Raw genomic sequence first — 56291 nt, forward strand, 5'->3', positions numbered from 1 at the left:
GAGCCGTGCGGTTGATTGCTTCACCGATCAGCGGCGCGATCGAGATCGTGCGGATGTTTGGTGAGGCTGTGATCGCTGCGGTTGGCTCGATGGAGTTGGTGATGACCAGTTCCTTGAGCTTGGAAGCGGAGACGCGTGCCACTGCGCCGCCGGACAGAACACCATGCGTGATGTAAGCCGTGACTGATTTCGCGCCATGGTTCAACAGGGCTTCAGCCGCGTTGCACAGCGTGCCGCCGGAATCAACAATGTCGTCCACGAGGATACAGTCGTAGCCCTGAACATCACCAATGATGTTCATGACTTCGGATTCGCCAGGCTTGTCGCGGCGCTTGTCGACGATGGAAAGAGGCGCTTCGATGCGCTTTGCCAGCGCGCGTGCACGAACAACGCCGCCCACATCTGGTGAGACGACCATGACATTGTCCGTGGAGTAACGCTCCTTGATGTCGCGCGTCATGACTGGCGCAGCGTAGAGGTTGTCCGTTGGAATGTCGAAGAAACCCTGAATCTGACCGGCGTGTAGGTCCATGGTCAGAACACGGTCCGCGCCCGCGTTGGTCACGAGGTTTGCGACCAGTTTTGCGGAGATTGGTGTGCGAGGACCAGCTTTACGATCCTGTCGGGCATAACCGAAATATGGAATCACCGCAGTGATACGGCGCGCGGAAGAGCGGCGCAGCGCATCGATCAGGATCAGGAGTTCCATAAGGTGGTCGTTGGCTGGATAGCTGGTGGATTGCAGGACGAAGACATCCTCGCCGCGCACGTTCTCCTGAATCTCAACATAGATCTCCTGATCGGCAAAGCGGCGAACCTGCGCCTTTGCCATAGGAACATCCAGATATTTTGAGATTTCTTCAGCCAGCGCGCGATTTGAGTTACCCGCGACGATTTTCATGACCCGCAAGTCCTTCTTGGGCTGTGACATGGGCAGTCGCTGTGGTGCGACAGGCCCCGCTGTAATTCAACAGATGGCATGTGCCGGATTTCAACGTCAGCATCTGCTGCTGTCGTTGCGCGCCTTTTAGCAATCAGATGTCATGCCGACAATAGTCAGAAGGACAGAACTGCTGTGTTTTTTTGGGCATTCTGGCTAATAGTCGCGATTAATCGGTTCAGAGCCGGCTAACCACTGTTCACCCATGCACTGATTGACGCTACGACTCGCGCTGCAACGCGATCCAGTGAGTCGCCCGAGACTGACGCCCAAGGATCGCCTGAGCCACCATCAGACTGCTCTTGCCCTTGAATGCGGTGCAGACGATTGCCGTTGTTGTCCATGATGTCGAAAACATAGAACACGGTGGTGGTGTACTGGTCACCCACTGCGGAGAGATAGCCCTGCACGCGATAGGTGGAAGGGGCACCAATGCGGCGCACCAGATTGATCTTCTGATTGCGGGCGCTTGATGCGATGGAACGGGCGAGGTCGTCGCCAGCGTTACCCGGAATGCCGGTGAACTGTTCGAAGGCGAAAGTTGCCTTGTCAGGTGCCACTGTTGGAGCGACAGAATCCTGATTGATCATGGAGTTCATTGTATTCAAGGTGCCAGGCGGTACGGGATCGCCTCCACACGCAGCGAGCAGCAGCACTGAGCTTACGGCCAAACACCGTGACAAAACCTGAAACCTGGACATTTTCTTCCTTAACCGATGTCAGAGCATCCAGCGCGCTTCGCCCCGCGCGCAGAGACTTAATGGGTCCTAGCTGAACAATCTTTAACGCCCCTTAACGGGCAGGTCGAGAGAGAGCTTGGATAATGTTTCTGGCCCGTTCTTGTGGGTAATGTAGGTTTGCCCCAGCGTCATGGCGGTTTCGCTGTCCGAATCCATGATGATCATGTGCATGAACAGCACCATGTTTTCCTCAATGACATGTTCATTTCCCCGATATGCCATGTAAGGGGCGTCCATCCAGCTTGGAGTAAAACGGGCTCCGAGGGAGTAGCCACAGGCGTTGAGTCGGTGAGACATCAGGCCCCGTTCGTCCAGAACATCCGCATGGGCGGTGAACAGGTCGCCAAAGGTATTACCCGGTATCATCACTGTTTCAACGGAATGAAGCGCAGCAAGTGCTGCCTGATGCAGCTCCTTGTGACGCGGCGTAGGTTCGCCAATGATGGCCGTACGCATTAGAGCCGCATGATAGTGGCGGTAAACGCCTGCCCATTCCAGCGTGAGCTGATCGTTTTCCGAAAGCTCGCGGCGACCGGCCTTGTAGCGACACAACAGAGCGTCTCGCCCGGAGCCGATGATGAACTCGTTGCCCGGATAGTCACCACCGCCCTCAAAGATCGCGCCCTGCATGCGAGAGAGAATCAAGCCTTCATCCACGCCGGGGCCCGCTACCTCCAAGCCAGCTTCGAAAGCGGCGTCGGCAAGCCGGGCGGCTTCACGGACATATTCTAGCTCGGCGGGCGACTTGATGAGGCGCAGGCTTGGGATGATGTCGGAGGCATCGCGTGTGTCGGCAAATGCGCGCAGGGATTCGTCCAGATCGCGGCCGTTTGCAGCGGTCAGCCCGTGGGTGTCGTATTCGATACCAATGCGGGTGCCCAGCAGGTCGAGATCGAACAGGATCTCTTTCACCTGTCCAACAGGGGACTTGCCGCCGACATCGGTCCAGAGGCGAATGTCGCGAATGTTGGAGGTATGGCGGGCCTGACGCAGATCCGCTGAGCGGGTCAGAAGGATCGGTTCCTCCCCCGGACGGACTATGAGACACTGGAAAAAGCAGAAGCCGAATGTGTCAAAGCCCGTAAGCCAATACATGCTTTCCTGAGCGAAAACCAAAAGACAGTCCAGCTTTCGTTCGGCCATTTTGGCCTCTAGCGCCTGCTTTCTGTTTTCAAACTCTTCTGGTGTGAAGTGCAGAGCCATGGATTTATCCCTTCCAGTGCATTCAGGCGAGTACGATGGCAGAAATCTGGCGGCCGTAGTCCGGCTCGTCCTTGTGGGTGGAGCGGCGGTAGGAGAAGAATTTCTCCGGTTCCGCATAGGTGCAGCGTTCAACAAAAGACGCGGACTGCACACCTTCGGCCTTTAGAAGATCAAGGATAAAGGCCGGAAGGTTGAATTGCGCGTGGGTTTCGCGTGCAGACGGGCTGAAGTAGCGCTCGAATGTGCCGTCAAGGCTGAGGAACTGGTCCTTGAACTCCGGACCAACTTCATAGGCTGGTTGGGTGATGGTGGGCCCCAGAACCGCAACGATGGCACTTCGGTGAGCGCCCAGACCTTCCATTGCAGCGATGGTGTTCTTCAGGACCCCGCCGAATGCGCCGCGCCAGCCAGCGTGAGCTGCGCCAATGACACCTGCTTCGGGATCGGCAAACAGGATCGGACCGCAATCAGCGCTCAAAACGCCAATCGCAAGGCCCGGTGTTGCCGTGACCAGCGCGTCGGCCTCTCGCGCTGCATCCTCTGCGAGGGGAGCGTCCAGGACGAGCACATCGGGTGAGTGGATTTGATAGGGGGTGGCAAGATGAGTGCCATCTACACCCAGCCGCTCAGCGACGCGCCGGCGGTTCTCCAGCACGTTGTCTCGATCATCCTTGGACCCCAAGCCTACATTCAAGCTTTCATAAAGGCCGGATGATACCCCGTTTTCACGCGTAAAAAAGCCATGCCGCACATTTGGCATGGATGCCAGTTCAGGCGCTCGGATCATCAAGCCTCCTCCATTTCGGGGAAGGTTGACTGACTTCCCCGCGGTTTGTCAATTCGCACGGCGGAATAGGCTTTAGTTTTTAGCGGAGAACGGCACTGGCGGTATGTTGTTTGCAGTGATTGCCAGTAGTTTGAACAGGGTGCCCATTTGATTGTCGGCGGCAAGACGCTCTACAGCCTGTCGAATGTCGGTCTGCTCCGCCTCTGATTTGCCCGCGCCGAGCTGTCCTGCGCGCTCCAAGAGGCCGAGGCTTAGCAGGAAGTCGGCCTGTGTGATCGGGCCGTGGGGAATTGCGCCTGCTTTCTTGCTGGCTGTGGCCAGTGCCTCGAAGTTCACATGGGCGGTGAGGTCTGCCTGCCCAGGTGTTTCAAGGCAGGAGACGTAGGCGTGCTCCTTGAGGGCTTGCAGCGTGTCACCCACTTGAGTTTGCGTGTAGCCATAGTCGATGTAGAGCGCTGAGCCGCCATGCGCGGTGATGCGCTGGGCAATGCTTGTCGCCAGTGCGGTGGAGGCGGGGCTGAGTTCGAGTATGCTGCCGAGGCCCGCGTTCTTTATGCTTTCTGCAAGCAGGCGTGTGTCCAGCGTGGTTGTGCTGAAGCCGAAGGTAAGGTCTCCGGCGTCTGTAAGGCCCACGCAGCGCTCGCGCCACCCTTGTGGCGTGAGCTGATACTGGTGAACTGGCAGGGCGTCGAACAGCTCATTGGCGATCACATATAGTGGCCCCTCTGGAATGCTCTCGAAGCTTTCATGCCACTGGATGCTCTGTCTGCTGAGGCGGTTCTTCTGCACTTGCTTCAGGCGCGGGCTGGTTTCCACCATATGCACCTTCGCCGCCTGCATGAATGCGGGCCGCAGGTTGGCAACGCGCAACACGTCTTTCATCAGGGTGCCGCGTCCCGGGCCAAGCTCGACAAGATGAAAGGCATCAGGTGCGCCATCCTGCTGCCATTGATTGACAAGCCATGCGCCAATGATCTCGCCAAACAACTGAGAGACTTCAGGCGCTGTGGTGAAGTCTCCTTTAGCGCCGAAGGGCTCCCGCGTCATGTAGTAGCCGAACTCCGGGTCCGCCAAGCACAGGTTCATGTACTCTGCGATGGTGATTGGACCCTGATGGGCAATACGGAACTTGATCTTGTCGAGCAGGGTCTTGTGGGTCGTCATGTGCTTACTTCGCTGGTGCCTTGCGCAGGGCATAAACAGTGAGTACAGCCCCTGCGATGATCATGGGCAGGCTCAACAGGATGCCCATGGTCAGGAAACCTGAAAGATAGCCGATATGGGCGTCCGGAACGCGGTATAGCTCCGCGATGGAGCGGAAAACACCGTAGCCCACGGCAAAACAGCCCGCCAGAGCGCCGGGGTGGTGCATGAACTTGAAGCGCTTCATGAGAACGCGAAGGATGATGAACAGAAGGATGCCTTCGAGAGCTGCTTCATAAAGCTGGCTTGGGTGGCGGGGCAAAGGTCCGCCATTTGGGAAGATGACACCCCATGGCACATCAGTGGGGCGGCCCCAAAGCTCTGTATTGATGAAGTTTGCCAAGCGCCCGAAGAACAAGCCGATGGGTGCCGCAATGCCGCACAGGTCCATGAGGGTGAGAAGGCTGAGGCCCTTGGCGTAGCTATAGGCGACCATTGCCACCACAACGCCAAGAAAACCGCCGTGAAAAGCCATGCCGCCAGTCCACACGGCGAGGATTTCGCCCGGATTGGCCGCGTAGTAGGCTGGATTGTAGAACAGCACATACCCCAAGCGGCCACCGAGCACGATGCCAAGGGCTGCCCAGACAACGAAGTCGTCAATGTCTCCTGCCGTGGGGCGCTGCTGACTTGCGCCCCAGAAGCGGTCGTTCATGACAGCGGTTCGCATGTAACGCCAGGCAAGCAAAATGCCCGCAATGTAGGCAAGAGCATACCAGCGGATGGCGAGAGGCCCGAGCTCAATCAGGACCGGATCAATATGAGGAAACGGGATTGCAAAAGCGGGCATGTCTGTTCCGGTGGTGGGGTGAATTTATGGCCCTTACATGCGTCATTCGGCGACTTCGTGCAAGATGGGCGGCGTGGCTTCAGAGGTGATTGGCGCTAAAATTATTGAGAGCAAATAAAACTCGTGCGCAACCGCCGTTAACACTGGTTTAGCCACGGATCTCTCTTGAAGTTGAGGGGCTGCCACAATAGGTCTACAGTACCTTAATGACAGCGGAGCGTGAGATGACCCAATCGCCGAACAAGTTCCTTGATGATTTTGCTAAGCTGATGACAGATGCCGCCGGTGTTGCGCAAGGCGCTCGCCGTGAGGTGGAGACAGCATTCAAGGCACAGATCGAGCGCTTTATGGCTGACATGGATGTGGTGAGCCGTGAAGAGTTTGACGCGACCAAAGAGATGGCCGTACGCGCTCTTGACGATGTAGAAAGCCTCGAAAAACGCCTCAAGGCTGCTGAAGACCGGATCGCTGCACTTGAAGCTGCGATTACCCGCGAAAAGGACTAGGCGCGCCAAAGCTGCCCGTAATGACAGGTTAAAATTCTGTGGGCGATGTTTTGTCGTCCACAAATTTCCCGATTGGCACCGGGAGGGGCATGTATCCCAATGAGGGAGCTTGCCTGTATATTTTCTTAAAACAAGGATTCGTCATAGGCATGCGGTTGGACTGAAGCCTCAAGCAAAAGGCACCAAAGTCTGCGACGAACCACGAAGAACACAAGAAGTGTCTGGTCCTAGGGAACGATACCGCCACATTAAGTGGGGCGTCGTTTTTCATCCGCCCTCTAGCATTGAGAGGACCGATATGAGCCTCATAGATACCGAATTCGAGCAAGTTCCAAATCCAGTCGACACGATTGAACACGTGGCGGCGCTCAACGATTGGACCTTTGAGCGTCTTGGTGACGATGAAATCTCCATCTCCGTTACCGGTAGCTGGTGCGATTACCACATTTCCTTTTCCTGGATGGAAGAGCTTGAAGCTCTGCATCTTGCCGCTGCGTTTGACCTCAAGGTGCCAGACCCACGGCGCACTGAAATCGTGCGCTTGCTGGCCCTCATAAACGAGCAGATGTGGATGGGGCACTTCGACTTGTGGAGCCGGGAAGGCATTGTGATCTTCCGGCAATCCTTGTTGTTGGCCGGTGGTGTTGAGGCGACCTCTCAGCAGATTGAAGTGATGCTTTCTCATGCGCTGGAAGCGTGTGAGCGCTACTATCAGGCCTTCCAGTTTGTTGTTTGGGCCGGGAAGACCGCTGATGAGGCGGTGAAGACCGCTCTTTTTGAGACTGTAGGCGAAGCATGAGTTTGACAGCAGAGCGCCCCCTCGTATTGGTGGGGGCAGGGAAGATGGGCGGAGCCATGCTGGAAGGCTGGCTTCGTCAGGGTATAAAGCCCGAAAGTGTCTGTGTTTTGGATCCGGGTCCTTCTGCTGAAATGCAGGCTTTGCTGAAACAACATGCAGTGACATGGCATGAGAAGCTTCCGAACGGCTTGAAAGCCGGCGTTCTGCTTCTTGCCATCAAACCGCAGATGATGGCGCAGATCGCGCCATCTCTTGCCGCGTGCGTAGATGACAAGACCCTTGTTGTTTCCGTTGCCGCAGGCACGCCGGTTTCCTTCTTCGAGAGCGCCTTTGGCCAAGACAGTGCGGTGGTGCGGGTAATGCCCAATACCCCTGCGCAGGTCAGTCGCGGGATCTCCGGCGGCTACGCAAATGCCAAGGTGAGCGCGCCACAAAAGGCGCTGGTAAAGCAGCTCATGGAGTCCGTTGGCACATTCGTCTGGGTGGAGACGGAGGAGCAGATCGACTTTGTGACTGCAATCAGCGGTTCTGGTCCTGCCTACGTTTTCCATATGGCAGAAGCGCTGACGACCGCTGGCGAGCGGCTGGGGCTGGCGCCTGAGGTTGCCGCTCAATTGGCGCGCCAAACGGTATGTGGAGCAGGTGAACTGCTCTACCAAAGCTCACTGGAAGCTTCCACGCTTCGGGAGAACGTGACCTCTCCCGGTGGGACGACGGCGGCGGCGTTGAACGTCCTGATGGGGGGCAACGGGCTGACGGAACTCATGAGCGAGGCAGCGGCTGCGGCGGCGCAGCGGGCAAAAGAGCTTTCCAAGCAATAAAATAGCAGGCTCGGCACTGGACGTGACGTGTTTCATCGCTAGCTTACTAGCATGACCATGTGACAGGGTGAGGAGGTGTGCCGGTGCCTACAGAAAAGACACGCAAGCGTATTGTCGACAGCTTCATGAAGCTGCTCAGTGAGCAGAGTTATGCGTCGATCACCTATGCAAGCATCGCAGAGGCCTCGGATGTGGGGCTTGATGTGCTGCGGGCCAGCTATGATAGCAAGATCGACATCCTGGGCGCCTTTGTGAGCCAGATCGACCAGAAGGTCCTCGCCGAAGCCGATGAGGATATGGAGGAAGAGGGGGCGCGTGAGCGGTTGTTTGATGTGCTCATGACGCGGCTCGACTTCCTTGCACCGCACCGCGCGGCCCTGCGCCATTTGCGTGATGCCGTCGAAGCCTCCCCCGGCTTTGGGCTCGAAATACAGCGGATCTCAGCAAAATCCATGGAATGGATGCTTGCTTGCGCGGGCATAGAGCTGCATGGGCTCAGGAAAGTCGGTGTGACCAATGCGCTGACGGTGGGCTTCTGGCGGGTGTTGAAGGTATGGCTGGAGGAAGAGGACAAAGGGCAACCTAAGACCATGGCCGCGCTTGACCAGATGCTGCGAGAGGGACAAGACTGGCTGCGCCGCGTGGACAAAGCCCAAAAACGCCTTTCACCTTTCCTCAAGAGAATGAACGAGATGCGCTCTGGTCGACGAAACCGCCGGCAACCTTCCGATGAGGCTTCCGGGGGAAGCGACTATCAAATCTAGTTCTAAGCAAAGGGGCAAGCCGTGAGCGACACTGAGGAAAACACAATCAGCTTTGATGATTTCTTGAAGGTGGACATTCGGATCGGGCAGGTGGTTGAAGCGGAGCCTTATCCTGAAGCTCGAAAGCCTGCAATCAAGCTCAAGATCGACTTTGGCCCCGAGATTGGCGTGAAGAAGTCTTCGGCACAAATCACCGATCACTACGCACCAGAGCAGCTGGTTGGGAAGCAAGTGATGGCGGTGGTGAACTTCCCGCCGCGCCAGATCGGCAAGTTCATGTCCGAGGTGTTGACCCTGGGCTTTACCCATGAAAACGGTGGCATTGTCCTGGCGCGACCGGACAAGGACGTTCCGCTGGGCACTCGCCTGCACTGACAGGCTGAGATGGTGCGCGGATCAAATGGGAACGCGCACCCGTACTCGAAGTCCACCCATTGGCGACTCGCGCAGAAAGATTTCTCCGCCATGTGCACGAACAATGTCTCGGGCGATAGAAAGGCCGAGGCCTGACCCGCCGGTGTCTTGGTTTCTGGCTGTGTCCAAACGATGGAATGGCCGGAACACATTCTCACGCTCTTGAGGTGGAATGCCCGGCCCGTCGTCATCAACGGTAACGATCAACCAGTCTGGAGTTCTGTGGCCCTTGATGCGTATGGTCTTGCCATAGCGCGCCGCGTTTGAGATCAGGTTCAAGAGACAGCGGCGGAAGGCGCGCCCTTTGAGTACGACCTGAGGATCACCGTCGAATGTGCTCTCAACATCCGCTCCAACGACTTCTGCCTCCACCTCTAGCTCTTCCAGCATCAGCGAGATGTCTGTTTCTTCCGATTCCTCGTCGCCATAGCCTTTCGAGAACGCCAGATAATCCTCCAGCATCCGATTCATCTCTTCCACGTCACGGCGCAGGGCCGCGACTTCTGGCGTGTTATCCAGAAACGTGAGCTGAAGATTGAAGCGGGTGAGGATGGTGCGCAGATCGTGGCTCACACCTGCAAGCATTGTGGTGCGCTGGTCCACGTGGCGTTCGATGCGGCGGCGCATGTCCAGAAACGCCATTGCCGCGCGGCGCACTTCGCGGGCGCCATGAGGGCGGAACTGGGTCGGCTGGCGTCCCTTGCCGAACTCCTCAGCCGCATCTGCCAGCTTCTCGATAGGGCGGATCTGATTGCGCAAAAACAGGAGGGCCGTAATGATCAGGATGAGGGATGTTGCGACCATCCAGACAATGAAAATGTGTGAGTTGGATGCATAGGCCAAGCTTCTGCGCGCAATGAAGCGCAGATTTTTGTCTTCAAGCTGAATGCGGATATCGAGGAACCGATCATTGCCAATGGTGTCGATGAAGAACGGCTTGCCTATGCGCGCTGTGATCTCTCGGCTGGTATAAAGGTCCACGAGATCGAACAGAGAGGCGTCTTTTTTGGGGGGCAACGGGCCGGGCTTCGAGACCGAAACGGAGAGGTTCAATGCGCTGGCGGCAATGCGTTTGATGCGCTCCTCATCCTGTTCCGTTTCGTATGTTTCATACATCTCAACGACGGCGGAGATCTCTCTTACCAACGCTTCGGACAGGCGTCGTGTTACAAGGGCGTAGTGCCGTTCCATGAACACGAATGCCAACACGGACTGAAGCAGTACCATCGGGATGACGATGATCAGGAGCGCTCTGACGTACAAGCCTTTGGGCAGGCGGTTGTGCAGCCAGCTTGCAAAAGCAAAGTAGGGTTTCAGCAGCGATTTGAGGATAGGAGAGGTCCTAATGGTCCTTGAGATGCTGAAGTCGCGCCATGTGCTCCTGTCGGTCATGAACTAGTCCGTAATCAGCCGGTAGCCAACGCCCCGAACTGTCTGCAGGTAGAAAGGATTGCCTGGGTCCTCTTCGATCTTGCGTCGCAGACGATTGACCTGCACATCCACCGTGCGTTCGCCAAGGCTGGTGTCATCACCGACCAAATCATTGCGGGTAATGGTCTGACCTGGCTTGGCTGCAAACACGTTGAGGAACTGCTTCTCTCGGTCCGTAAGCCGAATGAACTCTTCGCCCCGCTTCAGTTCTTCCCGCTCTGGATTGTATTGAAACGGGCCGAAGGTGATCTTGTCCGGCTTTTCCTCCTGTTTCGGGCCTCCCCGACGCAGGATTGCCGAGATCCGCAACAGCAATTCTCGTGGTTCGAAGGGCTTTGGCAGGTAATCATCAACGCCCGCTTCAAGGCCCTGAATGCGGTCATCCGTCTCCGAGCGCGCTGTGAGCATAAGGATTGGAACATCTGAGGAGTTGCGCAGATCGCGCGCGAATTCCAATCCACTTTCGCCGGGCATCATGACGTCCAGAATGAGGAGGTCAAACTCCAGCCCCTGCATCCGGCGCCGAGCTTCTTCTGCATCCTTGGCGACAGTGACCCGGAAGCCCTGATTTCCGAGAAAGCGCTGCAGCAAATCGCGGATGCGGCTGTCGTCGTCGATGAGCAGGAGGTGAGGGGCGCTATCCTCAGGGATTGGGGTAGATGTCACTGGTCATTCCTTGGTTGTGCTCTTGGTTATGAGACGAACCACGTCGCTGCGATCCTTTTCGTCAATCATGAGATACAGGAATTGGCGAATGATTTCATCACTACCAGTAGGCATGAGATCGATTGTCTTGTTGATCCGCTTGGTTTGGAGCTGTGACAGCTCCTGTGCCAATAGCTTGCCTTTGGCTGTGGTGAAAAGAAGGCGCTCCCTCCGATCGAGCGGGCCGTGTTGCTGCTCAATGTAGTCTTCATCCACAAGTTGTTTGAGTACGCGCCCGAGGCTCTGCTTGGTGATCTTCAAAATGCCGAGCAAGTCGGAGACCCTGATTCCCGGATTTCTGTGTACGAAATGCAGGACGCGGTGGTGCGCGCGTCCGTAGCCCAGTTTGTTCAAGAGCACGTCTGGATCGTCCGTAAAGTCCCGATATGCAAAGAATAATAGCTCTATCAGGTCAAAACGGGGTTCTGTTTCTTGCATTGCTCGATGCCTGTCGTCGTTCGTCACAGCTGTTCTATTCTACAAAAAATACGTCAGTTATGTTGACTTATATTGGTTAGATTGTTACGTATTGATTGCCCGATGGGAAATGATTGTTCTTAGGTATCTGTTTTTGGGTAAGAATTGAGAATGGTGCCATACAAACGACATTTCGCGAGGGCAGTCAACGGTTAGTACCGTTGTCCAATAGAGTTCAATGTGACCACAATCTTGAAGAGAACAGGCCCTGAATTGGCCGGAGACAACCGGTCTTTCTTTGTCAATTGTTCGCCAGCGGAGTTTTAAAATGGCGGGTATTCCATTTGATCAACGTGAAGGTGTCATCTGGTACGATGGCGAGTATGTGCCGTGGTCAGATGCGAAGGTGCATGTGCTATCGCATGGGCTCCATTATGGCAGCAGTGTCTTTGAAGGGCAGCGCGCCTACGGCGGCGAGATCTTCAAGCTGCAAGAGCACACGGAGCGCCTCCATGCATCTGCCAATATTCTTGGCTTCGAGATCCCGTGGAGCGTGGAAGAGATCAATCGTGTTTGCAATGAGTTGATGCAAAAGTCCGGGCTTGTTGATGCCTACTTGCGCCCAGTGGCATGGCGCGGCAGCGAGATGATGGGCATTTCTGCCCAGCACAACACCATTCATCTGGCAATAGCCGCGTGGGAATGGCCGAGCTATTTCAGCCCGGAAGAGCGTCTCAAAGGATTGCGTCTGGACCATGCGATTTATCGCCGTCCAGCACCCGAAACGGCACCATTTCAGGCCAAGGCTGCAGGCCTTTACATGATTTGCACACTGTCCAAGCATGAGGCGGAGCGCAAGGGCTATGCGGATGCGTTGATGCTTGACTGGCGCGGTCATGTTGCAGAGGCAACAGGCGCCAATGTGTTCTTCATCAAGGATGGTGAAATTCACACGCCGAAGCCGGATTGTTTCCTGGATGGGATCACCCGCAGAACTGTGATCGACCTCGCAAAGCGCCGCGGTATCCCGGTGCATGAGCGGACCATTCTGCCGGAGGAGCTGAGCGGCTTTGAGCAGTGCTTCCTTACTGGAACAGCGGCCGAGGTGACGCCAGTTTGCGAAATCGCAGGCACTCATTTTGAGGTCGGCGAAATTACTAAAACACTGGTGACAGATTATACTGCTGAAGTGCAACCCGCTTCAGCCACCTTCCAGAAAGCCTCCTAAGAGGGGACATCTGAAAAGGAAAAGCCACCGGAAGGAGAGCCGGTGGCTTTTTTTTTGTTTAGACCATGAAGGCTCGTTCTATTGGTCTTCGTGCATCGGTTTGAACAGTCGGCCACCTTCGGTCCAAAGGACGATGCCAACCGCGATGCTGCCGACAACGAAGTAACCGAGTGTCAGTGGAACGACACTGCCGTTGAAGAGGGCACCAATGGATGCGCCAAGAAGCGCCCCGATTGTGGTGGTGACAAAGCCAACCATTGCGGAGCCGGCTCCGGCCATGGCGCCTAGTGGTTCCATGGCCATAGAGTTGAAGTTCGGGCCAATGAAGCCGAACAAAAAGATGCCCAATGCCTGAAAGACGACGTAGCCCCAAAGGTTCATGTTCTCTGTAAAAGCAAGGACTGAGGCAATGGCGCTGACGATTACAAACAATACCAGCGCACAGTGAGACAGCATCCGAAGGCCGTACTTTTCAACGAACTGAGCATTGAGGAACGAGGCGACGGACTGCCCAGCGGCAATGCCAGCGAAGACGAGCGTGAAGCTGGCACCAAGTCCATAGACTTCTCCCAGAACCTGCTGCGCTGAGTTGATGAAGCCGAAAAGCGCACCAAAGGTGCAGGACACCGCCAGCATATAGCCGAGTGAGTATCGGTTGGTGAGCACAAACCAATAGGAGCGCGCGACCGTTCTTGGGTTGAGTGGCAGGCGCTTTTCTGGCGGCAAACTCTCTGGCAGGCGGGTGATGCACCACGCCATAAGGGCAAACGCAAACAGAGTGAGGAAGATGAATATCCAGCGCCATGGCCCCAGAAACAGGATGGCCTGTCCAAGTGACGGCGCAATGATTGGGGCAGCCATGAACACCATCATGGCGAGGGACATGACGCGGCCCATCTGACGGCCATGATACCAGTCTCGCACCATGGAGATGGTGACGACGCGAGGTGCGGCAGCGCCAATACCTTGAACAAGCCGCGCCAACAGCATGGCCTCAAACGTGGTGGCGAAAATCGCAAAGATGGTGCCGATCACAAACAGCACGATGCCTGCGAGCATCGTTGGGCGGCGTCCCAGCCAATCTGAAACTGGTCCGAAAATGAGCGAGGCACCACCAAGGCCCAGCAAGTAGGCACTGAGGATCAATTGACGGTCGTTATCGTGAACTACTCCAAGGTCGGAACCCATTTGGGGTAGCGCGGGCAGCATAATATCAATGGACAGCGCATTCAGCGCCATCAGAGCTGCAATCAGCAGGACCACTTCGACAAGCGAAAGCCCTGCATGAGGCTCAGCAGGCTGGCCCTTAGCAGTCATGGATGACATGAAGAATCCTAGTTTTTGTTTGTCTGAAGCGCTTAGTTCTTATGGTGCGCAACGTGTCACACGGCAGGGAAGAGAAACTTCGCGAGCTCGGATGGAGCCGCATTTAGCAGTTTTTGCCTGGGATCTGTCAATGCAAAAAACAGAATGTCAGCGTTGCGAGGCTGTAGCCTCTGTCAAATCTTGCTTTTTTTCCAACGTGTTGCATCATCGTCATCGCTGGTTTTCGCCTCCACCCAGCGTGCTTCATTGCTCTCAGTCAGATGCTCTTTTTTCCAGAATGGTGCCCGTGTCTTGAGGAAATCCATCAGGAAGTCGCAGGCTTCGAAGGCTGCCCGGCGATGTGCGCTTGCTGCGAGAACGAGAACGATGTTCTCGCCCGGCCTGATCATTCCGAAGCGATGGATCACGGTGAGGCCGGTCAGAGGCCAGCGCTCCAAAGCTTCATCCGCGATGCGCTTGAGCTCAGCTTCGGCCATGCCGGGGTAGTGTTCCAACTCCAAAGCCGACAAGGTGCCCGCTTCATCACGGCACAGGCCTGAGAAAGTGACAACCGCGCCCACATCCTTGCGTGCTTCGGTGAGACGCCGGGTTTCGGCAGCCACATCAAAGTCATTGGCAGTTACAAGGATCTTCAGCGGGACGGGTTGCATGACAGGGCGTCTCCTAGAGGGCGTTCAGCCGCCCGTCATGGGCGGGAAGAACGCAACTTCCCTGGCTTGGGTGATGTCTGCATCGGCTTCCACGTGTTCCTGATCTGCCGCAATGCGAATTAGATCAGGGTCTTCGAAAGCGTAGTCATAGCCTTCGTCGCGTTGTTTAAGCCAGAGCATCAGGTCCATGCCGGTTTTTACAGCCTCGGGAAGCTCAATTTGTTCTTCCGCTGTACCTGTCCGCTCGCGAAGCCATGCGAAATACAGAACCTTCATGGAACCTCCCAGAATGTAGCTCCGTTACTTTTCCTCAATGAGGTGACCAATTCCGGCACGGAAATAGTCGTAACCGGTATAGAGCGTGAGCAACGCCGCCAGCCACAGCAGGGCAATGCCTGCTTCACTTACATAGGGTATCACGGCATCGCCCGCAGGACCGGCAAGCAGAAAACCCATGGCAACCAACTGCACGGTGGTCTTCCATTTCGCCAGCTTGGTCACTGGCACGCTGACCTGCAGTTCGGCCAGATATTCGCGCAGGCCTGATACCAAAATCTCACGGCACAAGATTATGATGGCGGCGATGACCGACAGATGCCCAATCGTGCCGTCCAACGTGAGCATGAGAAGGCAAGCCGCGACGATTAGCTTGTCGGCGATTGGGTCCAGCATGCGCCCCAAAGAGGACTGCTGTTGCCAAGCGCGGGCAAGATAGCCGTCGAAAAAGTCCGTTACCGCTGCGATGATGAAGATGGCTACAGCGATCCAACGGGCTGTGTTGCCCGGAAAGTAGAAACACAACGTAATGGCCGGTACGGCGGCAATGCGGCCGTAGGTGAGAACATTCGGAAGTGAAAGCAATACGTTAGTAGACATTGGGACCTGCACTCAAAGGCGGCATATAGCCGGTGTCCGATGCACTTGGTTTGAATTATCTGGGTTTATCAGAGAGAGCATCGGCTGGGAAAGGGCCATGGACCATTATTGGTCGAAGATGGCGTCCTTTGCTTCGTCCACGATCTGCCGGCCTTTGCGAAGTGTGAACGTAATCGCCTCTTCCTCAGAGCCGTGTGTATCGGCACGAATGAAGACGTGTTCTTTCACTTCTCCATCAAAGTCCTTGGTGATGCGTCCCATTGTCTGCCACTGGGGACCATTTTTCCGCGGCTCGGCGTAAATCAAATAGCCAGCATATTCTTCCGGCTTTGCCGATGGGGCCTTGCTCTCGGATTTGCTGCCACCAAACAGCCGTGAAAAGAATGACATGCTAATCGTAATCCTGAACTTTTGAAAATCTCAGGTGACGCTTACGAGTCACCCTGCGGTTCTACAATAGGCTTTGTTGGGGTGGGAGCGCAATCATCGGGCCCCAACTGACGCAAAGCCCAGTGCTTGCGACACAAAGAGGTATAGGTATCCTGACCGCCGATAACAACCTGATCGCCCTCTTCTACGATGCGACCATTTTCATCAAGGCGGGCGACCATGGTTGCTTTTCGGCCACACCAACAGATGGTGCGCACTTCACGAATGTTGTCGGCCAGCGCAAGAAGTGCAGAGCTGCCGGGAAACAACTTGCCCTGAAAGTCGGTCCGCAGTCCGTAGCACATCACCGGCAGGCTCAAGCGATCCGCCACATGAGCGAGCTGCCAGACCTGCGTTTCATTCAGGAACTGGGCTTCATCTACCAAAACAGCGTGGAGAGGGCCTGTGTCTTTCTCCACCTTGATGGCCTGAAACATGTCGGTGTTGTCGTCGAAGATCATGGCGTCTGTCTTCAAACCGATCCGCGAGGCGATCTCGCCCACTTTAGTGCGGTCATCTACCGCAGCGGTGAACAGCAGGGTGTTCATGCCCCGCTCCTGATAGTTATAGGAGGCCTGAAGGAGCAGGGTGGACTTGCCCGCGTTCATTGCGGAGTAGTTGAAGTATAGTTTTGCCATGTGCCCGTTTAGCGGTAGTGCCGATGCTGTGTATTGTTCCCCGCTTTCATACAGGGATTCGTTGGCTAAACGACGTGGCGAGGCGTTTAACTCACAGCGTTCCGGCTGAATCTTCGTTTTTAGGTGCCATTGTGATGGTGGCCAACAACGGCAAGTGGTCTGACCCGATATTGGGCTCAACTTTAACGTCCCTGATGCCCAGATCTTTCGAGACGGCGATGTGATCCACCTGAGAACCGAAGAGGTCGCTGAGTTCCGGCATGAAGAAGTAACGGGTATTGCGCGGGAAGCCCCCCTCGAAGCGTGTGGTCACTTGCATCTCATCCAGCAGCATGGCGAAGGAGCGCGACCAAGGGCTGGTGTTCCAGTCACCAGCGACGATGTAGGGCATTTCAGCTGCTTCGCGGTAAGCGGTAACGTCTTCAGCAACCGCCGTCATGTACTGGGTGCGCGCGCGCAGTTTGCCAGGTGTGTGGGGGCTGTGGGGATGGACCGAATAGACCCGAACCGGTCCCAAGACGGTGTCAACGGTGAAGCGCAGGTACCTGTCCAGTCTGGTTGGATGAACCGGCGTTTCATCGATAGCATGGAACACGATGTCTTTAATCGGCAGCTTGCTGAATGCTGTGAGGTCGGTGTCTTGTCCAGCCTCTGGCACAATTGCATGAGGATAATCCTGAGATAGCAACGACTGGAGTCGGAGTGCTGAAGCGGCGGTCTCTTGAAACAGGATCAGGTCTGGTTTGCGCGTATCGATGAGGGTTCTCAGTGCCGCATCATCGTAGCGAAAGTGTTCCAGATTCAGAGACAGCAGAGTGAGTGCTTGCTCTTGCCCGTCTTTCAGCGCGGGGGGCTGAACGGCCAGCAGCTTGTCATGGGTGGCGAGGCCCAGCGTTAACCAGAGGGCGGCAAGCACAGGCGTTGTGTACCCCAAGGAGCGGCAAAGAATGCACGCAAGCAGGGTGATCGCAATGGAGATGAAGATAAACTGAGGGGCGAAAAACGCCGCTGCCTCAGAAATGTAGTAGCCCGGCAGCCAATAGGCCAAGGCAACACACAGAGCCAAGAACCAGCTGAACGCCACAAAGCAGCGGGCAATGAACTTCAGCTTTGCCCGAAGGCCGTCAATAAGGGAATTCGTATCCAAAAATGTCACCGAGGCTGTCGTGAACAGGAGAGAGCTTCAAAACGAACTGGCTCTATTATTCATGGAAATGGTCATAAATGAGTTTGGCCGTGCTTTCCGAAATGCCTTCGGCTTCTACCAGATCATCAATACCGGCTTTTGACACGGCTTTTGCCGTCCCAAAGTGCTTCAACAAGGCGCGTTTGCGTGCCGGGCCGATGCCCGCAATCTCATCCAATGGATTGGCCGCAATGGCTTTCTTGCGCTTGGCGCGGTGGCTTCCAATTGCAAACCTGTGGGCCTCATCGCGCAGACGCTGGACGAAATAGAGAACGGGGTCGCGCTCGGGCAGCATGAAGCTTTCTCGGCCGCTGATGAAGAACTTCTCGCGGCCAGCATCACGGTCCGGGCCCTTCGCAATGCCAACGAGTGGAACGTCGGTGATGCCCATTTCCTTGAGCGTATCACGCACCGCACTGAGCTGACCGAGGCCACCGTCGATCAACACCAGATCGGGCCATTCGGGAATGTCTGCGTTGCTTGGCGGCGTGTCGGCAGCCTCTACGGTCTCGTCAGGCACAGCCTTTGTTTCCGCTTCAGGGTTGCTGCGCGAAAATTTGGCGGTTTCTGGCAGGCCACCTGGCACTTCCTTGAGAAGGCGTGCAAACCTGCGGCCCATGACTTCGCGCATCATGCCATAGTCATCGCCCGGAACCAGATCCTGCGATTTGATATTGAATTTGCGGTAATGAGCCTTGGCGAAGCCCTCAGGCCCCGCAACAATCATGCCGCCAACGGCATTGGTTCCCATGATGTGGGAGTTGTCAAAGACATCAATGCGCCGTGGCATCTTGTCGAGGCCGAAGGCTTCCTGAACACCTTTGAGCAGGCGGATCTGACTTGAGGTCTCAGCGAGGCGGCGCCCCAGTGCGCCTTTCGCGTTCGTTAGGGCGTGGTCTACCAGTTCCTTTTTCTCGCCGCGCTTGGGAACCGCAACTTCTACCTTGTGGTCTGAGCGGGCGGTCAGGGCGTCCTGCAAGAGATCGCGTTCTTCCAGCTCGTGCGACAGCAGAATAAGTCGTGGGGCAGGTTTGTCGTCGTAGAACTGAGAGAGGAAACTCTCCAAAACTTCCTCGGGATTGTAGCTCCTGTCGGCTTTCGGAAAATAGGCGCGGTTGCCCCAGTTCTGGCCTGTCCGGAAAAAGAACACCTGAATACATGTCTGCCCGCCTTCTTGGGCGATGGCGAAGACGTCAGCTTCCTCTGTGTTCTGCGGGTTGATGCCCTGATGGCTTTGAACATGAGAAAGCGCTGCCAGCCGGTCTCGATATACAGCAGCGCGTTCGAAATCCAGTTGCTCGGAAGCGGCCTCCATGGCCTGCACCAGATCCTTCTTGATGAGCTGACTACGCCCAGAGAGGAACGCCTTGGCTTCGCTGACGAGGCCCGCATAATCCTCGGTTGAGATTTCGCCGGTGCAAGGGGCTGCGCAGCGCTTGATTTGGTAAAGCAGGCATGGGCGGGTGCGGTTTGAATAGTAGCTGTCAGAACAGTTGCGAATGAGGAACGCCTTCTGCATGGCGTTGATGGTTTCATTCACGGCACCAGCTGAGGCAAAGGGGCCGAAGTAGCTGCCCTTGCGATTGCGCGCACCGCGATGCTTGATGAGTGCAGGGGCGTCGTGGTCGCCACTAATCAGGATGTAGGGGAAGGATTTGTCATCGCGCAGCAGCACGTTGAAGCGTGGGCGCAAGCGCTTGATCAGGTTCGCTTCCAGCAGAAGTGCCTCCGGTTCAGTGCGCGTTTCGACAAACTCCATGGAGGAGGTTGCCATGATCATGCGCATGATACGGTTGGACTGCCCCTGCAAGCGGGTGTAGCTCGTCACTCTTTTCTTCAAGGAGCGGGCTTTGCCAACGTACAGCACATCACCATCTTCGTTCAGCATGCGATAGACGCCCGGTCCCATGGGCAGGCGCTTTACGAAATGCTTGATGACCTCGACGCCTTTTGTGCCTTCCGGCAAGGAGCTGGTGGTACTTTCAAACTCAAGGGTTTGGGTGGCCGTGTCTGCGGAGGCAGTGTTTTCTGCCTGCTCTGGCATGTCTTTTTCACGACCACTCATGGATCAAGATACCCTTTCTCTGCTTTTACCCAATCCAAATAAAATGGCTCCGGAGCGGGATCAAGCTCCGGAGCCATTTTAGCAGAAGTCTTTTCAGCCGCTCCATGGCGGAGATGGAAAGTCCTAGACTTTTCCCAGTGCGAACACGCCGTAGATGTAGCTGATGTAGCCAATGGTGAGCAGGGCACCCCAACCGCGACTAAGGCATACGCGGCGTCCGGCGAAGTAGAGCAGCAGCAATGCACAGCCCAACATGACCCACACGTCCATCTGCAAAATCTGTTCAGGGACGGGGATTGGCGCGATTACAGAGGTGATGCCCAGAATCGCAAGGATGTTAAAGACGTTGGAGCCAATCACGTTGCCCAGCGCTACCGCAGCATGCTGACGCACGGCGGCCATCAATGTGGTGGCCAGTTCTGGCAGTGAGGTGCCAAGGGCAACCACGGTGAGGCCGATGACTGCGTCTGAAACGCCCCAAGCCGATGCCAGCACAACTGCACCTTCAATGGTGTAGTGAGCGCCGATGGGCAGGCCGACCAGTCCAATACAGACAAAAGCGAAAGAAATGACGGAGTTCTCTGGAACTGCTTCGACGTCGAGTTCGTCAAGGTCGTTGTTGCCAACTGCGCTGCTTGTTGCGGCTTTCAGGGCTTTGCGGTGCTGATGGGCAGTGTAGGCCGACCAGGACAGAAAAACGACCAGCAAGCCCAGCAAGATGACACCGGAAACATGGTGCAGCGGGCCGTAGAAACACATGGCGATGAAGACCAGAGAGACCGCCACCATAAACACGGCGCTGCGGGTGGCCCCGCGCTCATCACATGGCGTAGGTGCGAGCAGGGCGGGCAGGCCCATCACCAGAAGAACGTTGGCAATGTTGGAACCCACAACGTTTCCGATCGATATTCCGCCATTGCCCTGAAGCGCTGCGTCTAGTGAGATCACGAGTTCTGGCGCGCTGGTGCCGAAGGCCACAATTGTAAGGCCGATGACAAGAGAAGGAATACCCAGCATCTTGGCGATGCCCACGGAACCACGTACCAAAAAGTCACCAGCAAATATCAAGGCGGTCAGGCCGCCTATGAGGCTCAAGTAAGCAATGAACATTCAACGATCCGGATCGTGAGAAGTTTTTTGTCGGGTTTTCAGGGGACCGACACGTTATTTGTGCCACCGGTATATAGGCAGTAATCACGCAAGCTTGAAGCCCCGTGCGTAGTTTTCCAAGCGCTTACAATTTGTCATAGAATGTGAACACTGTGTTGTAGTCCTGTCATACGTGAGAATAACCTAAGGGCAACAATGGGTTGCGGTAATTGCCAAGTGCAGGCCAAAATTCGCCGCAGTTTCTCCTTTTTTAGAGGCTTATGCAGCCACAATGGATCTCCATATAGGACGGGACGCGGATTCCGGGGGGACTCGGATAACCGTCGGGACTGCCCGCATTTTCAGCGGTCCCACCGAAGCTATATAAGTGGAGAAATAATATGCTGCGTTTTGCATCAACAGCTGTCGCATTAGGCTTGCTTGCCGGTCCTGCGCTTGCCGCGGACCTTCCTCAGCCCCAGGAACCAATTGCCTACGATGAGCCAGTGGTGATTTCCCAGTACGACTGGAATGGTGCTTACATTGGTGCAAACCTCGGGTGGGGTTTCATGGGCTTTGACGGCGATGCCGGCACCACCGGGGCATTGGACGACAACGACAACGGCGTCAACGTTGGCCTCTACGGTGGTTACAACTTCATGGTGACCCCACAGATTCTGTTGGGTGTTGAAGGTGACATCGCTTACAACGACATTGATCAGTCTGCAGGCGGTTTCGGTATTGAATCCGACTGGAATGCAAACATTCGCGCCCGCGCCGGTTATGCCGTGTTCAACAACACGCTGCTCTACGGTACCGGTGGTGTTGCATTTGCCGACCTGACTGCAACTGGAAACGGCGACAGTGATGACACAACCGCTGTCGGTTACACCGTTGGTGCAGGTATCGAGCAGGCATTCACAGACCGTATCTCCGGTCGTGTTGAGTATCTTTACCAGGATTTTGGCAGCCAGGACTTTACCCTGGGCGGCACCCGCTACAAGACCGATGTTGACAACAACATCGTGCGCGCTGGTGTAGCTGTAAGCTTCTAAGTTGAAGTACTGCGTAATCTGAAGAATGTGCGGCGGGCCCTCCGTCGCACATTTTTTTGCCCTGATTGACGGCAAAGGGAGAGGCTGTTTGGCCAACCTCTCTGGTGTTCCGGTGCGTTTTAATCGTGCGGCTGTGTCGTCTCGAAGGATGGAACGGATGCAGCAAAATCATCCAGCCATCCAACAAGCTTTTCACGGCCCTGACGCCATTCTCCACCGAGACGGAAATCAAGGTAACCCAGAGCGCAGGCCAATGCGATTTGGGCTGCATCTGGCGAGCCATGGCTGACATGCGGCAGAGGGTTGGCTTCGAAAGCGTTCAGCGAACGGTCTATCTTGTCTTGCTGGTAGGAAAGCCAGTTTGTGTCCACCTTTTCCGCTGGTCGGAAGCGGCGTTCATAGACGATTAGGATTGCGGCATCGACAATGCCGTCCGCCATCGCCTGCTTGGTGAGAACATCAAAACGCTCTGCTCCTGCTGGCAGAAGTTTTTCGCCACCGGCAAGGTAGTCCAGATACTCCGTGATGACAGGGCTGTCGAAGAGTGCTGTGCCATCCTCCAGCACCAATGCCGGGATCTTGCCAAGCGGGTTTTGCTGGCGAAGGCTGTCTTCTGGATCTGTTGTCTTTGCCATCTGCACTTCAATGCGGTTTGCGAACCCGAGCACCGTTGCAGCGATCTTGATTTTGCGACCGAACGGGGAGGCGCTGGAAGACCGAAGTATCAACATGGGATTTTCCTGTATGCAGCTGGAGATGCCTGCCAGAATGCGCATTTCCAGTGGCATTGCAAGCTTTGATCGGTCCCGTCTGCGTCAGTTTTTCCGAGCGAACATGTGGTTTCAACTACACTACACCAGTGTTTTCCGTATGATGGAGGAGCAAGGCCCTTTCAGGTAGGGTACGACAGGGCTTTTGCTTCTTTGGCAGGGAGGACGCGTTCGCTGCGGGTTATGTGGCCCTTGCTGTTGGCGCAATGGGACTGGAAGCGGTGTTCGGTAGCAATCTTCATGAAGCGGCAGTCAGGGAAGTCTGGATTCCAGCTGTGGCAGCTTCCGGTGACTTTCCGGAAAAGCACCGCAGGTTGGTGCAGTTTGCCCTGTTGGCGGCCAACGGACACAATACGCAGCCTTGGTTCTTTGAGGTCTCACAGAACACTATTTTCATTCGACCTGACCTTTCACGGCGGACCCCCGTGGTGGATCCGGATGATCACCATCTCTACGCAAGCCTTGGATGTGCGACGGAAAACCTGAGGCTAGCCGCCGAAAGCTCTGGCTTTGCGGTGGAGATCAAGCCCCATGAGACCGGGGTTCTGGTTCATCTTGAGCCCGCAACAGCGCGGCTATCCCCGCTGTTTCAAGCGATATCCCACCGACAATGCGTTCGTGCCGACTATGATGGCACGCAGGCCTCCAACGAGGTGCTTGAGGCCCTGCAACAAGCAGGGCAGTCTGATGGAGTGCAGATGCGCCTCTTCACCGACAAGCGTGAACTGAACGCCTTGAAGGAGCTCGTGATCGCTGGCAACTCAGCACAGATGGGCGACCCTGCCTTTGTGAAAGAGCTAAAACACTGGATCCGTTTCAATGGCGCCCAAGCAGACAGATCGCGGGATGGACTTTACGCCGGTTCAACTGGCAATCCCAGCGTGCCGACGTGGATTGGGAGTCGACTGTTCGATTTTGCCTTCAGGAAGGCCAGTGAGAATACCAAGTATGTGGGACATGTAGACAGCAGCGCGGGGATGGCCGTCATCATTGCGGAACGGGATGACCCGATCGGTTGGATTGAAGCGGGCCGGGCTTGTCAGCGGTTTGGCCTTGAAGCAACCCTACAGGGGTTGAAGTATGCGTTCCTGAACCAGCCAATTGAGGTCCTCTCGGTCAGGCAAGAGTTTCAGAAGTTTCTCGGGTCCGACAAGCGACCGAACCTGTTGATGCGCTTTGGCAACGGGCCAAGCGTGCCGCGATCACTTCGGCGCAGGCTGGATGATGTGATGCGCGTGGTGTGAGTTTTTTGTTTCAGGCGCTGATTGATGCTTGAGATTGTGCCAGATCGGCCGCGAACTTTTTTACCTCGGTCCAGTCTGTATACTCGATTGAGGCATGTCGATCTGTAGGTCCGCCGGTCAGGTGCATGATGAGCTGTATCATGACGCGATCGAACCAGCTGTATTCCGGATAGCGCAGAGCGCCAGCAAATACAGCGCAGTTGCGAGGCTTCAGACCACTTCTGGCGACAAACTTCTTGAAGTAGTGATTGGTTTCCGGAGTGGCTTTTTCCGGTTTGCGCGCTGTCAGGCACACGGTGAAGGCGGCGATGCCGCTTGCATTGAGTTGTGTCAGGTGTTCCGAAATCCACCTGCGCGCAGTCGGGACAATGTTGCCATAGCGGATGGCGGCACCAAGCACCAGCTTTTGATCCTGCTTCAAGTCCAGCGGCTCCCGGCCGGAAATGAGTTCCCGCAGGTCGCAATCATGCCCTGCCGCACGCAGTTCACAAGCGATCTTCGTCATGATCTTTCGGGTATGGCCGTCATGGGTTGCGTAGACCAAGAGAAACGACATTGTGCGCTCGTAAACCTGCTGCTGTGCTCTGCACGGAAATGGGAGTTGTGCTGCAGAGCATAACAGCTTTACGGGTGCGCACTATTGGGGTTATCCCGTTCTGATGGTGCGGTCTTGTTGGACTACCCATTGAAAGGCAGCGGCAATTAGGCGCGGTGCTTTTAGTATTGCGGCCGAACCCGTCGGCAATTGCCATCATAAACACGCCACCGATCAAGCCCCAGAAGGCAGGCGTTAACATTCCAGCTGATGCCAAGAAAGCCTGCATGCTCCGTTACTTGGTAGTACAGGCGCTGATGGCTGCCATCTGTCAGAACGGCTTCGGCATTGCAGTAACGCCGGGCGAGGGGGCTGGGATTGGCGAGCCAATAACCACTTTGGTGAATGTGGCGGATCTCATCAATACGGCGATCATTGTAGTACAGTGGGATCGCCGCTGCGATCTGCTTTTTGATGGCCTTTTGAACTGATGACGCATCACACCGAGGAATGCGCGGATCGCCGTTCAGCGAAAGATAAACACGCTGGTCTGAGGTTGGGTCTTGTTGGGTGCGCGCGCCCGAATAATCCGCAGCTTGCCCAGAAGCGGTTGCCGCCAGCAAAAGGGGCAGAGCGAAAAGGGCGACAACGATTTTCTTGACCATGTGTCCTGTCCGAATAGCAATTGCAAGAACCACCTTACGATGCGTTATTCGCGGACGAGGGGCAACTCTTCCTTCTGGGGGAGTCTATTCGTCAATGACCTGCTGGACAGACCAAGCCGCCCCGGGGCCTCGCTTGAGCTTGTCGCAGAGCCATGGCAGCGCAGTCTCCATTTTCTGCTTTAGCGTCCAAGGTGGATTCACCACCAGCATGCCACTGGAAACCATTGGCTTTTCCGGACCGATCCGGCCTGAACCCAACTCGAGGCCCAAGACATTCCGGATTCCGTAGGCCTCCATGTTCGCAATAAGGCGGTTCACTGTCTTCCGCTCTTTGATGGGATACCAGAGAGCGAAGGTACCGGTTTGCCACCGCTTCCAGCCACGCTGAACGCCTTCCAGCAAACGCTCGAACTCGTCCTCCACTTCGTAGGCCGGATCGATGAGGACCAGCCCGCGACGTTCTTTTGGGGGCAGGAAGCTGCCCAGAGCCAACCAAGCGTCCAACTCGATGAGTTTTACATGCTTGTCGCCGCCAAAGTTGTCGGTGAGGGTACGGAAGTCGTCCGGGTGCAGTTCGGTCAGGGTCAAACGGTCCTGATTACGCATGAGATCGCGCGCGATGATTGGGGAGCCCGGATACATGTCAATGCCAGTGCCTTGCGGGTTCATGGCGCGCACAACACCAAGCCATGGGTCCAGCACCTCTGCTACATCTGATGGGATGTCTTCATCAATGATGCGGCCGATACCGTTTTGCCATTCTCCGGTGCGCTGGGCCTCATCTGACGTCAGATCGTAGATGCCAATGCCTGCATGGGTGTCCAGAATGCGGAAAGCTGCATCTTTCTTCTTCATGTAGGTGATGATTGCAGCCAAAACGGTATGTTTCAGAACATCGCCTAGGTTACCGGCGTGGTAGATATGGCGATAGTTCATGGACGTCCCTCCGGGGGCTAGGTTGGCATTGGGGTGATGCTCCTACCATAGTTTAAGCGGGATGCAAGAGGGGAACTGCTGCGAGGGCTGGCAGCGAAAAGGAAAAGGCGACCCGAAGGCCGCCTCTTGAATGCTTTGTTTCGCTCGACCGTATCAGTCGCGTGCGAAATCGTCTTCCGGGGCTGCCATTTCATAGCTGTCTTCTGTTGCTGGGGCATCGCCCTTCAGAAGTTTCAGCTCAACAGCCTTCGGTCCTTTTCCGCGGCGGTCTGGCTCTGTTTCAAACGAAATCCGCATACCGCTGTCCAAGCTCTGCAAGCCTGAGCGCTCGACAGCAGAAATGTGAACGAAGACATCACTCTCAGCTGAATCAGGTGTGATGAAGCCAAAGCCCTTGTCTTGTTTGAAGAATTTGACCGTTCCGGATTGGCGCGGGCCGCGCTCTACAGGGGCATGTTCACGCCGTGGTCCGCGGTTGCCACCGCCACCAAAGGGTGGACGGCCCTGACCGTCTCCGTCATTGTTGCCACGGTAGCCGCCACGGTCTCCTCCGCGGTCGGGGCCGCGATCTCGAGAGCCATAGCTGCCTCTGTCTCTAGCTCCATAACCGCCACGAGAATCGTTGCGATCATTGTTGTGGTCGTCTCTAGGTGCCTGATAAGGGCTATATCCGGGCTCGCTTCCAAGAAAATCAGGAGCTCCGAATTCCGGGCCGAAACTATGCGCACCGCCAAACTCACGCTTGCCACCACGCTTGTTCCGTGGGCGGCGGCCCGAATTCCCGTCATGCATTACTATATCGCCTTTCCTGCCAGCATTACGCCAGTACATGCCAGCACTTCCAATTCACCACCAAAGGTGGCCGGGTCGTCTACCGGTATTGACCAACTTGCGTTGTACGAAGCTGAAACCATCTGCACCAGAAGGTATAGCAAGAGTTTCTGACACAAATATATGCTCGGCTACGTGGCAACATACCGCTTACGGTATGGGAAGCATCATAGGGTTCAGTTGGGTAAGAGGGCAAGACATTCGTGAGACTAATATAGTCAAACCCCTAGATTGTGCGGGGATGCTACTCCCTTGATTATCGATATTGAGCGAAAAAGTCAGAACTCCAAGAAATTGTGTAAGTATTGTGACGTTTTGAGGTGTGCGTTGTGCTGTAAACTGTTTAGGCGGCTTGTTCCCAAAGCCTCGCTCCCCCTGTTGGTTGAAGATGGGAAAATGTTGAGCGTCACAGGAGGCAGGCGAAATTTCGCCAATATCCTGATAGGGTGCGCGAAAGAGTCAAAAAGGGGTTTGAGAATACATGAGCGATCAACACACTCAGGATCCAACGCCGGAGCTTCAAGTCACAGTTGTGCCGGTGACTGCCTTTCAGCAGAACTGCAGCATTCTTTGGAACACCCGCACCAAGAAGGCGACCGTGATTGATCCGGGTGGGGATGTAGACCAGATTCTTTCTGCAGTTGAGCAGCTTGGTGCAGCCATTGACCGGATCGTGCTGACCCACGGCCATCTGGATCACATTGGCGGGGCTGCAGAGCTTGCGAAGAAGTCAGGGGTGCAGGTGGAAGGGCCGCACCTGGATGACAAATCGCTGATTGACGGTGTCGCAGATCAGGCGCGTCAGTTCGGCCTGCCTGATGTGGCCCCTGTTACGCCGGACCGTTGGCTGACTGAAGGGGATACCGTGGAGCTTGGCGGTGTCACCTTTGATGTGTTGCATTGCCCGGGTCATTCACCGGGACATGTGGTCTTTGTCAACAAGGAGCTGCGTTTCGCGATTTCAGGAGACGTGTTGTTCGCGGGCTCCATTGGCAGGACCGATCTGCCAGGCGGAGATCATGCGACACTGATCAAGTCCATCAAGGAAAAGCTGTTGCCGCTCGGGGATGATATCACCTTCTTGCCCGGACACGGCGGTGCATCGACATTCGGTAATGAGCGTCAATCAAATCCGTTTCTCGCCTGAGTGCAGTCCATCTCCATCTGGGCTACAAAGTGAGACAGAGTGCTGCTGACCTTGTCGGCGGCACTCTTTACAACAGGTTTTGCAGTTGATCGATGCGGGCGTTGATGAGCCACCCGTAGTAATTTTCCTGTGGCCATGCTGACGGGTCTTCTTCGCGACGCGCTGCGTATGCTGCGGCCCTCTCCCATGGGTTGCCGAGGTTATAAAGCGTGGCTGTGATCCCCGGATTGGTCGAGATATCAATACCGGCGACCTGCTTGTAGGCCTCAATGGCATCTTTCAGCACCGCTGCAGTGTAGTGCAGGGACATTTCCGGGTTCATGACCGTTGTGTACACGTCCATGGCCTTGTCCGGGTCCAAAGCCGGGAAGCCGCTGACTTCCTGAACCTTGTCGTTCATTTTCAAAGCAGTCAGTGGTGTCAGCTGGCCGATGCCAAAACTCTGTCCGGCAAACATTGGCCGAAAGAACACCTGATGGAAAAGCTTGCGCGGATAGGGGTGGTTGTCGACCACCTTGCCCAGAAAACTTTCGTTCCAGACCTTTTCATAGCAACGCCATTTCGCGCTGCTGTCATCGAAGTTATTGCAGGTGCTGAACTGAGGGCGCTGGACAAACTCACTTACGGGCTCATCGTTGAACTCGAACTCGATGCGCAGACCAGCGTACTGAAGCGCTTTCAGGTAGTATCCCTGAGCGCTGTCGAGACTGTCATAGTTGTATGTGTGCTCACCCACGATAGCGCCTACAATATGGATCGGGTCGATCTCATAAAGTTCCGCAGCCCTGTTGATCTGACGCATGAGCTTTTTATCGCTCTCAAGCAAGTTGAGAACGCGATCAAACTTTGAATCGTAGGTCCGGTCGTAGGCTCGTGTTCGCGTGGTGGAGGCCGCTGGTACCGGCGGTTGTTCCATGTTCATGTTGCCAATCGGCATTGGGATCACGGGTGATGGCAGCGAGCCTGTCGTGATTTCTTCGTTCAGGTCCGGCATATGCACGGCCGAGATCTGCTCGGCGTGGCCGCTCAAAGCGGTGCCAGCAATAAACGCCAGCGCAAGAAGGGATGATGCGAACGCTTTGCACGAATGCACGATGATGACCTTTGTAAAATGCCCGCAGGATTGTCCGAGGGGTGCCCGTTAACGATTCAGTCTTGGCTGTCTTAATAGCCAACCACCGCAGTGTCGTAAAACCGTGTAACCTAGGTGGCACTTATTTTACGTGAGTTGCTGACAGAACTTTTTGTGAGTTTTGCGCGCACCGCAAGCTAGCTGCAGCCGTGGCCCTTGAGCTTATGACCGCCTTCACCGATCACTTCAACCTTTACACTGGTAATCCCCGCATTCACAAACCCGATTTTGTCAGCAGCTGCTTTGGTTACATCAATCACGCGTCCTTTTACAAAAGGGCCGCGGTCGTTGATGCGCACATTGACGGCCTTGCCGTTTCTCAAGTTTGTCACCTTTACAATCGTGCCGAATGGCAGAGTGCGGTGTGCCGCGCTAAGCTTGCTTGGGTCTGCCATTTCACCACTTGCCGTGCGGGAGGTGAGCGCATACCAGGAAGCCTTGCCACACTGGCTGCCGGTCACTGTCTTCGCTGACGCCGTACCGGCCTCAAATGTTGCAAGGGTAGGTTGGAGCAGCACAGCCGCTGCGATAATCAGTGAGTACTTGCACGCGTTCGCCATGCCACGGTGCGCAGAGCGCACAAGCGCTGTGATATTCGACATGTTCGTCCTCATCTTTCGGAGATGAGAGCTATCTGCTGTTTAAAGGCGGCAGAAAAAAGACAGTTAATGGAAAAGTTGATTTTGTTTTCCTATTAAACAGAGTGAAGAACTTCTTTGGATTTTAACCTAAGTGCTTGCCGCCGAACGGAAACACCTTGATGAACAGACCTAAAGCAGCCGAAATGGGACAGACTACTCGACTTCCGTGGCTTGACATCGCGCGTGGTGCTGCTCTGTGGGCCATGGTCCTCTACCACTTCAGCTGGGATTTGCTGTGGTTTGGGCTCGTGGACTGGCCGGTGGCAACGGGCATGGGATGGCGCTCTTTCGCCATTGGCATCGCGGCAAGCTTCCTGTTTCTGGTGGGGTTCAGTGCCAACCTGGCGCATGGCAAGGGCATTCGCTGGAAGGGGTTTTGGAAGCGCGAGGCAAAGATCGTTGCCGCTGCGGTGCTCGTTTCTGCCGGGACGTACTTTGCTCTTGGAAGTCAGATGATACGCTTCGGGATCCTGCACAACATTGCACTGAGCAGCCTGCTGGTGCTGCTGTTCCTGCGGTTGCCCTTTTTGCTTAACACTCTGATTGGGCTGGCCGTTATTGCGCTCGGAAACGCGGTATCCCCTTTGGCTCCTGATCCGTTGTTGTTCTGGATTGGGCTGCATCCGTCTCCGTTTGTGTCTGTTGACTTTGTTCCAGTGTTTCCATGGTTCGGAGTTGTGTTGCTTGGCTTGGCGGCATCACAATACTACACGGCTATGAAGCTACGGCGGAGGGCGCAAGAACTCCCCGAGCCCCCGCCGAGGCGTTTGCTCCCTCGCGCGATGGGATGGTCTGGAAGGAACTCCCTGTTTTTCTATCTGGCACACCAGCCAATTTTATTTGGGAGTCTGTGGCTGTTGGTGGCGCTGGGTGGCTTGCCGGATCGGGATGAGATGGCGTTCCAAAGCAACTGCGTTGCGGCATGTGTCTCCTCACATGAGGCAAGTCAATGTGAGACGGCGTGTGCTTGCACCCTCGAACGTCTTCAGCAGGGGGATGAGTGGGAAAGGCTCTTGAATGAGCCGCTGAATGCGACGCTCCGTCCTGTAATCCAACAGCATTTCCAGATTTGTCTTGCTCAATGAGAGGCCGTGGTTGGGGCGAGAATCAATATGCGCGGCCCTCAGGGTGTGAACTGTTGTATTTTTGCAATTCAGAGCAAGAAACACAGGATTTGCCCCGTTTTTTTATCAATAGGTATTTCGGCGTGTTTGAGCGTTCACGCGCAACAACTGGAATCAAACAGGGCGATTTTGGGTCCAAAATGGGGTGTTTTGTTACTGTCATAAACACCCAGAGCCATTTCAGCTATAAAAATGGACAAGCTGGGCGATCCTTAGGGAAGTACTAGGTCGTTGGGGGGAGTTGACCCCTGCTGTTCTATTGTAAATATTTCCCCGTATAAATACACAACCAACCGTATTCTTACCGTGTCTGTAACAAACCTGCTCACAGGGAGATGGCGGGTGAAGTTCGGGCGGTGCTTTGTTTTAAACGGCATTGGCCCTTTGGAATGACGCGAGCTTAGGTGCGCACCTTTGTTGGGGGTGGTGGGCCGCGGTTCTAGGGGAAGAAATGACTCTTTATTGGAGGGGGAATATGAAAATTTTCAATCGTGCGCTCGGCGCTACTTTGGCTGCCGGCACAATTCTTGGTGCTTCCGGTTCGGCTTTTGCTGCAGGCTGGGACGTGCAGGGCCTGAACAGCTATGACCTTCTGTTCTCCGACAAGAAATTCGCCGTACAGGCGCAGACCAGCTACGTCGACCGTAATGTTGATTTCAAAAACGTAAATGGCACCAATCGTGGCGGGCAGGCTACATCAGGATCTAGCGCCGATGATGCAGTTCCTGATGTTTGGCTCTATTCGGTCGCTGTAAAGGCAAATCTGTTTGAAAATATCGATTTTTTTGCAAGGGTCGATAATCCTTACATCATTCGCGAAGAGCCTGGATTCGATTGGGGCGGGAGATATGCCATTGCCGAGACGGTTGCAGATGCACATGGCATTGATGCAATGCTCAGCTATAAACATGCAATAAATGGAAGTAGTAATCTTCGCTTCTTCGGTGGCGTTCGTGCTGTAGATGTTACTTACGAACAAAATTCGGCATTCAATCCCGTGACCACTGCCGTGCCAGCGCTCGATCGAGTTGCCAGCATCGATGTGGAAACAGATGGTTACGAGTTTGGATGGCGCATCGGGGCGGCCTATGAAATTCCTGAAATGGCGTTGAGAGCGAAAGTTTCTTATGATTCAGCCATTGATGTGGATTTGGATGGACGCTTTTTTACGAACGGTGCGGTTTTAAATCCGTTAAACAGTAGCGTTGTGATCCCAGCTCTTGATACGTCTGCCGATGCAACCGCTACCCTTCCTCAAGCAATTGAAGCAAGTATTGAGTCAGGCGTCGCTCCAGGTTGGTTAGTCTCATTAGGTGTGAAGTGGGTTGATTGGAGTGTTTTGGATGAGCTCGCGGTCAACTTCGGTAGCAATGCGATAGGTGCAACAGGGTCAACTCGCGTGTTGAACTACTCCGATGGTTGGACTGTGGAAGCCGGTGTTTCGCACAAGCTCACGGACAAATTAGGTGTTGGCGGCACGATCACTTGGGACAAGGGCATTGGCGGCCCTTACTCTGATTTCTGGGCGTTCGGCGTTGGGGGTGCATATGATGTATCAGAGAATGTGCGTTTGGCGCTTGGCGGCCGAGCAGTGTATAAAACTGCCGATAGCGGCGTTTACGATATTCAAGGCTCGACGCCTGTTTCTGCAACTTATGAGTATGACTCTTCCTGGAACTTCCAGCTGTCTTCACGCCTGAAGGTCTCCTTCTAAGCTGGAGGCTCAAACAAGTTTGGAACCCACCGGGAGCTAAGGCTTCCGGTGGGTTTTGTTTTTAGGAACGAAGCAAGAACAACTCTTTTCTTTTGAGCAGACTCGCGCCATATTGCGCGTCATGGCTAGCAACAAGAAAACCAGTTCCTCAGATCAGCTCCCTGAAGCGCCGGATAACAGCGTTGAAGGTTTTGGTGAAGCTCCGCAGCAAGGTTTGGGTGGCGCCCCGTTGAGTGGGGGCATTTCCGATTGGATTCAACAAATCGGGTCTGACGAAGCGCCAGAGACACTCAAGTCCGAAGTCACGCCTGACAAGCCTAAAGCGACCTCCAAGAAAGCTGTTTCGACCAAGGCGGCCAAGACGACAAAATCCAAAGAAGCTGGGAGATCACGCAGTGCCCGCGGCACGTCAATGGGCGGCAGCGCGGACCCGCGAGAGCGAGCAAAGGGTGGTCTGAACCCTGTTGCAGGCATGGACATGTCACTGGAAGATGCTGAAAAGATGTTAGCGTCTCATGTCAAGGAGAACAAGCGCAAGAAGAAAGCGGCAGCGCCTGAAGTGATGACCGGCGCGACGGCGACGGTGCAGGCTCTGGCGGATCTTATTTCTTCAGGCAATCCGCTTCACAAGAATGGTGAAACCTGGGTGCCGCATCGCCCTGAGCGCCCGACAAAATCGGAAGGCGGGGTGCCTATTGAGCTAGTGTCCGAGTACGAGCCGAAAGGGGATCAGCCGACGGCCATAGCGGAGCTGATTCAAGGGCTCGATGGTGGTGAAAAGACACAAGTTCTTCTTGGGGTTACGGGGTCTGGCAAGACCTACACCATGGCGCAGATCATTGCCCAGACGCAACGCCCCGCTTTGATCCTCGCGCCCAACAAGACGCTCGCGGCTCAGCTTTACGGCGAGTTCAAATCTTTCTTTCCAAACAACGCGGTTGAGTATTTCGTTTCCTACTACGACTATTACCAGCCAGAGGCGTATGTTCCGCGCACGGATACGTTCATTGAGAAAGAAAGCTCAATCAACGAGCAGATCGACCGTATGCGCCACTCTGCAACACGAGCTTTGCTTGAACGTGATGACGTGATCATCGTGGCCTCCGTCTCCTGTATCTACGGTATTGGATCGGTTGAGACCTATACGGCCATGACCTTTGCACTTGAGGTGGGGGAGCGTATAGATCAACGCCAGCTGTTGGCGGACTTGGTCGCTCTGCAATACAAACGTAACGATGCAGCCTTCCAGCGTGGGACGTTCCGCGTTCGCGGCGATACGGTGGAAGTCTTTCCCGCGCACTATGAAGATAGAGCTTGGCGTATCTCTCTGTTTGGCGACGAGATCGAAGGCATCACCGAGTTCGATCCGCTTACAGGGAAGAAAAGTGGCGAACTCCAACAAGTCAAAATCTACGCGAACTCGCACTACGTCACTCCACGCCCAACGCTCAACCAAGCCATAAAGTCCATCAAGGCGGAACTGAAACAACGTCTCGCGGAGCTGAATGATCACGGTCGGTTGTTAGAGGCTCAGCGGCTTGATCAGCGCTGCACGTTTGACCTTGAAATGATGGAAGCGACTGGTGCATGCGCCGGGATCGAGAACTATTCCCGCTACCTGACCGGCCGGGCACCCGGTGAGCCGCCGCCAACCCTGTTTGAATATTTGCCGGACAACGCCATCGTGTTCGCGGATGAGAGTCACGTAACCATTCCGCAGATTGGGGCCATGTACCGCGGCGACTTCCGACGTAAAGCCACGCTGGCGGAGTATGGGTTCCGTCTGCCCTCCTGCATGGACAATCGCCCGCTGCGCTTTGAGGAGTGGGATGCCATGCGCCCGCAGACTGTCGCGGTTTCTGCAACACCGGGCTCCTGGGAAATGGAAGAGGCTGGCGGTGTCTTCGCCGAACAGGTCATTCGTCCGACCGGACTGACAGATCCGGATATCGACATCCGCCCAGCGAAGACCCAGGTGGATGATCTTCTGGGTGAGGTGCGAGCAGTGGCCGCCCGAGGATATCGCACGCTGGTCACCACACTGACAAAGCGGATGGCCGAGGACCTTACTGAATACCTGCACGAGAACGGTGTGCGTGTACGTTACATGCATTCGGATATCGATACACTTGAGCGCATTGAAATTATTCGTGATTTGCGTCTTGGGGCTTTTGATGTGCTTGTCGGCATCAACTTGCTGCGTGAGGGGCTCGACATCCCCGAGTGTGGTTTGGTGGCCATTCTTGATGCGGATAAGGAAGGCTTCCTTCGTTCAGAAACCTCGCTCATTCAGACCATCGGTCGCGCGGCTCGTAACGTGGATGGCAAGGTCATCCTCTATGCGGACAACATTACCGGCTCCATGGATCGCGCCATTCAGGAGACAAATCGTCGCCGCGAGAAGCAAGAGGCCTACAACGAAGAACACGGGATCACGCCAGAGAGCGTCAAGCGTTCTATTGGCGACGTGATGGAGAGCATCTACGAACAGGATCATGTGACAGTAGATGCAGGCTTCGCGGAATCCGGCGCTACGATCGGCCACAACCTTAAAGCGCATATCGAAGATCTCGAAAAGCAGATGCGTGAAGCGGCAGCGGATCTCAACTTTGAGAGCGCAGCGCGGTTGCGTGACGAGATCAAGCGGCTTCAGGAAACCGAGCTTGTGCTGGCCGATGATCCGATGGCGCGCCAGTCCGCACTTGGGGACAAGGTCGGTGCCTACGACGGTGACAAGAAGTACGGGGCCTCAGCCAATGAGCCGCCGAGCAAGTCCAAGGCCCAAAAGCCAAAGCTGGGTGAAATGGGGCCGGGGACAGACCTATCCAAGCCGAAGGGTGCTTCTACCGACAAGAAGCGCGGCCGGAGTTCTGGTGGGCGACCGGGGACGCGCACCTATCGAAAGAAATAGATTAGATTTTTGTTACAAATTTTTGGTGGGCGCTAAGACTTGAGAGGGTTTGAGCGCCCATTTTTGTTGAGCTATGTCATTTTTAAATAGTAAATTGATGCAGTTAAGTGCGCCTAATCTGAGGTAATATCAGGTTTTCGGTCCAGTCGTTCCATCTCATGAGGCCATCATGTGCAGTCGTTGGTGTTCTGTCTGGCTTAGCTTTTTCGTTCTCATCAGTGCGTTGTTGAGTCCCGGTCTGGCGCTTGAGGATGGGAAGCAAATTGATGAAGTAACAAATGCCGAATGGGCGGGCGATTTGGATGGCATGCGCAAACGTGGCTTTATTCGCGCTCTTGTGCCGTTTTCTCTCACCTCATTCTACATTGACAATGGGAAGGAAAGGGGGTTGCAGGCTCAGTTGCTGAATGAGTTTGAGAAGCAGCTCAACGTGGGGGTCGATAGGGAGCAGGATAAGGTCCGAGTTCTCGTGATTCCTACAACCCGAGACCAGCTCTTTCCAAAATTGATCAGTGGGAAGGGGGACTTGATAGCAGCCAATCTCACTGTCACGGCGGATCGCATGAAGGACGTAGACTTTGGCGATCCGGTCTATCAGGAAGCCAAGGAGATTGTTGCGACAGCACCGGGAGAAGCGCCAGTCGAGGTCCTCGCTGATCTCGCCGGGCGTCAAATCTATGTACGGGAAGACAGCAGTTTTTATCCGAGCCTCGAGGCGGCCAATGTTCAGCTTGCCGAAAAAGGTTTAGAGCTGATCGATATACAGCTCGCTGATGAACGCCTTGAAGCCGAAGACATTCTGGAGATGGTCAATGCGGGTGCCATCCCGGCAACGGTTGTTGATCAGCATGTGGGCCAGTTTTGGTCCAAAGTGTTTCCCAAATTCGTGATGAATACTGATGTTGTGCTTCGTGATCGGGGGCACATTGCATGGGCGCTTCGACAAGACAGTCCCAAGCTGCTTGCTGAGGTGAATGCTTTCATGAAGGAAGCTAAGATCGGTACGTTGCTCGGCAATATGCTGGCGAAGGAGCAAATGGAGCTCGCGGATCGTTTTGTCGATCCTTCAGAGGAAGAGTATCTGCAGAAACTCAAGGAGTTGCGGGATCTTTTCCTTAAATTTGGAGAGAAGTATGATATCGATCCAAGCTTGCTGGCAGCGCAGGCCTTTCAGGAATCTCGGTTCGATCCCAACGCACGCAGTGCAGCGGGTGCTGTAGGCATCATGCAGCTTTTACCCTCGACCGCGCTTGATCCCAATGTTGACATCAAGAACTATGAAAGCCTTGAGGGCAATATTGAAGCAGGCGCGAAGTACATGCGCTTTTTGGCCGATCATTATTTCCCAGAAACTGAAATCCCAGAGTTTGAAAAGATGATGATGGTGTTTGCTTCCTACAATGCAGGCCCCAACCGGGTTAAGCGTGTTCGGCCGGATGCTCCAGACCCCAACATGTGGTTTCGTAGTGTGGAGTGGGAAGTTGCTGAAGCGGCGGGCTCTGAGCCAATCCGTTATGTGAAGAACATCTATCGGTACTATCTGCTGTTTGACAGTATGATGCAGCGCTCGGAAGTCCTTCGGAAAGTGCGAACTGAGTAGGCCCTCAGGTTGTTGAGGATCGTGTGCGAAGTCTGCGCATCAACATGGGGGCTACCTCGACAATCAGTACGCCCAAGAAGATAAGGGCACAGCCGACGATGCCGACTAAAGGCAGGCGCTCTCCAAGCAAGAGTGCCCCGAATATGGCGGCAAACAGCGCTTCAGAAGAGAGAATGATTGCAGCGTCTGCGGGCGCAGTCCACTGCTGAGCAACCGCCTGGAGCGTAAAGGCGACGCCACCGGACATCACACCTGCAAAGAAGATCTCGAACCACGCGGCTTGAAACGCAGCCACTGTGTAACTCTCGTAAAACAAGCTGGCGGCAACCGCGACTACGCCTACAAACAGAAACTGGGTGAACGCAACAGCCATGGGGCGTCCGCACATCATGACCAGTCTGCCGAGCAGGATCACCTGAAACGCCCAGAATACAGCGCAGATGATCATTAGAACGTCGCCCCAGTTCAGGGCAGATAAGCTTCCACCACCGAGAAGATAGATGCCTGTGAGCGTCATAAGGCTGGCTGGCCATACAAGGAAGTGTGGCACCTGACGAAAGAACATGAGCCCCATGATGGGCGTCAGCACAACATAGACAGCCGTAAGAAAGCCGGCATTGGTCACGGTGGTGACTGTGAGGCCGTACTGCTGCAGCACTGTGCCAATCGTGAAGCAGAAACCCACGGCAATGAACTGAGGCCAAAGCCTGCGGTCAATAGTTTTCGCCGGACTGCGTCTTTTCTCCAAGAAGACCATGGGAACGAGTGCCAAGGCAGCCACGAGGAATCTCACCCCAGTGAATTGAAGAGGCCCAAGGCTCTCCATTGCGGTGGATTGGCTGATGAAGGCTGCACCCCAAATGAGGCCAGTGAGTAGAAGGAGAATATTGGCAGTCGCGCGTGTCATGAGCGCACGGTTATCGGAGCTTCAGCAGGCGCGCAACCCCGTCCGCGGTTTGCAACGCATGTTTTTCAAGGCTCTAGACCAAGTGATGAGACCGCGCGTGCCTGCCTTTTCAGAGCGATAGTTCGTCCAAGCCGACTTCAAGGTAGTCTGAGAGATTCGGAATGCCCAGCAGGTAGGTCACGGTGGATACACGTGATCCGGATGAACGTTCCTTTGCGTCCGTCAGCGCCTGAGTCCATTCGGTTTTGTCGTAGTCGCCACGCCCTATCCATGTAAGGGCTACCATTTCTGCGGCTTCGTCAACATTGAGGTCGGAGAGCAGCTCCTTGAGCTCTTCGTCCAGCATGTCGTCGTTTTCTTCTTCCGCCAGCCCTTCGTGGGAATGCACGGCCACAAGGTTTTCTGCATCGTAGGCAACCTCGCCCTCGTGCCCGTCCTCATAGGAATCAGAAAGAGAGTTTGAGGCGGACCTCGCCTTTTGAATGAACATACGAATCGTATCAGCGGATAGTGTTAGTTCGACAGGCATGATGGTCACCATCGGATGTTGATAACTCATAGTAATGCTGCAACACGACCTGTCGCAAGGGGAAGGGGTGAAGATCCTCGGGATTGTTTGATCAGAGAGCATGGCTCAACGTATGCATCCCTAATAGGTTTGGGGGCTAAAGGTGTTTCTCTATCATAGCGCTAGGTTTACAAATGACGATTGTAAGACGTAAGGCGGCTAATGTGAGTCCTGTTCATTTATACCAGTATGCAGTGGTAGTTACCCTGATATGGCATTAGAGAAATATGCAGGTTTTGGCTTGTTTAACTCTTGTTAACCAACAGCAAATGTGGCTACCGTAATCCCATTGAAAGCCTAGGCTTACTCGATGACTTTAGGTCAGATGCGGCGGACCTGAGTGCTGGCCGGTGGACTTTGCAGAGTTCACCGGCCTTCTCTTTTCGGTGTGGGAGGTTATTTGCGGAAGCGTGTGGTCAGGCTGTAGAGGATCCAGCTTCCGCCGGAAAACGCACCAACCAGTCCTGTCAAAAGCAGAGTTTCAGAAAGGGTCAGGCCTTCTACATCCACGGTGGCCAGTGCAAACAGGGGAAGCGCGGAAAACGCAGCCACGCCAGTTAGCACCGGGCGTACTCTGGCCATAGCTTTGGATGTTCTTGTTGTTTTTGAGTTTTCCAGCATGGGGGCAACTTTCCTTCCGTTAAAGGCAAGGAGAGTGTGCTCTGGCAATAAGGCAAAATCTCGCCTGAAACACGGTATTCCCTCGATTTAGCGAGGCAATTTCAGGTTGGCAGTGCCTAATTCCTAAACGCAAAGAGTTTGGAACCCATAAAATTGAAAATTACCGCTACGCCAGTTGCGATAATCAGGGCTGCGAACGGGGAGCTTTCTGGAAAGCTCAACAGAATCGCTGAGTAGACACCGTAGTTGATGATGGCCCCCAGCAGGTTGACGGCAATGAAGCGCAGGTACTCGGGAAGCTTGGCAGCATCACTTTTGAAGGTGAAGGCGCGATTGAGGGCCCAGTTGTTGGTCATGGCAGCCCAGATAGAGAGAAGCCGGCCGGCAAACGGGCCAAGACCGAACGCCAGCAGCACCGCAAGGACCGCAGCATCCACCACAAGTCCGGTTGCTCCGACCAAACAAAAGCGAATGAACTGGTTCTGCTGGCAGAATCGCATGACGCTCGCAGTGATGATATGCATGCGAGTTACTCGCAATTAAGTTAAATCTATCCGTTTTCTGAGTGTTGCTTAACGGTGATTGTCACTTCGTGCAAGAAGGTGCGGCGCAATGCACGCATAATTGCCTGGGACTGTATGGTTTTGTTTGTGGTCTTGCTTGGCAATGGACTACAGTCCTTGCGGATGTTTATCTGCCTAGGAGATGAGGCGGGTAAATGATCCCACAGGAAAAATAATCGCAAATGTGCCGCTTTCATGGAGGTCATTATGGGCTTTATCGCCGATGCGCTCTCACGCGTAAAACCGTCTGCAACCATCGCCGTCACCAACAAGGCGCGCGAACTCAAGGCAGCGGGTCGTGATGTTATTGGGTTAGGAGCAGGCGAGCCAGACTTCGATACACCGGAGAACATCAAGGCCGCGGCAATTGCAGCCATTAACGAAGGCAAGACCAAGTACACTGCCGTTGATGGCATACCCGAGCTGAAAAAGGCTATCTGCGCCAAGTTTGAGCGCGACAATGGTCTCAAGTATGAGCCTGCACAGATTACCGTCGGTACGGGTGGCAAGCAGGTTCTTTACAATGCCCTGATGGCGACCATCAATCCGGGTGACGAGGTGCTGATCCCGACGCCATACTGGGTGTCCTATCCGGACATGGTGCTGTTGGCTGGCGGGGAGCCGGTTGTAGTTGAGGCCGACAAGGCGACCTTCAAGATTACACCCGAAGCTCTGGAATCGGCGATTACACCAAAGACAAAGTGGCTAATCTTCAACTCTCCTTCCAATCCTTCTGGTGCAGGCTACAGCCGTTCAGAGTTGAAGGCACTGACCGATGTGCTGATGAAGCACCCACACGTGTGGGTCATGTCAGACGATATGTATGAGCATCTGGTCTATGACGATTTCGAGTTCACTACGCCTGCGCAGGTTGAGCCGGGCCTTTATGAGCGCACGCTCACTGTAAATGGTGTTTCCAAGGCGTATTCAATGACTGGGTGGCGTATTGGATATGCTGGCGGTCCGGTTGAACTGATCAAGGCAATGGCAAAGATTCAGTCTCAGTCTACCTCAAATCCGTCATCCATCGCGCAGTGGGCAGCTGTTGAAGCGCTCAATGGCACGCAGGATTTCATTGCGCCAAACAACGAAGTGTTCAAGGGACGCCGCGATCTTGTCGTGTCCATGCTGAACCAGGCAAATGGATTGTCCTGCCCAGTGCCGGAAGGGGCGTTTTACGTCTTCCCATCCTGCGAGGGTTTGATTGGCAAAACCGCGCCATCTGGGAAAGTGATCGAGAACGATCTGGATTTTGCGGCTGAGCTTCTGGAGACGGAAGGTGTGGCCGTGGTGCCGGGTTCTGCATTTGGCCTCGGCCCGAACTTCCGTGTTTCCTACGCAACCTCAAACGAGGCGCTTACTGAGGCTTGCACACGCATCCAGCGTTTCTGCGGCAATCTCAAGTAAGATTGGTCGGTCTTAAACGAGAAAGGCGCGGAATTCCGCGCCTTTTTCCTTGTTTCACGTCAGCGACTACTCAGAGATCAGCTCATCAAGGATGTAGTTGCGGTTAACATAATCGTTGCGGTTTTCCTGCATCAGGCTGCGGTTGCCGCTGAAGCTCAGGCGACCACCAACGAGGAAGGTCGCATCGTCATCTTCCCGCAGTCGCGCATCACCGTAGATTGCAATGCCTTGCTGGCCAAAGCTGCCAGGGCGGAACTCGGCACCCGCCGCATAGACGTTATCGTCGCGGAAATGACGGTAGCCACCATAGAAGCGCAGGTTCTCGGTCATGTAGTAGGAAACGTCGAATGCGCCGACCACATCCCCATCGTCATCAAAGCCCTGCAGGCCGATCATGGCATCCAGGCTGACTGGGCCAAAGTGCATCTGACCTTCTGCGCCGACGAAGCCAATATCACCATCGTTGCGATTGATATGCGTGCCGGATGCAATGACGCCGAAATAGCCTGCATCGTACTGACGGAAGCCAAGGCGAACTGAGCCTCCTACAAATCCATAGTCTGTTTCGCCGCCTGCTGCGGCATCAAACTGAGCGGCAAAACCGTTCTGAAGTTGAGCGACATAGTTGCCGGAGACCAATCCAAGAAGGTCTCCGTCGAGGGCGCCGAAGCCAGCCGCAACACGAGCATTTGGGGATTGCTCGAATGCAAACGCGGGCAGGCTGACAGCGGTGAGGAGAGCGAGCGCGCTCACTGTTGTTTTTAAAGGTGCACTAGGCATTTTGATTCTCCAATAGTCTGCCGTTAGCCCGACTTTTGGAGTTTTTGTTTAAAACACCATTGCAGCTTGTCTCGATACGGGACAGAAATTTAGAGTTAATTCCTATGGTAAATAAAGCGTATCCATCGTGTCAGAAGTGCCAAGATACTGCCATATTTGAAGGCCGGACATGGTAAGCGCCAGCGAATGCTCTGGGTTGTTACGCCAACTAAAAGTCGATGGCTTTGAACTGTTTCTCCTCATTGGCGATTTGCTGGTTTCTATGGAAAGTTGTTGGATCGCTACTTTGCCACAAAGCAGGTTTTTGATCTGGGGTGTGAGCCGATATGGCCAAGAACAATAAGGAGAGAAATGCATGCCCCGTTCATTTCGACTTTTGAGCGCGTTTTCTGGATGCACACTCATGTTGGCTGGTGCTGTTGCCGCCAGTGAGCAAAGTCAGCCCACCGTTGAGGTTGGCACTCTCACCTGCAACGTCACAGAGGGAAGCAGCTTCATCGTTGGGTCTAGCCATACCATGGCTTGCGATTTCAAATCCGCAGGAGGAAGTTCAGAGGCTTATACTGGCAAGATCAATAGTTTTGGCCTTGATATTGGTCCAGTGAACAAAGGTAGTTTGGTTTGGGGTGTGCTTGCGCCATCCGCCAACGTGGAGCCTGGCGCTCTTGCGGGTAGCTATGGAGGCGTTTCGGCCGGGGCAGCGCTTGGCGCGGGATTACAGGCGAACATCCTTGTCGGCGGTCTCGACAAGTCCATTGCACTTCAGCCTTTAAGCTTGGAGGCCAATACCGGTTTGAACCTTACGGCAGGTATAACCGGCCTGCAGTTGAGTAAGGCCAACTGACCTAAGCTATTCACCGATCAATAGAAATTCTGCGGCGGACTGTCACACACTGCGCCGTCGCAGTTTTACGGCTTGATATTTCAAGGCAACTCCTGCGACCATAGAGATCTGACCCGGGAGGGGTCGGAGAAAGGCGCGTCGAAATTGCAGGCGCCTCAGGCGCTTAGCGACGTGTCGATCCTCAATTCGGTACGGAGTAGCGATCATGGGAGAAAAAGGCGTTGGTGGTGCTGGCGGCAGGGTGAGCAGCCCTCGCTGTGTAGCGATAGTCGGGCCATTCGCAAGTGGTAAGACCACCTTATTCGAGGCCCTTCTGGCACGCACGGGGGCAATTGCCAGACAAGGTAGCGTGACTGCTGGAACAACACTGGGAGACTCGTCAGAGGAAGCCCGCAGCCACGGCATGAGTGTTGAGGCGAACATTGCCGATTGTACCTACAAGGGAGACAGGTACACCTTTATCGACTGCCCAGGTTCAGTGGAGTTCCTCAGTGAAAGTGAAGCCATCTTGGGCGGCGTTGACTTGGCAATCGTGGTTGCCGAGCCGGATGAAAAGAAAATCCCTGCGTTGCAGGTGATCCTCAAGTCTCTTGAAGCAAAGAGCATTCCTCACGTTCTATTCCTGAACAAGATTGACAAGGCGACCGGGCGTGTGCGCGAGACCCTTGCGGCTTTGCAGCCAGCCTCGTCTGTGCCGTTGCTGTTGCGCCAGATTCCGATTTGGACCGATGGCGCTGTGTCTGGATACATCGACTTGGCGCTGGAGCGGGCATTTGTCTACCACGACGATGGGCCGAGCACGGTGGTTGATCTGGCGGATGAGGAGAAAGCCCGAGAGCTGGAAGCGCGCTACTCCATGATGGAGATGCTGGCGGATCATGACGACGAGTTGATGGAAAAACTCCTCGAAGAAGACGAGCCAGACAATGAGATGGTCTTCAAGGATTTGACAGAAACCATGCAGCATGGCGACGTGGTCCCCGTATTCATTGGCTGTGCTGAAAAGAACAACGGCATTCGTCGGCTTCTCAAGGAGCTGAGACATGAAGCGCCGACTGTAGAACAGACCCGCGAACGTGTTGGCTTGTCCGAAAATGATGCGGGCACCGTGCAGGTACTGAAGACCTATCACACTCAGCATGGCGGCAAGTTGTCCGTGTGCCGCGTGTTGAGCGGGACGGTGAGTGAAAGCAGCTTGCTGCGCGACGCTAACAACAATGAGCTTCGGCCTTCCGGCCTGTTCCGTATGAAGGGGAGCCAACCGGTAAAGAACGATGGGCCTGTGGTTGCTGGCGATCTTATCGCCTTTGGCAAGCTGGAGGATGTAAAGACCGGCGATACGTTGGGTATTGGTAAGGCACCTGAAACACTGCTGGATGCAGCGCGGCCGCTCGAGCCGGTGCTGACAACCGGCCTGAAGGCTGCGGAACGGAAGGACGAAGTGCGTCTTTCTTCTGCTCTTGCCAAGTTGCTGGAAGAGGATCCTTCTCTGCGTCTTGTGCAATCGCAGGAGAGTGGTCAAACCATACTGGAAGGGCAGGGCGAAATGCACCTGCGTGTGGCCGTTGAAAAGCTGCGCGGAAAGTACGGCCTGAACGTGGAGCAGTACGAACCAACCATTCCGTATCAGGAAACCATCAGAGGGAAAACGGAGCTGCGCCGTCGTCACAAAAAGCAAAGTGGCGGGCATGGTCAGTTTGGCGATGTTGCCTTGACCATTCAGCCAATGCCTCGCGGAGAAGGTCACGCCTTTTCTGACACCATTTCAGGCGGGGTTGTGCCCAAGCAGTACATTCCTTCTGTGAAGCACGGCGTTGAAGAGGCGCTGCAGAAAGGACCGCTCGGTTTCCCAGTCGTGGATGTGGGCGTTGTTCTGACCGATGGCTCCTACCACTCTGTAGACAGTTCCGACCAGGCATTCAGAATGGCTGCCATTCTTGCGATGCGTGATGGTTTGAAGGAATGCAAACCAGTGCTCCTTGAGCCGATCAGTAAGGTTGTCGTGGCTTGTCCGTCTGATGCAACCGCTCGGATCACGGCGATTGTCTCTGGTCGCCGCGGTCAGATCCTTGGCTTCGATGCCCGTCCGGGTTGGGATGGCTGGGACGAGGTGCAGGCTCTGATGCCAGACAGCGAAGTAGGCGATCTTATCGTTGAGCTGAGGTCTGCAACGGCTGGCGTTGCCAGCTTCCGCCGTGAGTTCGATCACATGGAAGAACTCTCCGGCAAACCTGCTGAGCAGGTTGTTATGAAGTATGGCAGTGAGGCTGTTGCCTAGGAGTGGCCTGAGCTGAAGAAAAGGGGGCGGTGGGTCTGCCGCCCCTTCTTGCTACCAGCCTGAATTGAGCAGATCACTCGAGGTTTACTTGAGTGTGAGGGGGGCTGACCCATAACTTGGTGGCAACGCGTCAACAAGAATGGGTCTGCTCATGCATGTGATACATCCCAAAGGATGGGAACTTCCGGAAAGTGCCGCAACGCCTGAAGATGTGTTCTTCAATCGACGAAAGTTCTTGAAGAGCGCATTGGTGGTCGGTGCCGGTGCTGGTCTGTCCTCCATGGTTACTTTGTCAGCCGCGCGCGCTGCGACAGATCCTACGGCGCAGTTTTACCCCGCAGAGCGCAATTCTGCGTTCACTTTGGACCGAGCCATTACCGGTGAAGCGGTCAGCTCCCAATACAACAATTTTTATGAGTTCGGCTCTCACAAGCGCATTGCGGCAGCTGCTCAGGCCCTGAAGATACGTCCATGGACGCTGACCATAGATGGCTTGGTGGAGAAAGAGACGACCATCGATGCGGATAGCCTGATTGGCAAGATGGATCTGGAAGAGCGTCTCTACAGACATCGCTGCGTGGAGGCGTGGGCGATGGCCGTGCCTTGGACCGGCTTCCCACTGGCAGACCTCATCAAATTGGCTGCACCTCTTTCCAGCGCGAAGTTTGTGCGTTTTGAGACCTTTGAGGACGCGACAGTCGCTTCTGGACAACGCCAGTTCTGGTATCCTTGGCCTTATGTCGAGGGCGTTACCATGGCTGAGGGGATGAATGAGCTGGCCTTTGTTGCAACGGGTATCTACGGCAAGCCGCTGCCAAAGCAGTTCGGTGCCCCCATCCGCTTGGTTCTGCCGTGGAAGTATGGGTTCAAATCCATCAAGTCTATTGTGCGAATGACCTTCACCGATGAGCGTCCGGTAAGCTTCTGGGAGCAAATTGCAGCTACTGAGTACGGGTTCTGGGCTAATGTTAACCCAGATGTGCCGCATCCACGTTGGTCGCAGGCTAAGGAGCGTATGCTTGGCACAGATGAAGAACTACCGACACAGCTGTACAACGGCTATGCTGAGCAGGTTGCTGGCCTCTATAGCGGAATGAAGGGGGAGGAGCTCTATCGCTAAAAAGCGATTGAGCTTCCACCTGATGACTACTGAGCGGCGACGACCTGTTGCCGCTCTTGTGGCGTATTCAGTGCGTCGACCAACCTAGTGGCCTCTGAAAACAAGAGTGCGCCCGCACACAGTGCCAGCACGAACGCCGCCCGCCTTACCTCAATCATACGCAATACTCACTAACTGATGCAGCTTGGAGGTGTACAACACCCGCTGTCTTATCATTGTCATATGTTTCAGGGGAGTCCGTATATCTTAAGGGGCCCTGAGAGTCTCGCGACAAAAGGTGTCAAGTGCTGAAGTTTTGTGGGTACCTCGCGTTTGGCGAGTTGTCCCTACGTCATTGCATGGCTGCATAATTATGCAGCACAGATGCCTATTTCGTGATCAGTGCGAAATCGGGCGTGAAATGAACATTTTTTTGCTCCGCAAGCAGAATTTAGTGACCTTTAAGGCCGCTAGGGCTGCAAATTTTCAGGTCAACCGTTCTACAGCTCCGAACTCATAACAGGATTAGATGAAAGCATCACTGGATGTGATTACTTTTGTTTTTTCTGAGGTTTAGGAGAATCGCAAAAAAAAACCGGGCCACGTAGGCCCGGTAAAGTTCGATTGATTAAACACCAATTCCTGGTGCAATCACCTTCCAGAGGGGAACAATTGACCAGATAAGCACGTCACTGGGAGGAGAGATGTGACGGCTCCATTGGTCAACAGCCAGTGTATATATGCAGTGCATATGGCCACACGCAATGGTCATTTTTTGCATTGCAGATATGCATGAAAGTTATGGCTTCTCATTCGAATTGTCTATGAGGCAGGGCGTCGCATCATGTTGGGGAGGAATCGCAGAAACCTGCGTTTTCTTGCGCAAACGTTTGCTTGAGCTGCCGATATATCTGAAAAGATCGGTTTTCTGAAAAGTGCCTCTAGGTGACCCTTTTATGAATCACCCAGAGAAAATTGTGCATCAGTCAGATGGGAATCAGTCTAGTGAGACCAGCGTTCCGCATTGGACACCAGGAAATCGCGGAATGCCGTGACTCGTGCTGTGTTGCGCAGCTCTGAGGGATAGACGAAGTAGCTGTCAAAGGACGGCAGTTCATCGTGGCCCTTGTCCAGCACTGTCACGAACCCCGTATCCCGCTCCACCATATAGTCTGGCAGAATGGCCAGACCAACGCCCCTTTTTACGGCGCGCTTGATGCCTGTGAGGTTGTTCACCTGAAACGCGACGTCCCGCTTTTGGCCTGCTGGCAAACCAGCGGTTTCCAGCCAGTTCATGATGCGCAGATAGGTTGGGGTATGGTCACCAATGGTGATCAAGCGGTGGTTTGCCAGATCCTCAACCGACTCAGGGGTCCCGAAGCGCTCCAGGTACTGCGGTGATGCGTACACATGGAAGTGCACGGTGAACAGCTTGCGCTGGATCAGGTCAGGCTGCGTTGGCGGACGCAGGCGAATGGCCACGTCCGCTTCGCGCATGGAAAGGTCAAGTTCGTCGTCCTGGGTGATGATCTCAAGACGCACGTCAGGATAGAGATCAACGAACTCATGGATGCGAGAAGGGAGCCAGGTCGAACCAAGGCCCACCGTTGTGGCAACGCGCAGAACGCCGGATGGCTTTTCCTTGCTGTCTGTCAGCCGGCTCTGGGCCGCTTCCAGTTTCAGCATCACCTCACGGGCGGTGCGATACAAAAGCTCACCCTGTTCAGTGGGCACCAGACCACGCGCATGGCGGTGGAACAGAGCCACGCCAAGGTCGTTTTCCAGTGCACTGACCTGTCGGCTCACGGCCGATTGGCTCATGTTCAGCGCTTCACCTGCGTGCGTAAAGCTGCCCGCTTGCGCCGCCGCGTGAAAGATCCGCAGTTTATCCCAATCTAGTGACCGCCCCGGCATACAGTTTGGCTCCTCTCACATGCATAGGCCTTATTCGGCCGCGTTTGCCGTTTCTGCTGCGTCTGCAGCAAGAAAACGTTCAGCTTCCAGAGCTGCCATACATCCCATGCCTGCAGCTGTAACGGCCTGACGGAAAGTCTCGTCAGTGACGTCGCCTGCTGCAAAAACCCCTGGAATGGAGGTCTGCGTCGAATCTGGTGCTGTCCAGATGTAGCCAGAGGACTTCATCTCGACCTGATCCTTGAACAGTTCCACTGCCGGGGCATGGCCAATGGCGACAAATACGCCATCGGTGTTCAGCTCTGTCGCTTCCCCTGTTTGTGTATTGCGAAGTTTAACGCCCGTTACTACCGCGGGAGATTCTGTGCCCAGAATTTCCTCAACTGTATTGTTCCACAAAACCTCGATCTTTTCGTTCTTAAACAGACGGTCTTGCAGTATTTTTTCCGCGCGCAAACTGTCGCGGCGGTGGATCAGGGTCACCTTAGATGCGAGATTTGCAAGATAAAGGGCTTCTTCCACGGCGGTATTGCCGCCGCCCACGACGACAACTTCCTTGCCACGATAGAAGAAACCGTCACAGGTCGCACAGGCAGAGACGCCGCCTGCCTGAAAGGTTTGCTCGGAAGGAAGGCCCAGCCACTTGGCCTGTGCTCCTGTTGCTATAACAAGCGCATCGCAGGTGTAGGTGGTGCCGCTGTCTCCCTTCAGGGTAAACGGGCGCTTGGACAAGTCAGCCTCTGTGATCATGTCATAGGTGATCTGTGTGCCAACATTTTCAGCCTGCTTGCGCATCTCTTCCATGAGCCAAGGGCCTTGGATTGGATCAGCAAAACCTGGATAGTTTTCAACGTCGGTGGTGATGGTCAGCTGACCACCTGCCTGAACGCCGGTAATGATCTGGGTGTCCATCATGGCTCGTGCGCCATAGATCGCTGCGGTGTAGCCTGCAGGGCCGGACCCAATGATCAGCAGTTGCGTGTGTTTCGTGGTCATTCTGCTACCCTCTTGCTCCTGACAGTTGCGAGTGCGTGGCCCTGTGGCCTGTCCGCCTGCCAACTCAGCCCCTCTGCAATCGTTCGCGGATCGCGTCGGCTATGACTGGTGTGGAATCCATCGGCTCGTAGGTAGTACCTTCTAGCAATCCTGGGAAGGGGTGAAGCACGTTCATTCCCCTGAGTGTCCCCAAAAAGAGATCAAACTTCTTGTGTCCGCCCTCTGGCTGGAAACCATATATGGGGTATCCCGTTGCAGTCGCTTCGCCAACCATGTTGGTCGAATCGGTTGTTACCACAACGCCTTGCGCATTTGCGAGGTACTGCAACAGAGGGTTTGGGCCGTCTCCCTCCCAATAGAGGTGGTTGGGGCGGGCTCCAAATTGTCTGAGGCGGTCTGCCAGAGCATCAGGCGTACGCCGGGAAACGGTGATCATCAGCGAATGGGTCTTGCTCGCCTCACTCAGGCCGTCACCGAGTCGGGCAATGTCCTCTTCCGTGAAGTGGTGATGTTTGCTGTTGCCCCCAACCAGAACGGCGAGGCGCGGCTTGGGCAGCGACGCAATTTCAGCCCAGGGATTGGCCCGGGCTTCTGCCAGACGCTCTTTGGAGAACCGGTGAGGCGCCGTTGGTGAAACAATTACGTTGGGGCCGCGCAGTTTGTCGTGTGTTGCAACCCAGATGATGTCTGCTGCTTTGCATCCGGTCCGGGGGTCTTTGAGGCAGACGGTTATGGTCTTGCCGCCAGAAAACTTCTTTATGGCACGCAGGTAGGGGATCGAGCGGCGCCCGGACGCAATGGCCACCTTGGGAAAGGGGCGCGCGATCGGGCTTTTTGGCTTGTTCGGACTGTCTGCAGGATCAATCGGGCCATGAGGCATGGCCAGCGAAAACAGCTTGCGCGGCGCGACTCTTCGCACCTCATAAGGCAAGCCAAGTGCCTCGGCGACGCCAATGCACTGCGCTTCGTCACCGGCTTTTCCGTCTGTTATTACCCACAGATTTCCGCTCATTTTGAGGGTAGGAGTTTCCTGAAGTTTCCGATTCCTGTGCATTTTTAGTATAGTCTTTCAAACGGGCGCAAAGAAGCTTCAATAATGGTGTATGCCAGAGGCGTCGACCAGTTTCATGGCGATTTGACCCAAATAAGACAAGAGAAAAAAGGAGACGAGCTTGAAAGCGCGTCTTGATTCAATCGACTGGCAAATTCTTAAAGAACTGCAGAACGATGGTCGCATTACCAATGTGGAACTGGCAAGACGGGTAGGGATTTCTGCCCCACCTTGTTTGCGCCGCGTGCGCGCTTTGGAAGAGACCGGCCTGATTTCCGGCTATCGTACGCTGCTGGATGAAAAACAGCTGGGTTATGAAGTCACCGCATTTGCCATGGTGGGCCTGCGCAACCAGACCGAAGCCGATTTGATTGCCTTTGAGAAACAGGTTGCCGACTGGCCTGTTGTGCGTGAAAGCTACATGCTTTCCGGTGAAGTCGACTTCATCCTGAAGTGCGTCACACAGGATCTGGAGAGCTTTCAGAACTTTGTTATCCGTGATCTCACGGCTGCGCCAAACGTGGACAACATTCGAACGGCGCTGACCATTCGCAAGACGAAGGACGTTCCTTCGGTGCCAATCGATTGACGAAAAAGCGGGCTTTGCGCCCGCTCTTTTTTATCATCAAGCGGCTCGGATATCCTTGAAGAACTGCTCCACTGCGGCCGCAATGGCCTCGTTGTTCCTGTGAAGTTCCTCGGCTGCTTGCTGCGCCGTTCGTGCAGCACTGTTGGCATTCGTGGCGTTGCTCAGGATGTGAGAGATCTCGTCGGTAATTCCGCTGGCATGCTGGGATGCAGACTGAATGTTCATTGAGATCTCGTTGGTTGCCGCGCCTTGCTGTTCAACCGAAGATGCGATGCTTGACGCCGCTTTGCTGACGTCCTCAATTTTTTCCGTGATCGCTGAGATTTCTTCTACGCAGCGCCTTGTCTCTGCCTGAATTGCATTGATCTTCTGCGCAATCTCGTCGGTTGCCTTGCTTGTCTGGCTGGCCAGGTCCTTTACTTCACTTGCAACGACCGCAAAGCCTTTTCCAGCTTCTCCTGCACGAGCAGCCTCAATCGTTGCATTCAGCGCCAGCAGGTTGGTTTGTTCCGCGATGGCGCTGATCAGCTCCGTAACTGCGCCAATCTCGTTGGTCGCTGTTTGCAGTCCGAGGACGGTTTCATTGGCTCGATCAGCATCTTCCGAGACGAGGCGTGCAGTCTCTGCAGAACGGGACACCTGTGTGCTGATCTCGCCCACGTTGGTGGACATCTCTTCCACAGCGGCAGCTCCACTTTGGACACTGCGTGCTGTCTCGTTGGCGGAAGTGCTAGCGGATGCGGCGGAAGTTTCACTGCGATGGGCGGCTTCGGTCAGTTGCTTAGTGCATGTCTCGACCCGTTTGCCTTTGGCTTCCACATCCTTGAGAATGTCTGCAATTCCTGTCTCGAAGGAGTGTATGGCTTCTTCAAGCTGGCTAGAACGACGCTCACGTTCCTCGCGGTAGACAGTTTCATAGGCGTTGATCGAGTAGGCCATGTCCAGCATGACTGCCTTCTGGATCGCCTCCATCGCGGTCTTCAACTTTGATCGGGAGAAACGAAACTTGCGGAGCAGGACGGCATTCAGCTCATTGAGCAGGTAGGTATAGCCGCCGATGTACCAATCTGATGAAAGGCCAATGCGTTCGTGTGCGCGGCCAATGCGTTCCACTTGCATAACGTAGTCTTCGTTAAAGCCAGAGCGAAACATGAGCGCCCAGTGTTTGGCTTGTGCCGCCTTGAGGTGCTCAACCTGTCCTGCAACAAACTCGCCCAATGGGCTTGTAGAGCCCACGTGGGCGTAGAAGCGGCTCAAGATCTCTGGCAGGTTCGTTTCAATCGTCGGCCAAATTTGGGAGAGCGTGCGCTGCGTCTCCTGATCAATTCGAAAAAACGCCAGTCGGCGAGATAGTGATGAGGTGTCCTGCATGGCTCCCTCCCGAGAAATGCGTAAATATATCTCAGGTGATAGCGCTGTAAGTGTTAATTATCAGTATCTAAAGTTGTAATTAGTTGGCTTATTTTATCAGGGTAACCATCTGCAAATTATCGATAATATGGGTTTCGATAGTCGGCTTGCATATGTTGTTGTTTTTGGCTGCACCATCAAAGCGTGTGCCGGATTGCAAATAAAAATGCCGCCCTGAGGGCGGCATCAATGGATCGATATCTGATTGGGATCAGACAAACTCGACTTTCAAGATCTCGTAGGAACGTGCACCTCCTGGTGCCGTAACTTCGACACTGTCGCCAACGCTCTTTCCGATGAGTGCGCGTGCGATTGGTGAAGAGATGGAAATACGGTTCTTTTTCACGTCGGCTTCAACGTCGCCAACAATCATGTACTTCTTTTCTTCCTCGGTGTCTTCATCTTCAAGCGTCACGGTCGCGCCAAACTTGATGGTCTCGCCGCTCAGCTTGGTGAGGTCGATCACTTCCGCGCGGCCCAGCTTGTCTTCCAGCTCGCTAATGCGGCCCTCGTTCAAGCTCTGCTGCTCCTTTGCAGCGTGGTACTCGGCGTTTTCAGAGAGGTCGCCGTGCGCACGGGCTTCGGAAATGGCGGCAATGATGCGTGGACGCTCGACTGTGGTGCGGTTCTTCAGTTCATCACTGAGCATCGCGTAACCATCAGCAGTCATTGGTACCTTATCCATGACTCCTACACCTTTCCAAGGTTGCGCCGACTTCAGTGTCCAGACGCAACAAAAAAATTGACCGGGCAGGAAATGTCCCACCCGGACGATGTCAATCTGTGAGCTTACTCAAAGTAGGACTGTAGCGGCCTTACCTCAAGATTGCCAGCTAAATACGCTTCGATGCCTTTTGCTGCGGCAACGGACCCGGCAACCGTGGTGTAGTAGGGCACCTTGTTGACCAGCGTTGAGCGGCGCAGCGAACGGCTATCGGCGATGGCTTCAGCACCTTCGGTTGTATTGAACACCAGCTGAACTTCGCCATTCTTGATAGCATCCACAATATGCGGACGCCCTTCAAGAACCTTGTTTATCTTTGAACAGGTAATCCCCTGTTGCTCAAGATATCTCTGGGTTCCTGAGGTGGCAATGATCTTAAATCCAGCTCTGTGAAGCCTTTTTGCGGCCTGAATGATGCGCGCCTTGTCTGCGTCCTTGACGGAGAAGAAGGCGGTGCCACCCGTTGGTAACGTGTGGCCGCTGGCAATCTGTGCTTTTGCAAAAGCGATTGCAAAGTCGCGGTCGATGCCCATGACTTCGCCAGTTGACCGCATCTCCGGGCCGAGGATTGTATCTACGCCTGGGAAGCGTGCAAACGGGAACACGGCTTCTTTCACGGTCATGTGGTGCAGGTGCTTGGGCTTGAGTGAGAATGACTCCAGTGTTTCACCTGCCATCACGCGTGCTGCGATCTTTGCGATCGGTTCGCCGATGGTTTTCGCCACGAACGGCACCGTTCTGGAGGCCCGTGGATTGACTTCCAGCACGTAGATCTCGTCGTCCTTGACCGCGAACTGCACGTTCATAAGGCCGCCAACGTTGAGGGCCAAGGCCAGCTTGCGGGTCTGATCTTCAATTCTGCGAATGAGATCCTGTCCGATATTGTAGGCGGGAAGGGAGCAAGCGCTGTCGCCGGAATGGATGCCAGCTTCTTCAATGTGTTCCATAAGGCCACACATGAACACATCTTTGCCGTCACAGAGCGCGTCTACATCCACCTCGATGGCATTGGACAGGTAGCTATCAATCAGCACCGGTGCTTCACCAGAGACAACTACCGCTTCATGGATGTAATGCTGGAACTGTTCGTCATCGCGAATGATCTCCATACCGCGACCGCCCAACACGTATGAAGGGCGGATCACGACAGGGTAGCCGATTTCCGCGACGATCTTTTCGGCCTCTTCAATGGAGCGGGCAATGCCGTTGTCCGGCTGCTGAAGGTCCAAATCATGAAGCAGCTTCTGGAAGCGGTCACGGTCTTCTGCGAGGTCGATCATGTCCGGAGATGTGCCAAGGATCGGAATGCCTGCATCCATTAGATCGCGGGCGAGTTTCAAGGGCGTCTGTCCGCCGAACTGCACGATAACGCCTTTAAGGGTGCCTTTTGACTGCTCCAGCTTGAGAATCTCAAGCGTATCTTCGCTGGTGAGCGGCTCGAAATAGAGGCGGTCGGATGTGTCGTAGTCGGTGGATACGGTCTCTGGGTTACAGTTGACCATGATGGCTTCGTAGCCCGCATCCTTAAGGGCGAAGGCGGCATGACAGCAACAGTAGTCAAACTCGATGCCTTGCCCGATACGGTTTGGGCCACCGCCAAGAATGACCACCTTCTGACGCTCACTGGGCTCAGCCTCACATGCGGTTGCGCCTGCAAATGGCGCCTCGTAGGTAGAATACATATAGGCGGTGGGCGAAGCGAACTCCGCTGCGCAGGTATCGATGCGCTTGTAGACTGGTCGTACATCGAGACGGTGACGCAGGGCCCGCACATCCTTGTCGGACTTGCCAGTCAGCGTTGCTAAACGGTGATCGGAGAAACCCATCGCCTTCAGTTTGCGCAGGCCTTCAGCATGAGCAGGAAGACCACGTTCCTCAATGAGTTTTTCAGTGTCTACAATTGCCTTGATTTGCTCAAGGAACCATGGATCAATTTTGCAGATCGAGTGGATGTCTTTTTCGCTGATGCCAAGGCGCATGGCCTGCGCCACATTCAGGAGGCGATCTGGAGTAGGGGTTCCCAGAGCTTTGCGCACTGCGTTGGCGTCATCCCCTTGACCAACGCCATGGATCTCAATTGGATCGAGACCGGAAAGGCCGGTTTCAAGGCCGCGAAGTGCCTTTTGCAAGCTTTCTGCAAAGGTGCGGCCGATGGCCATCACTTCACCAACAGACTTCATGGCTGTGGTCAGGTTCGGTTCGGCGCCCTTGAACTTCTCGAATGCAAACCGAGGAATCTTGGTGACCACGTAGTCGATGGTGGGTTCGAAGGAAGCTGGTGTGGCCCCGCCCGTGATGTCGTTGTCCAGTTCATCCAGTGTGTAGCCGACTGCCAGCTTGGCGGCGACCTTCGCGATCGGAAATCCAGTGGCCTTGGATGCAAGTGCGGACGAGCGAGAAACGCGTGGGTTCATCTCGATCACGACCAAGCGGCCATTTTCTGGATTAACTGCGAACTGAACGTTGGAACCGCCGGTTTCAACGCCGATCTCACGCAGTACTGCCAGAGAGGCGTTGCGCATGATCTGATATTCTTTGTCAGTCAGCGTGAGGGCCGGTGCAACGGTGATGGAATCGCCAGTATGCACGCCCATTGGATCAATGTTTTCAATGGAGCAGATGATGATGCAGTTATCCGCTTTGTCGCGGACCACTTCCATCTCGTATTCCTTCCAGCCCAGCAGGCTCTCATCAATAAGCACCTGGCCGGTAGGGGAGGCCTCGATGCCTGAGCGGACAATGGTTTCGTACTCTTCGCGGTTATATGCAACGCCGCCGCCGGTGCCTCCCAGCGTGAAGGCTGGGCGGATGATGGCTGGAAGGCCAATTTCTTCCAGGTGACGCATCGCCGTTGCAAAGCCTGCGCCGCGGTCATATCCGACGATCGCGCCAGCTTCGTTGCGGATGGGCGGAGAAGAGGCGATGGCTGCTCTGGGGTTTTCGAGGCCGATCTTGTCCATTGCCGCACGAAACTTTTCGCGGTCCTCAGCCTTGTCGATGACATCCGCCTTCGCGCCAATCATTTCGACATTGTATTTCGATAGAACGCCGCGCTCTTCCAGAGCCAACGCACAGTTCAGCGCAGTCTGGCCGCCCATGGTTGGCAGAAGTGCGTCTGGGCGCTCCTTGGCGATGATCTGCTCAACGATCTCAGGTGTGATTGGTTCGATGTAAGTCGCATCGGCCAAATCCGGATCCGTCATGATTGTTGCCGGATTAGAGTTGACC

General features: G+C 54.9%; 54 protein-coding genes (2 of these 54 running past the window's edge). 18 read left to right on the forward strand and 36 right to left on the reverse strand.

What is annotated here, in order from left to right:
* The 6 genes from PUV47_RS09720 to lgt all read right to left on the reverse strand — a co-directional run.
* Positions 1-901: the 5' portion of a ribose-phosphate pyrophosphokinase gene (locus tag PUV47_RS09720; protein WP_274218882.1), read on the reverse strand. 32 nt of this gene lie to the left of the window's left edge; only the first 901 of its 933 coding nucleotides appear in the window; it begins with the start codon at positions 899-901; its stop codon lies beyond the left edge, outside the window.
* A 227-nt stretch (positions 902-1128) separates the two neighbouring features.
* Entirely contained in the window at positions 1129-1641 is a 513-nt protein-coding gene (locus PUV47_RS09725; protein ID WP_274218361.1) for a hypothetical protein, read from the reverse strand.
* Positions 1642-1722: 81 nt separating this feature from the next.
* Entirely contained in the window at positions 1723-2883 is a 1161-nt protein-coding gene (locus PUV47_RS09730) for a M24 family metallopeptidase (RefSeq protein ID WP_274218362.1), read from the reverse strand.
* A gap of 22 nt (positions 2884-2905) precedes the next feature.
* On the reverse strand, positions 2906-3670 hold the full coding sequence (pgeF, locus tag PUV47_RS09735) for a peptidoglycan editing factor PgeF (protein ID WP_274218363.1): 765 nt from the start codon (positions 3668-3670) through the stop codon (positions 2906-2908).
* Positions 3671-3742: 72 nt separating this feature from the next.
* On the reverse strand, positions 3743-4834 hold the full coding sequence (locus tag PUV47_RS09740; RefSeq protein ID WP_274218364.1) for a class I SAM-dependent methyltransferase: 1092 nt from the start codon (positions 4832-4834) through the stop codon (positions 3743-3745).
* 4 nt (positions 4835-4838) lie between these two features.
* Positions 4839-5663: a prolipoprotein diacylglyceryl transferase gene (gene lgt, locus PUV47_RS09745; protein ID WP_274218365.1), complete on the reverse strand. Its 825-nt coding sequence runs from the start codon at positions 5661-5663 to the stop codon at positions 4839-4841.
* 224 nt (positions 5664-5887) lie between these two features.
* On the opposite strand from lgt, the gene PUV47_RS09750 reads away from it, so the two are divergent.
* The 5 genes from PUV47_RS09750 (at position 5888) to PUV47_RS09770 (ending at position 8928) form a co-directional block, all read left to right on the forward strand.
* On the forward strand, positions 5888-6169 hold the full coding sequence (locus tag PUV47_RS09750; protein WP_274218366.1) for an accessory factor UbiK family protein: 282 nt from the start codon (positions 5888-5890) through the stop codon (positions 6167-6169).
* Between the two features lie 298 nt (positions 6170-6467).
* Positions 6468-6968 (forward strand): YbjN domain-containing protein, encoded by a 501-nt coding sequence (locus tag PUV47_RS09755; RefSeq protein WP_274218367.1) that lies wholly within the window; start codon positions 6468-6470, stop codon positions 6966-6968.
* A complete protein-coding gene (gene proC / locus PUV47_RS09760) occupies positions 6965-7789 on the forward strand; it encodes a pyrroline-5-carboxylate reductase (RefSeq protein ID WP_274218368.1) in 825 nt (274 codons plus the stop codon). The genes PUV47_RS09755 and proC overlap by 4 nt, the downstream gene beginning before the upstream one ends.
* Positions 7790-7872: 83 nt before the next feature.
* Positions 7873-8553, forward strand: coding sequence for a TetR family transcriptional regulator (locus PUV47_RS09765; protein WP_274218369.1), 681 nt, complete (start codon positions 7873-7875; stop codon positions 8551-8553).
* A gap of 21 nt (positions 8554-8574) precedes the next feature.
* Positions 8575-8928: a tRNA-binding protein gene (locus PUV47_RS09770; RefSeq protein ID WP_274218370.1), complete on the forward strand. Its 354-nt coding sequence runs from the start codon at positions 8575-8577 to the stop codon at positions 8926-8928.
* A gap of 21 nt (positions 8929-8949) precedes the next feature.
* Here the strand turns inward: PUV47_RS09770 and PUV47_RS09775 are convergent, their stop codons facing one another.
* From PUV47_RS09775 to PUV47_RS09785, 3 genes are read right to left on the reverse strand one after another with little or no spacing between them, the layout of a single operon-like run.
* Complete coding sequence (locus PUV47_RS09775; protein ID WP_274218371.1) at positions 8950-10359, reverse strand: ATP-binding protein; 1410 nt, start codon at positions 10357-10359, stop codon at positions 8950-8952.
* A 3-nt stretch (positions 10360-10362) separates the two neighbouring features.
* Positions 10363-11064 (reverse strand): response regulator, encoded by a 702-nt coding sequence (locus PUV47_RS09780; RefSeq protein ID WP_274218372.1) that lies wholly within the window; start codon positions 11062-11064, stop codon positions 10363-10365.
* A 3-nt stretch (positions 11065-11067) separates the two neighbouring features.
* Positions 11068-11541: a MarR family winged helix-turn-helix transcriptional regulator gene (locus PUV47_RS09785; RefSeq protein WP_274218373.1), complete on the reverse strand. Its 474-nt coding sequence runs from the start codon at positions 11539-11541 to the stop codon at positions 11068-11070.
* 307 nt (positions 11542-11848) lie between these two features.
* On the opposite strand from PUV47_RS09785, the gene PUV47_RS09790 reads away from it, so the two are divergent.
* Positions 11849-12748 carry a branched-chain amino acid aminotransferase gene (locus PUV47_RS09790; protein WP_274218374.1) on the forward strand — a complete coding sequence of 300 codons (900 nt, stop codon included), beginning with the start codon at positions 11849-11851 and terminating at the stop codon, positions 12746-12748.
* A 78-nt stretch (positions 12749-12826) separates the two neighbouring features.
* Here the strand turns inward: PUV47_RS09790 and PUV47_RS09795 are convergent, their stop codons facing one another.
* The 9 genes from PUV47_RS09795 to PUV47_RS09835 form a co-directional block, all read right to left on the reverse strand.
* Entirely contained in the window at positions 12827-14074 is a 1248-nt protein-coding gene (locus tag PUV47_RS09795; RefSeq protein WP_274218375.1) for a multidrug effflux MFS transporter, read from the reverse strand.
* Positions 14075-14247: 173 nt separating this feature from the next.
* Positions 14248-14724, reverse strand: coding sequence for a molybdenum cofactor biosynthesis protein MoaE (locus PUV47_RS09800; RefSeq protein ID WP_274218376.1), 477 nt, complete (start codon positions 14722-14724; stop codon positions 14248-14250).
* A gap of 24 nt (positions 14725-14748) precedes the next feature.
* Positions 14749-15000: a molybdopterin converting factor subunit 1 gene (gene moaD / locus PUV47_RS09805; protein WP_274218377.1), complete on the reverse strand. Its 252-nt coding sequence runs from the start codon at positions 14998-15000 to the stop codon at positions 14749-14751.
* Positions 15001-15024: 24 nt separating this feature from the next.
* Positions 15025-15600, reverse strand: a complete 576-nt coding sequence (pgsA, locus tag PUV47_RS09810) for a CDP-diacylglycerol--glycerol-3-phosphate 3-phosphatidyltransferase (protein ID WP_274218378.1) — start codon at positions 15598-15600, stop codon at positions 15025-15027.
* 105 nt (positions 15601-15705) lie between these two features.
* Positions 15706-15990: an HlyU family transcriptional regulator gene (locus PUV47_RS09815; RefSeq protein ID WP_274218379.1), complete on the reverse strand. Its 285-nt coding sequence runs from the start codon at positions 15988-15990 to the stop codon at positions 15706-15708.
* A gap of 41 nt (positions 15991-16031) precedes the next feature.
* Positions 16032-16667 (reverse strand): thymidine kinase, encoded by a 636-nt coding sequence (locus PUV47_RS09820; protein ID WP_274218380.1) that lies wholly within the window; start codon positions 16665-16667, stop codon positions 16032-16034.
* A gap of 91 nt (positions 16668-16758) precedes the next feature.
* Positions 16759-17814: an endonuclease/exonuclease/phosphatase family protein gene (locus PUV47_RS09825; RefSeq protein ID WP_274218381.1), complete on the reverse strand. Its 1056-nt coding sequence runs from the start codon at positions 17812-17814 to the stop codon at positions 16759-16761.
* 55 nt (positions 17815-17869) lie between these two features.
* The gene (uvrC, locus tag PUV47_RS09830; protein ID WP_274218382.1) at positions 17870-19918 is read right to left on the reverse strand and encodes an excinuclease ABC subunit UvrC; all 2049 of its coding nucleotides are present in this window, start codon (positions 19916-19918) and stop codon (positions 17870-17872) included.
* A gap of 123 nt (positions 19919-20041) precedes the next feature.
* On the reverse strand, positions 20042-21028 hold the full coding sequence (locus tag PUV47_RS09835) for a calcium/sodium antiporter (RefSeq protein WP_274218383.1): 987 nt from the start codon (positions 21026-21028) through the stop codon (positions 20042-20044).
* 380 nt (positions 21029-21408) lie between these two features.
* On the opposite strand from PUV47_RS09835, the gene PUV47_RS09840 reads away from it, so the two are divergent.
* Positions 21409-22062, forward strand: coding sequence for an outer membrane protein (locus PUV47_RS09840; RefSeq protein WP_274218384.1), 654 nt, complete (start codon positions 21409-21411; stop codon positions 22060-22062).
* Between the two features lie 119 nt (positions 22063-22181).
* On the opposite strand, the gene PUV47_RS09845 is transcribed toward PUV47_RS09840, so the two are convergent.
* Positions 22182-22793: a glutathione S-transferase family protein gene (locus tag PUV47_RS09845; RefSeq protein ID WP_274218385.1), complete on the reverse strand. Its 612-nt coding sequence runs from the start codon at positions 22791-22793 to the stop codon at positions 22182-22184.
* A 224-nt stretch (positions 22794-23017) separates the two neighbouring features.
* Between PUV47_RS09845 and PUV47_RS09850 the strand changes: the two genes are divergently transcribed.
* Positions 23018-24076: an Acg family FMN-binding oxidoreductase gene (locus tag PUV47_RS09850; protein ID WP_274218386.1), complete on the forward strand. Its 1059-nt coding sequence runs from the start codon at positions 23018-23020 to the stop codon at positions 24074-24076.
* A 10-nt stretch (positions 24077-24086) separates the two neighbouring features.
* Here PUV47_RS09850 and hemG read toward each other — a convergent pair whose 3' ends face one another.
* From hemG to PUV47_RS09870, 4 genes are all read right to left on the reverse strand, one after another.
* Positions 24087-24632, reverse strand: coding sequence for a menaquinone-dependent protoporphyrinogen IX dehydrogenase (hemG, locus tag PUV47_RS09855; RefSeq protein WP_274218387.1), 546 nt, complete (start codon positions 24630-24632; stop codon positions 24087-24089).
* Between the two features lie 161 nt (positions 24633-24793).
* Entirely contained in the window at positions 24794-25276 is a 483-nt protein-coding gene (locus PUV47_RS09860; protein WP_274218388.1) for a cytoplasmic protein, read from the reverse strand.
* Positions 25277-25360: 84 nt separating this feature from the next.
* Complete coding sequence (locus PUV47_RS09865) at positions 25361-26212, reverse strand: 23S rRNA (adenine(2030)-N(6))-methyltransferase RlmJ (protein WP_274218389.1); 852 nt, start codon at positions 26210-26212, stop codon at positions 25361-25363.
* A gap of 153 nt (positions 26213-26365) precedes the next feature.
* Positions 26366-27004, reverse strand: coding sequence for a cold-shock protein (locus PUV47_RS09870; RefSeq protein ID WP_274218390.1), 639 nt, complete (start codon positions 27002-27004; stop codon positions 26366-26368).
* A 520-nt stretch (positions 27005-27524) separates the two neighbouring features.
* Between PUV47_RS09870 and PUV47_RS09875 the strand changes: the two genes are divergently transcribed.
* Complete coding sequence (locus tag PUV47_RS09875; protein WP_274218391.1) at positions 27525-28190, forward strand: MBL fold metallo-hydrolase; 666 nt, start codon at positions 27525-27527, stop codon at positions 28188-28190.
* A 67-nt stretch (positions 28191-28257) separates the two neighbouring features.
* Here the strand turns inward: PUV47_RS09875 and PUV47_RS09880 are convergent, their stop codons facing one another.
* Positions 28258-29283, reverse strand: coding sequence for a DUF1402 family protein (locus PUV47_RS09880; protein WP_274218392.1), 1026 nt, complete (start codon positions 29281-29283; stop codon positions 28258-28260).
* A gap of 176 nt (positions 29284-29459) precedes the next feature.
* Positions 29460-29882 (reverse strand): septal ring lytic transglycosylase RlpA family protein, encoded by a 423-nt coding sequence (locus PUV47_RS09885; RefSeq protein WP_425313760.1) that lies wholly within the window; start codon positions 29880-29882, stop codon positions 29460-29462.
* Positions 29883-30082: 200 nt separating this feature from the next.
* Between PUV47_RS09885 and PUV47_RS09890 the strand changes: the two genes are divergently transcribed.
* The 4 genes from PUV47_RS09890 to PUV47_RS09905 all read left to right on the forward strand — a co-directional run bounded on the left by PUV47_RS09890 (position 30083) and on the right by PUV47_RS09905 (position 37312).
* On the forward strand, positions 30083-31048 hold the full coding sequence (locus tag PUV47_RS09890; protein WP_274218394.1) for a DUF1624 domain-containing protein: 966 nt from the start codon (positions 30083-30085) through the stop codon (positions 31046-31048).
* Between the two features lie 514 nt (positions 31049-31562).
* Positions 31563-32801, forward strand: coding sequence for an OmpP1/FadL family transporter (locus tag PUV47_RS09895; protein ID WP_274218395.1), 1239 nt, complete (start codon positions 31563-31565; stop codon positions 32799-32801).
* A gap of 121 nt (positions 32802-32922) precedes the next feature.
* A complete protein-coding gene (gene uvrB / locus PUV47_RS09900) occupies positions 32923-35712 on the forward strand; it encodes an excinuclease ABC subunit UvrB (protein ID WP_274218396.1) in 2790 nt (929 codons plus the stop codon).
* A 169-nt stretch (positions 35713-35881) separates the two neighbouring features.
* Positions 35882-37312: a lytic transglycosylase F gene (locus PUV47_RS09905; protein ID WP_274218397.1), complete on the forward strand. Its 1431-nt coding sequence runs from the start codon at positions 35882-35884 to the stop codon at positions 37310-37312.
* A gap of 4 nt (positions 37313-37316) precedes the next feature.
* On the opposite strand, the gene PUV47_RS09910 is transcribed toward PUV47_RS09905, so the two are convergent.
* The 4 genes from PUV47_RS09910 to PUV47_RS09925 all read right to left on the reverse strand — a co-directional run bounded on the left by PUV47_RS09910 (position 37317) and on the right by PUV47_RS09925 (position 39932).
* On the reverse strand, positions 37317-38219 hold the full coding sequence (locus PUV47_RS09910; RefSeq protein WP_274218398.1) for a DMT family transporter: 903 nt from the start codon (positions 38217-38219) through the stop codon (positions 37317-37319).
* A 109-nt stretch (positions 38220-38328) separates the two neighbouring features.
* Positions 38329-38778: a DUF3775 domain-containing protein gene (locus tag PUV47_RS09915; RefSeq protein ID WP_274218399.1), complete on the reverse strand. Its 450-nt coding sequence runs from the start codon at positions 38776-38778 to the stop codon at positions 38329-38331.
* Between the two features lie 405 nt (positions 38779-39183).
* Positions 39184-39369, reverse strand: coding sequence for a hypothetical protein (locus PUV47_RS09920; protein ID WP_274218400.1), 186 nt, complete (start codon positions 39367-39369; stop codon positions 39184-39186).
* Between the two features lie 155 nt (positions 39370-39524).
* On the reverse strand, positions 39525-39932 hold the full coding sequence (locus PUV47_RS09925; protein WP_274218401.1) for a GtrA family protein: 408 nt from the start codon (positions 39930-39932) through the stop codon (positions 39525-39527).
* Positions 39933-40178: 246 nt separating this feature from the next.
* On the opposite strand from PUV47_RS09925, the gene PUV47_RS09930 reads away from it, so the two are divergent.
* Complete coding sequence (locus tag PUV47_RS09930) at positions 40179-41378, forward strand: pyridoxal phosphate-dependent aminotransferase (RefSeq protein WP_274218402.1); 1200 nt, start codon at positions 40179-40181, stop codon at positions 41376-41378.
* A gap of 66 nt (positions 41379-41444) precedes the next feature.
* On the opposite strand, the gene PUV47_RS09935 is transcribed toward PUV47_RS09930, so the two are convergent.
* The gene (locus PUV47_RS09935; RefSeq protein WP_274218403.1) at positions 41445-42158 is read right to left on the reverse strand and encodes a hypothetical protein; all 714 of its coding nucleotides are present in this window, start codon (positions 42156-42158) and stop codon (positions 41445-41447) included.
* Positions 42159-42513: 355 nt separating this feature from the next.
* Here PUV47_RS09935 and PUV47_RS09940 point away from each other — a divergent pair, with 355 nt between their 5' ends.
* From PUV47_RS09940 to msrP, 3 genes are all read left to right on the forward strand, one after another.
* On the forward strand, positions 42514-43002 hold the full coding sequence (locus tag PUV47_RS09940) for a DUF992 domain-containing protein (protein WP_274218404.1): 489 nt from the start codon (positions 42514-42516) through the stop codon (positions 43000-43002).
* A gap of 205 nt (positions 43003-43207) precedes the next feature.
* The gene (locus PUV47_RS09945) at positions 43208-45280 is read left to right on the forward strand and encodes an elongation factor G (protein ID WP_274218405.1); all 2073 of its coding nucleotides are present in this window, start codon (positions 43208-43210) and stop codon (positions 45278-45280) included.
* A gap of 151 nt (positions 45281-45431) precedes the next feature.
* Entirely contained in the window at positions 45432-46400 is a 969-nt protein-coding gene (gene msrP / locus PUV47_RS09950; RefSeq protein WP_274218406.1) for a protein-methionine-sulfoxide reductase catalytic subunit MsrP, read from the forward strand.
* Positions 46401-47381: 981 nt separating this feature from the next.
* On the opposite strand, the gene PUV47_RS09955 is transcribed toward msrP, so the two are convergent.
* The 3 genes from PUV47_RS09955 to PUV47_RS09965 all read right to left on the reverse strand — a co-directional run bounded on the left by PUV47_RS09955 (position 47382) and on the right by PUV47_RS09965 (position 50301).
* A complete protein-coding gene (locus PUV47_RS09955) occupies positions 47382-48293 on the reverse strand; it encodes a LysR family transcriptional regulator (RefSeq protein ID WP_274218407.1) in 912 nt (303 codons plus the stop codon).
* A 30-nt stretch (positions 48294-48323) separates the two neighbouring features.
* Positions 48324-49289 (reverse strand): thioredoxin-disulfide reductase, encoded by a 966-nt coding sequence (trxB, locus tag PUV47_RS09960; protein WP_274218408.1) that lies wholly within the window; start codon positions 49287-49289, stop codon positions 48324-48326.
* A 64-nt stretch (positions 49290-49353) separates the two neighbouring features.
* Positions 49354-50301 (reverse strand): mitochondrial fission ELM1 family protein, encoded by a 948-nt coding sequence (locus tag PUV47_RS09965; RefSeq protein WP_274218409.1) that lies wholly within the window; start codon positions 50299-50301, stop codon positions 49354-49356.
* 160 nt (positions 50302-50461) lie between these two features.
* Between PUV47_RS09965 and PUV47_RS09970 the strand changes: the two genes are divergently transcribed.
* Positions 50462-50929: an Lrp/AsnC family transcriptional regulator gene (locus PUV47_RS09970; protein ID WP_274218410.1), complete on the forward strand. Its 468-nt coding sequence runs from the start codon at positions 50462-50464 to the stop codon at positions 50927-50929.
* A 36-nt stretch (positions 50930-50965) separates the two neighbouring features.
* Here the strand turns inward: PUV47_RS09970 and PUV47_RS09975 are convergent, their stop codons facing one another.
* The 3 genes from PUV47_RS09975 to carB form a co-directional block, all read right to left on the reverse strand.
* Positions 50966-52300, reverse strand: a complete 1335-nt coding sequence (locus tag PUV47_RS09975; protein ID WP_274218411.1) for a globin-coupled sensor protein — start codon at positions 52298-52300, stop codon at positions 50966-50968.
* Positions 52301-52550: 250 nt separating this feature from the next.
* Positions 52551-53024: a transcription elongation factor GreA gene (gene greA / locus PUV47_RS09980; protein ID WP_274218412.1), complete on the reverse strand. Its 474-nt coding sequence runs from the start codon at positions 53022-53024 to the stop codon at positions 52551-52553.
* A 104-nt stretch (positions 53025-53128) separates the two neighbouring features.
* On the reverse strand, positions 53129-56291 hold the 3' portion of the coding sequence (gene carB / locus PUV47_RS09985; protein ID WP_274218413.1) for a carbamoyl-phosphate synthase large subunit. It continues 137 nt past the right edge of the window; the window shows 3163 of its 3300 coding nt (coding positions 138-3300); its start codon lies beyond the right edge, outside the window — the gene reads right to left on this strand; its stop codon occupies positions 53129-53131.

Origin of the sequence: Pseudovibrio exalbescens, from assembly GCF_028737195.1 — a bacterium.
GTDB lineage: Bacteria > Pseudomonadota > Alphaproteobacteria > Rhizobiales > Stappiaceae > Pseudovibrio > Pseudovibrio zosterae.

Excerpts from the sequence above, each read along its gene's own strand:
- PUV47_RS09725 (WP_274218361.1), bottom strand. The coding sequence starts at position 1,641 with ATGTCCAGGTTTCAGGTTTTGTCACGGTGTTTGGCCGTAAGCTCAGTG.
- PUV47_RS09730 (WP_274218362.1), bottom strand. The coding sequence starts at position 2,883 with ATGGCTCTGCACTTCACACCAGAAGAGTTTGAAAACAGAAAGCAGGCG.
- pgeF (WP_274218363.1), bottom strand. The coding sequence starts at position 3,670 with ATGATCCGAGCGCCTGAACTGGCATCCATGCCAAATGTGCGGCATGGC.
- PUV47_RS09740 (WP_274218364.1), bottom strand. The coding sequence starts at position 4,834 with ATGACGACCCACAAGACCCTGCTCGACAAGATCAAGTTCCGTATTGCC.
- lgt (WP_274218365.1), bottom strand. The coding sequence starts at position 5,663 with ATGCCCGCTTTTGCAATCCCGTTTCCTCATATTGATCCGGTCCTGATT.
- PUV47_RS09750 (WP_274218366.1), top strand. The coding sequence starts at position 5,888 with ATGACCCAATCGCCGAACAAGTTCCTTGATGATTTTGCTAAGCTGATG.
- PUV47_RS09755 (WP_274218367.1), top strand. The coding sequence starts at position 6,468 with ATGAGCCTCATAGATACCGAATTCGAGCAAGTTCCAAATCCAGTCGAC.
- proC (WP_274218368.1), top strand. The coding sequence starts at position 6,965 with ATGAGTTTGACAGCAGAGCGCCCCCTCGTATTGGTGGGGGCAGGGAAG.
- PUV47_RS09775 (WP_274218371.1), bottom strand. The coding sequence starts at position 10,359 with ATGACCGACAGGAGCACATGGCGCGACTTCAGCATCTCAAGGACCATT.
- PUV47_RS09785 (WP_274218373.1), bottom strand. The coding sequence starts at position 11,541 with ATGCAAGAAACAGAACCCCGTTTTGACCTGATAGAGCTATTATTCTTT.
- PUV47_RS09790 (WP_274218374.1), top strand. The coding sequence starts at position 11,849 with ATGGCGGGTATTCCATTTGATCAACGTGAAGGTGTCATCTGGTACGAT.
- PUV47_RS09795 (WP_274218375.1), bottom strand. The coding sequence starts at position 14,074 with ATGTCATCCATGACTGCTAAGGGCCAGCCTGCTGAGCCTCATGCAGGG.
- PUV47_RS09800 (WP_274218376.1), bottom strand. The coding sequence starts at position 14,724 with ATGCAACCCGTCCCGCTGAAGATCCTTGTAACTGCCAATGACTTTGAT.
- moaD (WP_274218377.1), bottom strand. The coding sequence starts at position 15,000 with ATGAAGGTTCTGTATTTCGCATGGCTTCGCGAGCGGACAGGTACAGCG.
- pgsA (WP_274218378.1), bottom strand. The coding sequence starts at position 15,600 with ATGTCTACTAACGTATTGCTTTCACTTCCGAATGTTCTCACCTACGGC.
- PUV47_RS09815 (WP_274218379.1), bottom strand. The coding sequence starts at position 15,990 with ATGTCATTCTTTTCACGGCTGTTTGGTGGCAGCAAATCCGAGAGCAAG.
- PUV47_RS09820 (WP_274218380.1), bottom strand. The coding sequence starts at position 16,667 with ATGGCAAAACTATACTTCAACTACTCCGCAATGAACGCGGGCAAGTCC.
- uvrC (WP_274218382.1), bottom strand. The coding sequence starts at position 19,918 with ATGAGTGGTCGTGAAAAAGACATGCCAGAGCAGGCAGAAAACACTGCC.
- PUV47_RS09835 (WP_274218383.1), bottom strand. The coding sequence starts at position 21,028 with ATGTTCATTGCTTACTTGAGCCTCATAGGCGGCCTGACCGCCTTGATA.
- PUV47_RS09840 (WP_274218384.1), top strand. The coding sequence starts at position 21,409 with ATGCTGCGTTTTGCATCAACAGCTGTCGCATTAGGCTTGCTTGCCGGT.
- PUV47_RS09845 (WP_274218385.1), bottom strand. The coding sequence starts at position 22,793 with ATGTTGATACTTCGGTCTTCCAGCGCCTCCCCGTTCGGTCGCAAAATC.
- hemG (WP_274218387.1), bottom strand. The coding sequence starts at position 24,632 with ATGTCGTTTCTCTTGGTCTACGCAACCCATGACGGCCATACCCGAAAG.
- PUV47_RS09860 (WP_274218388.1), bottom strand. The coding sequence starts at position 25,276 with ATGGTCAAGAAAATCGTTGTCGCCCTTTTCGCTCTGCCCCTTTTGCTG.
- PUV47_RS09865 (WP_274218389.1), bottom strand. The coding sequence starts at position 26,212 with ATGAACTATCGCCATATCTACCACGCCGGTAACCTAGGCGATGTTCTG.
- PUV47_RS09870 (WP_274218390.1), bottom strand. The coding sequence starts at position 27,004 with ATGCATGACGGGAATTCGGGCCGCCGCCCACGGAACAAGCGTGGTGGC.
- PUV47_RS09875 (WP_274218391.1), top strand. The coding sequence starts at position 27,525 with ATGAGCGATCAACACACTCAGGATCCAACGCCGGAGCTTCAAGTCACA.
- PUV47_RS09885 (WP_425313760.1), bottom strand. The coding sequence starts at position 29,882 with ATGGCGAACGCGTGCAAGTACTCACTGATTATCGCAGCGGCTGTGCTG.
- PUV47_RS09890 (WP_274218394.1), top strand. The coding sequence starts at position 30,083 with ATGAACAGACCTAAAGCAGCCGAAATGGGACAGACTACTCGACTTCCG.
- PUV47_RS09895 (WP_274218395.1), top strand. The coding sequence starts at position 31,563 with ATGAAAATTTTCAATCGTGCGCTCGGCGCTACTTTGGCTGCCGGCACA.
- uvrB (WP_274218396.1), top strand. The coding sequence starts at position 32,923 with ATGGCTAGCAACAAGAAAACCAGTTCCTCAGATCAGCTCCCTGAAGCG.
- PUV47_RS09905 (WP_274218397.1), top strand. The coding sequence starts at position 35,882 with ATGTGCAGTCGTTGGTGTTCTGTCTGGCTTAGCTTTTTCGTTCTCATC.
- PUV47_RS09910 (WP_274218398.1), bottom strand. The coding sequence starts at position 38,219 with ATGACACGCGCGACTGCCAATATTCTCCTTCTACTCACTGGCCTCATT.
- PUV47_RS09915 (WP_274218399.1), bottom strand. The coding sequence starts at position 38,778 with ATGAGTTATCAACATCCGATGGTGACCATCATGCCTGTCGAACTAACA.
- PUV47_RS09920 (WP_274218400.1), bottom strand. The coding sequence starts at position 39,369 with ATGGCCAGAGTACGCCCGGTGCTAACTGGCGTGGCTGCGTTTTCCGCG.
- PUV47_RS09925 (WP_274218401.1), bottom strand. The coding sequence starts at position 39,932 with ATGCATATCATCACTGCGAGCGTCATGCGATTCTGCCAGCAGAACCAG.
- PUV47_RS09930 (WP_274218402.1), top strand. The coding sequence starts at position 40,179 with ATGGGCTTTATCGCCGATGCGCTCTCACGCGTAAAACCGTCTGCAACC.
- PUV47_RS09935 (WP_274218403.1), bottom strand. The coding sequence starts at position 42,158 with ATGCCTAGTGCACCTTTAAAAACAACAGTGAGCGCGCTCGCTCTCCTC.
- PUV47_RS09940 (WP_274218404.1), top strand. The coding sequence starts at position 42,514 with ATGCCCCGTTCATTTCGACTTTTGAGCGCGTTTTCTGGATGCACACTC.
- PUV47_RS09945 (WP_274218405.1), top strand. The coding sequence starts at position 43,208 with ATGGGAGAAAAAGGCGTTGGTGGTGCTGGCGGCAGGGTGAGCAGCCCT.
- msrP (WP_274218406.1), top strand. The coding sequence starts at position 45,432 with ATGCATGTGATACATCCCAAAGGATGGGAACTTCCGGAAAGTGCCGCA.
- PUV47_RS09955 (WP_274218407.1), bottom strand. The coding sequence starts at position 48,293 with ATGCCGGGGCGGTCACTAGATTGGGATAAACTGCGGATCTTTCACGCG.
- trxB (WP_274218408.1), bottom strand. The coding sequence starts at position 49,289 with ATGACCACGAAACACACGCAACTGCTGATCATTGGGTCCGGCCCTGCA.
- PUV47_RS09965 (WP_274218409.1), bottom strand. The coding sequence starts at position 50,301 with ATGAGCGGAAATCTGTGGGTAATAACAGACGGAAAAGCCGGTGACGAA.
- PUV47_RS09975 (WP_274218411.1), bottom strand. The coding sequence starts at position 52,300 with ATGCAGGACACCTCATCACTATCTCGCCGACTGGCGTTTTTTCGAATT.
- greA (WP_274218412.1), bottom strand. The coding sequence starts at position 53,024 with ATGGATAAGGTACCAATGACTGCTGATGGTTACGCGATGCTCAGTGAT.